Origin of the sequence: methane-oxidizing endosymbiont of Gigantopelta aegis (assembly GCF_016097405.1) — a bacterium.
Classification (GTDB): domain Bacteria; phylum Pseudomonadota; class Gammaproteobacteria; order Methylococcales; family Methylomonadaceae; genus Methylomarinum.
In genome coordinates, this window is the sequence record NZ_JAEHGD010000001.1 from 2009436 (window position 1) to 2053436 (window position 44001).

At 43.0% G+C, this 44001-nt stretch carries 43 protein-coding genes and 8 pseudogenes; 26 read left to right on the forward strand and 25 right to left on the reverse strand.

What is annotated here, in order from left to right; all coding sequences use genetic code 11:
• Positions 1–2108: bifunctional 23S rRNA (guanine(2069)-N(7))-methyltransferase RlmK/23S rRNA (guanine(2445)-N(2))-methyltransferase RlmL (rlmKL, locus tag JEU20_RS10110; RefSeq protein WP_198245515.1), on the reverse strand; the 2108-nt coding region annotated here is incomplete at its 3' end.
• 90 nt (positions 2109–2198) lie between these two features.
• Here rlmKL and JEU20_RS10115 point away from each other — a divergent pair.
• The gene (locus JEU20_RS10115) at positions 2199–5330 is read left to right on the forward strand and encodes an efflux RND transporter permease subunit (protein WP_198245517.1); all 3132 of its coding nucleotides are present in this window, start codon (positions 2199–2201) and stop codon (positions 5328–5330) included.
• Here the strand turns inward: JEU20_RS10115 and JEU20_RS10120 are convergent.
• The 3 genes from JEU20_RS10120 to coaD form a co-directional block, all read right to left on the reverse strand.
• Complete coding sequence (locus JEU20_RS10120; RefSeq protein ID WP_198245519.1) at positions 5292–6134, reverse strand: HDOD domain-containing protein; 843 nt, start codon at positions 6132–6134, stop codon at positions 5292–5294. The two genes, JEU20_RS10115 and JEU20_RS10120, sit on opposite strands and share 39 nt — an antisense overlap.
• A 154-nt stretch (positions 6135–6288) precedes the next feature.
• Positions 6289–6534 carry a YfhL family 4Fe-4S dicluster ferredoxin gene (locus tag JEU20_RS10125; protein WP_198245521.1) on the reverse strand — a complete coding sequence of 82 codons (246 nt, stop codon included), beginning with the start codon at positions 6532–6534 and terminating at the stop codon, positions 6289–6291.
• A gap of 2 nt (positions 6535–6536) precedes the next feature.
• The gene (gene coaD, locus JEU20_RS10130; RefSeq protein WP_198245523.1) at positions 6537–7031 is read right to left on the reverse strand and encodes a pantetheine-phosphate adenylyltransferase; all 495 of its coding nucleotides are present in this window, start codon (positions 7029–7031) and stop codon (positions 6537–6539) included.
• Positions 7032–7328: 297 nt separating this feature from the next.
• Between coaD and JEU20_RS10135 the strand changes: the two genes are divergently transcribed.
• The 10 genes and pseudogenes from JEU20_RS10135 to JEU20_RS10175 all read left to right on the forward strand — a co-directional run bounded on the left by JEU20_RS10135 (position 7329) and on the right by JEU20_RS10175 (position 16302).
• Positions 7329–8144, forward strand: coding sequence for a formate/nitrite transporter family protein (locus JEU20_RS10135; RefSeq protein WP_198245525.1), 816 nt, complete (start codon positions 7329–7331; stop codon positions 8142–8144).
• A gap of 67 nt (positions 8145–8211) precedes the next feature.
• Positions 8212–9936: a bifunctional protein-serine/threonine kinase/phosphatase gene (locus tag JEU20_RS10140; RefSeq protein WP_198245527.1), complete on the forward strand. Its 1725-nt coding sequence runs from the start codon at positions 8212–8214 to the stop codon at positions 9934–9936.
• Positions 9937–10027: 91 nt separating this feature from the next.
• Complete coding sequence (locus JEU20_RS10145; RefSeq protein ID WP_198245529.1) at positions 10028–11173, forward strand: TIGR03088 family PEP-CTERM/XrtA system glycosyltransferase; 1146 nt, start codon at positions 10028–10030, stop codon at positions 11171–11173.
• A gap of 19 nt (positions 11174–11192) precedes the next feature.
• The gene (locus JEU20_RS10150; RefSeq protein WP_198245531.1) at positions 11193–13085 is read left to right on the forward strand and encodes an XrtA/PEP-CTERM system amidotransferase; all 1893 of its coding nucleotides are present in this window, start codon (positions 11193–11195) and stop codon (positions 13083–13085) included.
• 90 nt (positions 13086–13175) lie between these two features.
• A complete protein-coding gene (locus JEU20_RS10155; RefSeq protein ID WP_198245533.1) occupies positions 13176–13793 on the forward strand; it encodes a hypothetical protein in 618 nt (205 codons plus the stop codon).
• A 36-nt stretch (positions 13794–13829) separates the two neighbouring features.
• The gene (locus tag JEU20_RS10160; RefSeq protein ID WP_214657300.1) at positions 13830–14081 is read left to right on the forward strand and encodes an HPr-rel-A system PqqD family peptide chaperone; all 252 of its coding nucleotides are present in this window, start codon (positions 13830–13832) and stop codon (positions 14079–14081) included.
• A 72-nt stretch (positions 14082–14153) separates the two neighbouring features.
• Positions 14154–14408: a hypothetical protein gene (locus tag JEU20_RS10165; RefSeq protein WP_214657301.1), complete on the forward strand. Its 255-nt coding sequence runs from the start codon at positions 14154–14156 to the stop codon at positions 14406–14408.
• Between the two features lie 55 nt (positions 14409–14463).
• A pseudogene (locus tag JEU20_RS10170) lies at positions 14464–15045 on the forward strand (IS5 family transposase).
• Positions 14975–15652, forward strand: a complete 678-nt coding sequence (locus JEU20_RS15245) for an HprK-related kinase A (protein WP_425356710.1) — start codon at positions 14975–14977, stop codon at positions 15650–15652. The pseudogene JEU20_RS10170 and the gene JEU20_RS15245 overlap by 71 nt, the downstream one beginning before the upstream one ends.
• Positions 15649–16302 carry a nucleotidyltransferase family protein gene (locus JEU20_RS10175; protein ID WP_198245539.1) on the forward strand — a complete coding sequence of 218 codons (654 nt, stop codon included), beginning with the start codon at positions 15649–15651 and terminating at the stop codon, positions 16300–16302. The genes JEU20_RS15245 and JEU20_RS10175 overlap by 4 nt, the downstream gene beginning before the upstream one ends.
• Here the strand turns inward: JEU20_RS10175 and JEU20_RS15250 are convergent.
• Positions 16299–16910, reverse strand: coding sequence for a transposase (locus tag JEU20_RS15250; RefSeq protein WP_245395069.1), 612 nt, complete (start codon positions 16908–16910; stop codon positions 16299–16301). The genes JEU20_RS10175 and JEU20_RS15250 overlap by 4 nt on opposite strands.
• A gap of 463 nt (positions 16911–17373) precedes the next feature.
• Positions 17374–17598: a hypothetical protein gene (locus tag JEU20_RS15255; RefSeq protein WP_198245627.1), complete on the reverse strand. Its 225-nt coding sequence runs from the start codon at positions 17596–17598 to the stop codon at positions 17374–17376.
• Positions 17599–17694: 96 nt separating this feature from the next.
• Between JEU20_RS15255 and JEU20_RS15935 the strand changes: the two genes are divergently transcribed.
• The 3 genes and pseudogenes from JEU20_RS15935 to JEU20_RS10195 all read left to right on the forward strand — a co-directional run.
• Positions 17695–18174, forward strand: coding sequence for a nucleotidyltransferase family protein (locus JEU20_RS15935; RefSeq protein WP_214657302.1), 480 nt, complete (start codon positions 17695–17697; stop codon positions 18172–18174).
• Position 18175: 1 nt separating this feature from the next.
• A complete protein-coding gene (locus JEU20_RS10190) occupies positions 18176–19018 on the forward strand; it encodes an RpnC/YadD family protein (RefSeq protein WP_198245543.1) in 843 nt (280 codons plus the stop codon).
• Positions 19019–19106: 88 nt separating this feature from the next.
• Positions 19107–20142: pseudogene (locus tag JEU20_RS10195) on the forward strand (TIGR04063 family PEP-CTERM/XrtA system glycosyltransferase); the annotation flags it as partial.
• Positions 20143–20159: 17 nt separating this feature from the next.
• Here JEU20_RS10195 and JEU20_RS10200 read toward each other — a convergent pair.
• A pseudogene (locus tag JEU20_RS10200) lies at positions 20160–20909 on the reverse strand (IS5 family transposase).
• 48 nt (positions 20910–20957) lie between these two features.
• Here JEU20_RS10200 and JEU20_RS10205 point away from each other — a divergent pair.
• The 4 genes and pseudogenes from JEU20_RS10205 (at position 20958) to JEU20_RS10220 (ending at position 24280) form a co-directional block, all read left to right on the forward strand.
• The gene (locus tag JEU20_RS10205; RefSeq protein WP_198245547.1) at positions 20958–21176 is read left to right on the forward strand and encodes a glycosyltransferase; all 219 of its coding nucleotides are present in this window, start codon (positions 20958–20960) and stop codon (positions 21174–21176) included.
• Positions 21177–21461: 285 nt separating this feature from the next.
• Positions 21462–21602 carry a glycosyltransferase gene (locus JEU20_RS10210; protein ID WP_214657303.1) on the forward strand — a complete coding sequence of 47 codons (141 nt, stop codon included), beginning with the start codon at positions 21462–21464 and terminating at the stop codon, positions 21600–21602.
• Between the two features lie 265 nt (positions 21603–21867).
• A pseudogene (locus JEU20_RS10215) lies at positions 21868–23204 on the forward strand (UDP-glucose dehydrogenase family protein).
• A gap of 122 nt (positions 23205–23326) precedes the next feature.
• Positions 23327–24280, forward strand: a complete 954-nt coding sequence (locus JEU20_RS10220) for a glycosyltransferase family 4 protein (RefSeq protein WP_245395176.1) — start codon at positions 23327–23329, stop codon at positions 24278–24280.
• 192 nt (positions 24281–24472) lie between these two features.
• Here JEU20_RS10220 and JEU20_RS10225 read toward each other — a convergent pair whose 3' ends face one another.
• Positions 24473–25402 carry an IS630 family transposase gene (locus JEU20_RS10225; RefSeq protein ID WP_342590506.1) on the reverse strand — a complete coding sequence of 310 codons (930 nt, stop codon included), beginning with the start codon at positions 25400–25402 and terminating at the stop codon, positions 24473–24475.
• Between the two features lie 93 nt (positions 25403–25495).
• Between JEU20_RS10225 and JEU20_RS10230 the strand changes: the two genes are divergently transcribed.
• The 3 genes from JEU20_RS10230 (at position 25496) to JEU20_RS10240 (ending at position 28833) form a co-directional block, all read left to right on the forward strand.
• Positions 25496–26764 carry a phenylacetate--CoA ligase family protein gene (locus tag JEU20_RS10230; RefSeq protein WP_198245551.1) on the forward strand — a complete coding sequence of 423 codons (1269 nt, stop codon included), beginning with the start codon at positions 25496–25498 and terminating at the stop codon, positions 26762–26764.
• 22 nt (positions 26765–26786) lie between these two features.
• The gene (locus tag JEU20_RS15510; protein WP_281066816.1) at positions 26787–26918 is read left to right on the forward strand and encodes a hypothetical protein; all 132 of its coding nucleotides are present in this window, start codon (positions 26787–26789) and stop codon (positions 26916–26918) included.
• Positions 26919–27051: 133 nt separating this feature from the next.
• Complete coding sequence (locus JEU20_RS10240; RefSeq protein ID WP_198245555.1) at positions 27052–28833, forward strand: asparagine synthetase B family protein; 1782 nt, start codon at positions 27052–27054, stop codon at positions 28831–28833.
• A gap of 59 nt (positions 28834–28892) precedes the next feature.
• Here JEU20_RS10240 and JEU20_RS10245 read toward each other — a convergent pair.
• Together JEU20_RS10245 and JEU20_RS10250 are read right to left on the reverse strand one after the other, a co-directional pair.
• Positions 28893–29394: pseudogene (locus JEU20_RS10245) on the reverse strand (IS5 family transposase); the annotation flags it as partial.
• 47 nt (positions 29395–29441) lie between these two features.
• Positions 29442–30200 (reverse strand): annotated as a pseudogene (locus JEU20_RS10250) (IS1 family transposase).
• A 146-nt stretch (positions 30201–30346) separates the two neighbouring features.
• On the opposite strand from JEU20_RS10250, the gene JEU20_RS10255 reads away from it, so the two are divergent.
• On the forward strand, positions 30347–30745 hold the full coding sequence (locus JEU20_RS10255) for a sulfotransferase family protein (RefSeq protein ID WP_281066839.1): 399 nt from the start codon (positions 30347–30349) through the stop codon (positions 30743–30745).
• Positions 30746–30761: 16 nt separating this feature from the next.
• Here the strand turns inward: JEU20_RS10255 and JEU20_RS10260 are convergent, their stop codons facing one another.
• Both JEU20_RS10260 and JEU20_RS15260 read right to left on the reverse strand, forming a co-directional pair.
• Positions 30762–31790, reverse strand: coding sequence for a transposase (locus tag JEU20_RS10260; protein WP_245395178.1), 1029 nt, complete (start codon positions 31788–31790; stop codon positions 30762–30764).
• Positions 31791–31838: 48 nt separating this feature from the next.
• Positions 31839–32063 (reverse strand): hypothetical protein, encoded by a 225-nt coding sequence (locus tag JEU20_RS15260; RefSeq protein ID WP_198245627.1) that lies wholly within the window; start codon positions 32061–32063, stop codon positions 31839–31841.
• A 96-nt stretch (positions 32064–32159) separates the two neighbouring features.
• Here JEU20_RS15260 and JEU20_RS14765 point away from each other — a divergent pair, with 96 nt between their 5' ends.
• Positions 32160–32369 carry a hypothetical protein gene (locus JEU20_RS14765; protein ID WP_214657304.1) on the forward strand — a complete coding sequence of 70 codons (210 nt, stop codon included), beginning with the start codon at positions 32160–32162 and terminating at the stop codon, positions 32367–32369.
• 398 nt (positions 32370–32767) lie between these two features.
• Here JEU20_RS14765 and JEU20_RS15265 read toward each other — a convergent pair whose 3' ends face one another.
• The 5 genes from JEU20_RS15265 to JEU20_RS10280 form a co-directional block, all read right to left on the reverse strand.
• A complete protein-coding gene (locus JEU20_RS15265; protein WP_245395179.1) occupies positions 32768–33349 on the reverse strand; it encodes an O-antigen ligase family protein in 582 nt (193 codons plus the stop codon).
• A complete protein-coding gene (locus JEU20_RS15270; RefSeq protein WP_245395180.1) occupies positions 33298–33777 on the reverse strand; it encodes a DUF5935 domain-containing protein in 480 nt (159 codons plus the stop codon). Before JEU20_RS15270 ends, JEU20_RS15265 begins: the two co-directional genes overlap by 52 nt.
• Positions 33778–34298: 521 nt before the next feature.
• Complete coding sequence (locus JEU20_RS10270) at positions 34299–35222, reverse strand: glycosyltransferase family 2 protein (RefSeq protein ID WP_198245559.1); 924 nt, start codon at positions 35220–35222, stop codon at positions 34299–34301.
• A 96-nt stretch (positions 35223–35318) separates the two neighbouring features.
• Complete coding sequence (locus JEU20_RS10275; RefSeq protein WP_198245561.1) at positions 35319–35768, reverse strand: tetratricopeptide repeat protein; 450 nt, start codon at positions 35766–35768, stop codon at positions 35319–35321.
• A gap of 248 nt (positions 35769–36016) precedes the next feature.
• Entirely contained in the window at positions 36017–36250 is a 234-nt protein-coding gene (locus JEU20_RS10280; RefSeq protein WP_342590491.1) for a sulfotransferase, read from the reverse strand.
• A 77-nt stretch (positions 36251–36327) separates the two neighbouring features.
• Here JEU20_RS10280 and JEU20_RS15275 point away from each other — a divergent pair, with 77 nt between their 5' ends.
• Complete coding sequence (locus JEU20_RS15275; RefSeq protein ID WP_198245627.1) at positions 36328–36552, forward strand: hypothetical protein; 225 nt, start codon at positions 36328–36330, stop codon at positions 36550–36552.
• A gap of 48 nt (positions 36553–36600) precedes the next feature.
• Positions 36601–37572 (forward strand): transposase, encoded by a 972-nt coding sequence (locus JEU20_RS10285; RefSeq protein WP_245395181.1) that lies wholly within the window; start codon positions 36601–36603, stop codon positions 37570–37572.
• A gap of 563 nt (positions 37573–38135) precedes the next feature.
• Here JEU20_RS10285 and tnpC read toward each other — a convergent pair.
• From tnpC to JEU20_RS10305, 5 genes and pseudogenes are all read right to left on the reverse strand, one after another.
• Positions 38136–39305: pseudogene (gene tnpC, locus JEU20_RS10290) on the reverse strand (IS66 family transposase); the annotation flags it as partial.
• Positions 39206–39556, reverse strand: a complete 351-nt coding sequence (locus JEU20_RS15940) for a DUF6444 domain-containing protein (protein WP_425356695.1) — start codon at positions 39554–39556, stop codon at positions 39206–39208. The pseudogene tnpC and the gene JEU20_RS15940, both read right to left, overlap by 100 nt.
• A gap of 48 nt (positions 39557–39604) precedes the next feature.
• Positions 39605–39925 (reverse strand): DUF2334 domain-containing protein, encoded by a 321-nt coding sequence (locus JEU20_RS10295; protein ID WP_198245568.1) that lies wholly within the window; start codon positions 39923–39925, stop codon positions 39605–39607.
• A gap of 193 nt (positions 39926–40118) precedes the next feature.
• Positions 40119–40361 (reverse strand): glycosyltransferase family 2 protein, encoded by a 243-nt coding sequence (locus tag JEU20_RS10300; protein WP_198245570.1) that lies wholly within the window; start codon positions 40359–40361, stop codon positions 40119–40121.
• Positions 40331–40882 (reverse strand): glycosyltransferase, encoded by a 552-nt coding sequence (locus tag JEU20_RS10305; RefSeq protein WP_198245572.1) that lies wholly within the window; start codon positions 40880–40882, stop codon positions 40331–40333. The genes JEU20_RS10300 and JEU20_RS10305 overlap by 31 nt, the downstream gene beginning before the upstream one ends.
• Before the next feature lie 48 nt (positions 40883–40930).
• On the opposite strand from JEU20_RS10305, the pseudogene JEU20_RS10310 reads away from it, so the two are divergent.
• Positions 40931–41678 (forward strand): annotated as a pseudogene (locus tag JEU20_RS10310) (IS5 family transposase).
• A 44-nt stretch (positions 41679–41722) separates the two neighbouring features.
• Here JEU20_RS10310 and JEU20_RS10315 read toward each other — a convergent pair.
• The 3 genes from JEU20_RS10315 to JEU20_RS10325 form a co-directional block, all read right to left on the reverse strand.
• Positions 41723–42496, reverse strand: a complete 774-nt coding sequence (locus JEU20_RS10315; protein ID WP_198245574.1) for a polysaccharide deacetylase family protein — start codon at positions 42494–42496, stop codon at positions 41723–41725.
• Between the two features lie 10 nt (positions 42497–42506).
• A complete protein-coding gene (locus JEU20_RS10320; protein WP_245395182.1) occupies positions 42507–43439 on the reverse strand; it encodes a glycosyltransferase family 2 protein in 933 nt (310 codons plus the stop codon).
• Between the two features lie 5 nt (positions 43440–43444).
• Positions 43445–44001 (reverse strand): glycosyltransferase (locus tag JEU20_RS10325; protein WP_198245576.1); only part of this gene is annotated, 557 nt, incomplete at its 5' end.

The window sequence follows — 44001 nt, forward strand, 5'->3', positions numbered from 1 at the left end:
TTTTTGAGATGTAGGTTGGTTAATGCGTCGTGGTCCATCTTGAAACGGCGGAAATTAGTGGAAAAATACAGTACACCGTTGCCGGATAACAGTTGGGCGGCTAGTTTGATCAGTTGGACATGATCGGCTTGGATATCAAACACATTATCCATGCGTTTGGAATTAGAAAAGGTTGGTGGATCAAGAAAGATCAAATCAAACTTTTCCGCTTGTTTGTCTTGAGCCTGTTGCGCCAGCCATTCCATGCAATTGGCTCGAACCAATTGATGATTGCCATTGATTTGATTCAGTTCAAAGTTACGTTTAGCCCAGTCCAGATAGGTATTTGACATATCGACGCTGACCGATTCCCGCGCGCCGCCTTTAATGGCATGAACGCTGGCGGTGGCGGTATAACAAAACAGATTCAAAAAGCGCTTGCCTTGCGCCTGTTGTTGAATCATCTGCCGCAGTGGCCGGTGGTCGAGAAATAGGCCGGTATCAAGATAATCTTCAAAATTGACCCAGAACTGACAGCCCGCCTCTTCAATCGGATAAAAGTGGCCGGTTTCGGCCTGTTTTTGATACTGTTGGCTGCTTTTTTGTTTTCGGCGAATTTTCAAATACACCTTTTCTGTAGGAATTTGCAAGACATTTTGAATTTCGGCCAGAATTCCAGCCAGACGTTGATTGGCTTTTTGCTCAGATACCGATTTAGGCGCTTCATATTCTTGCACATGAACTCTGAGTGTATCCGCGTAATATAAATCAATGGCGACCGCATATTCAGGCAAATCTGCATCATAAACCCGGTAGGCGTTGATTTGATTTTTCCGGACCCATTTGCCTATTTTTTTTAGGTTTTTCTTGAGCCGGTTGGCGAACATTTCAGCCTGTTGTGATTGGCTGTCGTGCTGGATTTGGCTTAAGCGTTCGTCCTGAGATTTAGCTTTTGGCGTAAAAAAGGCTTTTTCATGGATATCAAAGCGCAGCAATTTACATTCCAGTGCGCCGTTAAAGAAGGTGATTGGTTTTTTGGAGCGTACGCCTAAGCGAAAACCCAGTTCCGGGTCGCTGATAATCATGGCGGCCTGCCAGCCGCAGAAATGCTGTTTCAGCACCTCACCAAACTGACGATAAAGGTCGGCTGTTTGCACTGTATCGCCGAGTCGTTCGCCATAGGGCGGGTTACAAATCAATAAGCCAGGTTTCCAGTTTGTCGCTGCTTTTGCTTGTTGAATATCGCGTTTTTCGACATGAATGAATGATGCCAGTTCGGCATTTTGTACATGCTGCAAGGCACTGACAACTGTTTGGCGATTATGGTCAAAGCCGACGATGACCGGCATGTTTTCAAGTCCTGCGGTTTTACGCTGCCTGGCGTCATTGAGTAAGGTTTGCCAGCAAGCCGCATCGTGTTTTTTCCAGCCCAGAAAACCGTAATACGAGCGCAGCAGTCCTGGCGCATAATCGGCAGCAATCATCGCCGCTTCAGTCAAAAAGGTGCCAGAGCCACACATTGGATCAATCAGGCTGCCGTTTTGTCGGGCAATTTCGGGCCAGCCGCTGCGGATTAAAATCGCTGCCGCAAGGTTTTCCTTAATGGGTGCAGGGACTCGGCTGTCACGATAGCCGCGTTTATGCAGGCTGTCACCGGATAAATCCAGGCTTAATGTCGCTTGCGTACCCTCTAAATAAACATTGATGCGAATATCCGGGGTTTGGGTATCGATACTCGGGCGTTTATGAAATTTGCTGCGCATTTGGTCGACAATCGCGTCTTTGACCTTTAAGGCGCCAAAATGGGTATGGGTGATGGCCTTACTGTGTTTGGCATTAAAATTGACCGCAAAACTGCCGTCGGGTTTTAAATGTTCAAACCAGTTGATTTGTTTGATGCCATGATACAGGTCATCTTGTGAATGCACCTCAAACTGGGCCAGTTGCAACAACAGGCGGTTAGCGGTTCTGGACCATAAGCAGATTTTATAAGCGGTTTCCAGAGTACCTTCAAAGGCAACCCCGGCCAGGGTTGGGCGTGTGTTTAGACCACCGAGCGCGATGATTTCATTATGTAACAGGTTTTCTATGGCTTTGGGTGTCGTGGCAAACAGCGTGTAGTCGGTCATAAGTGTTTCTAACTTGTCGGTTGAATTGCGTATTTTACGGCATATCCTTTAATATGGCGTCTTTTCCGCAAACGATTTGGCCCTGATAGGATGACACGATCTGATTTGCTTGGTTTTTTCGCCCATCATAAAGTGGCAGCCAATTTATTGATGATCATTATGGTCATCGGTGGCGTGGTGGCGCTGCAAAAGCTTAATGTGCGTTATTTCCCCCAATTCGACCTCGATTACATCACCATTAGCATTTCCTGGCGCGGGGCTAGTGCCGAAGATGTGGCTGCATCGATTACAGTGCCGCTGGAAATGAAGCTGCGTTCGGTCGATCAAATCCGGGAAATGACCTCGACATCCTCGCCGGGGTTGGCCTTTATTCGCTTGGAACTTGAAGAATATACCGACCCCATCGAAATCCTGAATCAGGTGAAACAACAGGTCGATGAGTTTCAGAATTTACCCAGCGATGCCGAACAACCGCAGGTGATTCATCTGATGCGCTATGAGCAGGTTGCAAGAATCTTGCTGTATGGCGGTAATGCTACGGATTTACGTAAATTAGCGCATCAATATGAACAACAATTACTGGATCTGGGTATCAATAAAGTCGATATCAATGGGTTGCCCGATCAGGAAATTAGCATTGAGATCGAACATCAAACGCTGCAACGCCTGGATATGAGTTTAACGCAGATTGCCCAGCGTATTGATCAACAAAGCCAGGATATTCCGGCGGGTACTTTTGGTGAGCGTGAACAGGTCAGTGAATTGCGCGGCATGTCACAACGCAGAACCACGCAAGGCTTTGCTAGCATTCCGTTAATTACTGATGAAACGACGCATATCATGCTCGGCGATGTGGCCGTCATTAAACGGCAAGACGAAAAGGGTGGCGTTACCCTGACGGTGGAGGATAAACCGGCGGTGGAAATGATCTTGAAAATATCGGATAACGGTGATGCATTCAAGGCGGCTAGGATTTTCAAATCCTGGTTGACTGCGGCACAGGCGGAATTACCGCCATCGATGAGCTTGTATGTTTATGAAGAAAATTGGAAAAATATCAAAGACCGCATCAGTTTGTTGTTGAAAAATGGTATCAGTGGACTGGTGCTGGTGGTGGCTATTTTGTATTTGTTTTTAAGCCCGCGCGTGGCATTGTGGGTCGCTGTCGGCATTCCGGTATCGTTCATGGCTACCTTACTGATTTTGTACACGGTTGGTGGCAGTATCAATATGATTAGCCTGTTTGCCCTGATTATGGCATTGGGAATTATTGTGGATGATGCCATTGTTGTAGGTGAGGATGCGCTGACCTATTATCAACACGGGGAAGACCCGCTCAAGGCGGCCGAAGGTGGCGCACGCAGAATGTTTGCGCCAGTGTTGGCATCATCATTGACCACAGTAGCCGCATTTATTCCGTTGATGCTAGTTGGTGGCCCGACAGGGAAAATATTATTTGATATTCCGCTGATTATTTGTGCGGTGATCTTAGCCTCTTTGCTTGAGAGCTTTTTGGTTTTGCCAGGCCATTTGCGCCATTCTTTTCAGCATATGCCGCATGAAGAAAAACCAGGCTGGCACAAGCGTTTTAATCAGACCTTTGAAGCCTTCAAAGATAATCAGGTAAGACGATTTATTAGCTTAACCCTGAAAAACCGGGCACTAGCGTTGGCACTGGTGATTGCTTTATTGCTGATGAGCATAGGATTGGTGGCCGGGCAACGGGTTAAATTTCGTTTTTTCCCTTCCCCTGAAATGACTATTTTATTCGTCAACATTGGTTTTGTCCCCGGCACGCCGAAAATGCGTGTCAATGATTTCTTGCAGCATCTGGAAACGACGCTGGCAGAAACGGCACAGGATTTATCACCCGATGCGCCGCTACTGTTAAAAACTATCAGTCGTCACGGTAGTGGGATTTCCAATAATGGCAAGGCGGCAGGGACGGGCGACCATCTGGCCTCTATGATACTGGAGCTCACTGAATCTGATGTGCGCGATGTGCGGAATCAAGATTTTATAAGCGCCTGGAAAAAACGGGTCATACAACCGGCGGGGCTCGACGTGTTTACCGTTTCCAGCCGTTTGGCAGGCCCTCCTGGGCGTGATTTGACCATACGCCTGGTGGGTAATCAGGCCGAAGTGTTAAAACAAGCTGCATTGGTACTGGCTAATACATTGCAAACGGTTCCTGGCGTCAGTGATATACAAGATGATTTGCCGTTTGGGCGCAATCAATACATTTTCAGTCTGAAACCGGCTGGAGAAATGGCTGGCCTGACATTGGCAGATCTTGGCGAACAACTTCGAACCGCATTTGATGGCAAACAGGTACAGTTGTTTCAAGACGGGTTGGATGAAGTCAGTGTACGGGTAAAATTGCCGGATGTGCAGACAGAGCGATTATCGGCCCTGTCTCAACTGGAAATTCGGTTGCCTGATAATATCTCTGTGCCGATTGATAATGTCGCGACATTTCGTATCCGGCGGGGCTATCAGCAGCTGCAACACAGCGATGGTCACTTGGCCGTTGAAGTCACAGCGAATGTCGATAGCAAAATCAATAATGTCAATGTAATCATCAATGAGTTAGAGCGGACTGTTTTACCTGCGTTGGCTGCAAAATACGGTATTCATTACGCATTTGCCGGGCGCAGTGCCGATCAGGCAGAAACCCTGGCCGATATGCGTATGGGGTTATGGATAGGCTTATTATTGATTTACCTAATTTTGGCAGGCGTTTTTGCCTCATATGGCTGGCCACTGGTGGTAATGGCCGCGATTCCATTCGGCTTGATTGGCGCTTTATTGGGGCATTGGCTGATGGGGATTGATCTGACGATTCTATCGTTATTCGGTTTGTTTGGCTTGTCCGGTATCGTGATTAACGATTCGATTATTCTGGTCAGTTTCTATCAAAACTTGGTTAAACAAGGTGTAACGGTGAATGAGGCGTTGGTTGAAGCGGCGTGTCAGCGTTTTCGTGCGGTCTTGTTGACCTCATTGACCACGGTGGCAGGATTGTTGCCGCTGTTGTTTGAAACATCCTTGCAGGCTCAGTTTTTAATTCCGATGGCGACATCGATTGCATTTGGATTGATGTTTTCTACCGTATTGGTTTTATTGGTGATTCCAGTATTGTTGTCGCTTTATGCCAGCGTGGGTGAAGCTATGGCAGAAAAGTTAAAAGATTTGTGCCGCCTCCGGGCGAAGAATACTTAAAATTTCGAAGCTTTCAAAAATGGCATCCTGAATAATTTCTGAGGTTTGTTCGGTGTGTAATTGTAAATATCGGTAAGCGGGTTTGTTGAAATCAATATCCGGCTCTTCGATACCCAGATCAACTTTTGCACAAGGCTCAAGTTTATCGGTCATGTCCGCGGCAACATTTAGCAAGCAGGCATCTTCCACTGATCCATCAGAATCGAGTGGTTGCAAATGGTGGGCGATCATTTTCCAAATGGATTGCGGCAGTTGCCATTTTTCCAACAATGCCGCGCCTGCTTCGGCATAAGTAAAACCGAAGGTGTCGATTTCAGCTTGTTGTATCGCTTTAACGCCTCGTTCCTTAATCTTCAAAATTTCTGTTGATTGGGCGGGGTATTGGGTGAAAAACATCATTTTTCCGATGCTGTGCAGTAAACCGGCAATAAAAAAGCGTTCGTTATTCGTTATTTTAAGCTGTTTGGCTAATAGTCTGGCAATGACAGCACAGGTCACACTGTGGAACCAGAAGGTGTTCATGTCGACGAGTGACTCAGGAATGCCTTTGAATGTTTTGACAACGGCGGTTGCCATAATCAGAATTTGTAAGTCTTTGTGGCCGATAATGGTGATAGCACGGGCGAGGTTGTCAATTTTTTGAGGAAACCCGTAATAACTGCTGTTGACAAGCTTGAGTAACTGCGCGGCGAGTGCTGGGTCGTTCTCGATAACGGCTTCGAGATCAGCTTGCGTTGTGCTTTTGTGCTTCAAGAGTGAGTTAATGCGTAATGCGATGTCCGGTAGGGTGAATAAATGATTCACTTGTTCGGCAAGTTGTTGCGGTGTTAGATTTAAACTGGGCATAACGAGGACGTAAATGGAAAATAATTTTCAAGTGTAGCTGAAAATTATTTTTACGACATTTTGGCAGGAATGATTACTGGGTCAGCGTTGATCTGGCCCAGTAATCAGTGTTTTAAGCTGTGAGTTTTAAATATTTTTGATACAGCGAATCATGATTTTCGACATGCGCCGGGTCTTTGTCAATACAATCGACAGGGCACACTTCCACGCATTGCGGGGTGTCGTGATGGCCGACACATTCGGTACATAACTCAGGGTCGATGACATAAATATCATCGCCTTGAGAAATGGCGCCATTTGGGCATTCAGGTTCGCAAACATCGCAGTTGATACATTCATCATCAATCAATAATGACATGTTTAGTCCTCTTTAAGTTGGGTAAATTTTTCGTGTAAACGTTGTTTGACCCGTTCGGGGACAAAATCGGAAACATCGCCGTTTAATTTAGCGATTTCACGGATCATACTGGATGAAATGAATTCGTATTGTTCCGCCGGGGTTAAAAAAACCGTCTCCAGCTCAGGAGAAAGTCTGCGGTTCATACTGGCTAGTTGGAATTCATATTCAAAATCCGATACAGCACGCAACCCCCGTAAAATTACATCGGCGTTATGTGCTTTAGCACAATCAACCAGAAGATTGTTAAAACCGATCACGTCTACATTAGGGAATTCGACCGTCACATGACGAACCAGTTCCACTCTTTCGGTCACTGTGAATAATGGTGCCTTGCCGCGACTTTCAGCAACCGCAACAATGACCGTGTCATAGAGTTTTGAAGCGCGTGCGACCAGATCCAGATGTCCGTTGGTAATGGGATCAAAAGTACCCGGATAGATAGCGGTCAAATTCATGGTTAGCCTTGCTAAAAAGCGGGCATTTTATCCTATCTGGCCGTGATCGTAAAAAGAGCGCATGGCAAAAGATTGCTTTTTAGCACAAAAGTAAAGAATACAAATAGTTTTTTCAGTGTCATGAACCATAATCGTTCATGATGTTTCTGTGTTGGTGCACAGCGTGATGAGAATGGGTAACAAAAACCAAAGGAAAACGAGTATCTCACTGAATGGTAACATAGTTTGTTTTCTGGTATTGATTTTGCTTATCATTAAGGTCTAAGGCTTTAACTATTCAAAATCAGAGAGGAAATTATGTCTTATTTGGAACCTAACGAGTTCGTAAAAAAAATGGTCGATGCGGGCGAGGAAAAGGTCTATATGTCCACTAAAGATAGCTTGATTCGTGCCATTATGGCAGGCGCTATCTTGGCTTTAGCTGCCGTTTTTGCCATCACTGTTGCAATGAAAACGGGGTCGCCACTTCTTGGCGCGGTACTCTTTCCGGTAGGGTTTATTATGCTCTACTTAATGAAGTTCGATCTGTTGACAGGCGTATTTACTTTAGTGCCATTAGCATGGTTGGATAAGCGCCCAGGTGTGACGTTCAAACAAGTATTGCGTAATTGGGGATTAGTTGCGCTCGGCAATCTTATCGGTGCCCTAATCGTCGCTTTTATCATGGCTTATATCTTTACCTTTGGGTTTACGACGCCGGGTGGTGCCATTGCCGAAAAAGTCAGTCGTATTGGTGAGCTCAGAACCATCGGTTACCAGTCTCACGGTACTCCAGGTTGGTTTACCGTGTTTATACGTGCCATGCTTTGTAACTGGATGGTTTCAATGGGGGTTGTTGCGGCGATGATTACCACCGATACCATTGGGAAAATCTGGGCGATGTGGATGCCAATTATGTTGTTCTTCTTTATGGGATTTGAGCATTCGATCGTAAACATGTTCTTGTTCCCATTTGCGTTAATTATGGGAGGGGATTTTACGGTAATGGATTATCTACTTTGGAATGAGTTTCCTGTCGCCTTAGGAAACCTGGTTGGCGGTTTGTTATTTGTGGGAATGCCTCTTTATTACACGCATGTTAAAACCAGTCCAGAGCGTAAACTAAAACGCTAAAAATGTACATAAATGCTCTTGCCAGGTTGATGATAAAATCGGGCAAGGGCAGTTGGCAGGGAAAACGATGATTATGTCATTAAAAGTCTCCTTTTCCACAGCTTCAGATAAAGGCCGAAAATCCATCAACCAAGATGCTTGCGCCGTGTCGAGTCCTAAAGAGCCTTATTTGACCACTAAAGGTATTGCTCTTGTGCTGGCTGATGGAATTAGCAGTAGTGCTGTGAGTCAAGAGGCCAGTCAAACAGCTGTTTCTGGATTTTTAAATGACTACTATGACACGCCAGAGTCTTGGTCAGTCAAAAAGTCTGCTACCACTGTAATTAAAGCGCTCAATGCCTGGCTTTATGGTCAATCTCGCCAAAGCATCCACCGTTATAACCCAGACAAAGGATATGTCTGTACCTTTACAGTCGTTATCTTAAAAGGCGATGAGGCGCATATTTTTCATATTGGTGATGCGCGGGTTTATTATTTGCATCAAGGCGAGGTTCAGCAAATCACCGAAGACCATCGCAAAATTATTTCCGCAAAAAAAAGTTATCTCAGTCGTGCTTTAGGCGTTAACGACTCTGTCGAAATTGATTATCACCGCATAGCCTATATGACGGGGGATAGTTTTTTGTTAGTTACTGACGGCATCTATGAATTTTTAGCCGAAAAAACACTGCAAACACAGTTTCAACACAATCAGCCCGAAACGGTTGCGCAATGCTTGTTAGAACAAGCGTACCAAGAGGGTAGCGAGGATAACTTGACGGCTATTTTTTGTCACATCCACACCGCTCCCAAACGAGATGAAAAAGCGCGTTTAGAAGACTTGACGACACTGCCTTTTCCCCCGCATATTCAACCTCGCATGACTTTTGATGGTTATGAGGTTTTGCGGGAGATTCACATTTCACACCGTAGCCAGGTTTATCTTGTCAAAGATACCGATAATGGCCGTCAGATGGTGTTAAAACTACCTTCTAGCGAAATGCGGCAAAATACCGCACAGCTTGAGCGCTTTCAATTAGAGGAGTGGGTTGCTCGACGGATTCACAGTCCACATGTGCTAAAAGCGTGCGATCAAACCCGAAAGCGACATTATCTTTATTCTGTTTCGGAATATATTGACGGCATTACCTTGCGGCAATGGATGTTAGATCATCCGAACCCAGACATAGAGCACGTACGCAAGATCATCGAGCAAATTGCTAAAGGACTGCAAGCCTTTCATCGGCTAGATATGCTTCATCAAGACCTCAGGCCGGAAAATATAATGATTGATCAGCAGGGCACCGTTAAAATCATTGATTTTGGCGCTGTAAGAGTCGCAGGGCTGATGGAAATAAATCACTTTATTTTAGAAGAAGAAATTCTCGGCACTGCACAATATACGGCCCCTGAATACTTTTTAGGTGAACTGGGCACAGAAAAGTCCGATTTATTCTCTTTAGGCGTGATAGCGTATGAAATGCTAAGTGGGCGCTTGCCTTATGGTGCTGGAGTGGCACGATCTCAGACTCGATTACAACAAAAACGGCTTTCCTATGTTTCTGTTATTGATGAAGATAAAGCCATCCCTGTTTGGGTAGATGGGGCTATTAGGAAAGCCGTGCAAATCTTTCCTGAAAAGCGCTATGATGAAATTACTGAATTTATTTATGATTTGCGTCACCCTAATCCTAAACTGATCAGCCAGGAGCGCCCCCCTTTGCTGGAACGAAACCCAACGCGTTTTTGGCAAGGTGTTTCATTTCTTCTCAGTTTGATTATTATTGTGCTTCTTTTAAAGCTTGATTCATAAGGCATACAGTAGCGCTAATAGCTAAATTGAGATGCTGGAATTTCTTTTTTGTCCAAATGTGCTAAATTTGAGAGTGGAATGTTAGGGATTTATGAGCGAATTAAACGAGCCACCTTTGATTGCACATGTGATTTTCAGCTTAGGTGTTGGCGGGCTGGAAAATGGCGTAGTCAATTTAATCAATACCATGCCCGAGGAAAAATACCGGCATACGATTATTTGCATTAAAAATTCGACCGATTTTTGTCAGCGTATTAAAAAACAAAATGTCGCTATTTATGAGCTACATAAAAAAGAAGGGCATGATTTTGGTGCGTACCTCAGAATGTATCGCCTGTTAAAACAAATCAAGCCGGCCATTGTACACACGCGAAATCTAGCCGCGATTGAATATCAAGTGCCAGCTTGGTTTGCGGGTGTCAAACATCGTATTCATGGAGAACACGGCTGGGATGTATTTGACCCGGATGGTAATAATAAAAAGTATCAACAGTTGAGGCGTTTTCTAAGTCCGCTTATCGATAAATTTATCCCGTTATCACAACATTTAGAAGATTATTTGCGAGATAAGGTGGGTATTAGTTCTGAAAAAATAGTGCGTATTTGTAATGGTGTTGACACAGAAAAATTTTATCCTGTGTCACAAAAAACACCCTTACCCGGCTGTGATTTGTCCTTTAATTCAGAATTCATCTATATTGGAAGTGTCGGGCGTATGCATGGGGTCAAAGATCAATTGACCTTGGTGCGGGCATTTATTCGATTGTTGGAAAAACAACCGGAATTAAAGGCCAATGTACGCTTGATTATCATTGGTGATGGGCCGCTTAGAGACCAGGCTATTAGGCTATTGGAATCTAAAGCAGTTGCAGAACTGGCCTGGTTGCCAGGGCAGCGTAATGACATTGCTGAAATCATGCGGCGACTGGATATTTTTGTGTTGCCGTCAAAAGCAGAAGGCATCTCCAATACCATTTTGGAAGCAATGGCGACAGGCTTGCCGGTGGTGGCGACCCGGGTAGGGGGAAATACGGAATTGATTGATGAAGGGGAAACTGGCTTGTTGGTGGAAAAAGAAAATAATGAAGCCATGGCCAATGCTTTGCTGGACTATGTTAATGATCCAGTAAAACGACAACGGCATGGACAACAAGCCTTGGAAAAAGTACAGAAACAGTATTCATTGCAAGTGATGGTCGATAATTATGTAGCCGTATATGACGCGGTTTCAGCTTAGATTTGGAAAGGAATGATTAATGTGTGGAATTGTTGGTATCTTTGATTTGGCCGAAAGTCGGGAAATCAATCGAAAATTGCTGAACGACATGAATGAAGTTCAGTTTCATCGCGGGCCTGATGAAGGAGGGCTTTATACCGACCCCGGGGTGGGGCTTGGCCATCGCCGGTTATCGATTATTGATCTGGGCAGCGGCCAGCAGCCGATGCGTAGCGATGATAATCAGGTGGTTCTGACCTATAACGGCGAAATCTATAATTTTCCAGCCTTACGCAAGGAACTGGAGCAACTAGGCTATGCCTTTAAAACACATTGTGATACCGAAGTGGTTTTAAATGGCTGGTTGGCTTGGGGTGAGGGCTGTGTCGATAGATTTCGCGGCATGTTTGCCTTTGCTGTTTGGGATAAGTCAAAACAAAGCCTGTTTTTGGCGCGCGACCGACTGGGTATCAAGCCACTGTTTTATGCTGAATTGAAAAATGGCCAGTTTATTTTCGCTTCGGAATTAAAAGCATTAAAAGTTCATCCTGATTTCCCACAGGAGCTGGAACCGACGGCGATTGAGGATTATTTTGGTTTTGGTTATGTCCCTGATCCTAAAACCATTTACAAAAATGTTTATAAACTGGAGCCGGGTTATAGTTTGACCATCAAGCGGGGGCAGACTGATTGGCAGCCCAGGCAATACTGGGATGTCCGCTTTACGGAGCGGCAGTATGGGGCTGAAGAGGAAGTTGCGGAAGATTTGATGGCTCGTTTTGAAGAGGCTGTCAAAATCCGCATGATGGCTGATGTGCCATTGGGGGCCTTTTTATCCGGGGGTGTAGATTCCAGCGGCGTGGTGGCGATGATGGCGAAAAACTCCGAATCCCCTGTCAATACCTGTTCCATTTCGTTTGGCGATCCCAAATTCAATGAATCGCAGTTTGCGCAAATGGTGGCACAGCGCTATCACACCCAACATCGTGTTGAACAGGTTGATCCCGACGATTTTCAGCTGATTGACAAGCTGGCCGGGCTTTATGATGAACCCTATGCTGACAGTTCTGCCTTGCCGACCTATCGGGTTTGTGAATTGGCAAAAAAGCAAGTGACAGTGGTATTGTCCGGTGATGGTGGTGATGAAAACCTGGCCGGTTACCGACGTTACCGCTGGCATACTTATGAAGACAGAATGCGCTCGATATTGCCCGATGCAATTCGTAAACCGTTGTTTGGGTTTTTAGGTAACGTGTATCCTAAAGCGGATTGGGCGCCCAAGATTTTCCGGGCTAAATCAACATTTGAATCGATCGCCCGAGATTCGCTGGAAGGTTATTTTCACAGTGTTTCTGTCAACTCTAACGCCATTCGGGCGGCCTTGTTCAGTTCCCGTTTAAAGAGTGAATTGCAAAATTATCAGGCTGTGGAGGTTTTTCGCCGCTATCAGCAACAAGCGCCTAGTGATAATGTTCAGTCTCTTGTACAATATTTAGACATCAAAACCTATTTGCCCGGTGATATTTTAACCAAAGTGGACAGGGCCAGCATGGCGCATGCCCTGGAAGTCCGGGTGCCATTGCTGGATCATGAGCTGGTGGAATGGATTGCTACCCTGCCGCCGGATTTGAAATTAAAAAATCGGGAAGGCAAATATATTTTTAAAAAGGGGCTGGAACCCTATTTGCCAAATGATATTTTGTACCGCCCCAAAATGGGATTTGCGGTACCGCTGGGCAGTTGGTTTAAAGGGCCGTTGAAGCAGCAGGTCAGAGACGCATTATTAGGGGAAACCATGGCCGACAGCGGCTTGTTTGATCAGGCATTTTTGCAAAAAATGGTGGATCAGCATCAAAGCGGCCTGCGTGATTACAGCGCACCGATCTGGTCGTTGTTGATGTTTGAATCATTTTTGAAAAATGAGCAGAGATAAGTTGATAGGTGTACTAAAGTACAATTTTATTTACAGCGCAAAACGAATAGACTGTAAATTGTTTTGAATTCATTACTGAAGGGTGTGATTATGGGCGATAAAAAAAATAATCCGGATAAAGATTTAAAAAAATCTGAAACGTCGATTGATCGTAGGAAATTAACCAAGGCCGGGTTGATTGCTCCCGTTTTAATGTCTTTCAGCAGCCGGCCGGCTTGGGCGGTGACTTGTACATTGTCAGGGATGCTGTCTGGTAATTTATCAGGTCCATTTGCTGGGTGTGATAACTCTGCATTATCGGCTGCTTATTGGGATGCCAACAGGAATCAGTGGGGCACTAGAGGCAGTGAGATCGTTAATACTTTCTTTGGTTTGGGGAGCAATGGTTATTTTAATGCTAGTGTGACATTTAGTGATGTATATGACGGAACAGCAACGGTCGCAACTGGAGTAGGTGCGGAGCATTGTGCTAATTCTGTAAATGAAGCGACATTTACATCAGCATTATTGGCATTATTAAAAGAAGCAATAGCCGGTGTGCTTAATGTGGATCATTTTGGAACCAGTTATCCTGTGACTATTATTAACCTTCAAACTCAGGTCGCTACTGCGTTTACTGCTGATAATACTGGCACATGTTCAACCAGCAACATGGATACTCTTAAATCGACATTAGCGGGCTATAACAATGTCAATCCATATCCATAGTTTAAATAAACACATTTTATGATGGCAAAGTTTGGGTTGCTTGAAGGCGTGGTTTTCAAGCAAATAGATAAACAGTTCCTTGTTTATTCCAGTTTTTCTCGAGAAACGTTGATTGTTCATGAACTAGCATACAAACTTCTGTTACTACTTAAGACTCACCCCCAAACAGATGAAGAACTGATTCGGCGATTGAATCTGGAGCAGCAAGGTCTTGAAAATAATGCACAGGAGTTTGTGAGCCTGACATTGGAACAGTTCAGCCGCTTGGGAATTGTTGAGATTATTTAGCCTGTGCCTGTAAAAGTCTTTTGTTTATCCATTCCGCCTTTTCAGATTCGATTGGAAACCGATATCTCATTAGTGAGTGATTCTATTGAAAAGCTGTATTCAAAACATAATTTCCTTATTGAAGATAAAAATCAATTTTTTGATTTTCATATAAAAGTCGCTGCACCTACGGTATACAGAAAATACTTCAGGCCTCAGGCACAATTTTATTGTGATGGAAAAGCGCCCTTTAAACCATTGCCGATCTCACAAGCCTATCCATTTTTTGAATGGGGCCTGAATTGGTGTATTGCTAGGGGCTGTTGCCGTTTTGAAAATCCCCCTTGAAATTCAATAACTCCGCCACATAGATTGTTTATTTTGACTCAAAAACAAGCAAACTATGCCGCGACAACTGCTTACGGATGAACTTTGGGAGAAACTGAAGATAATTATGTTGAAAATGGGAATTTATGACAAACCTTGTCTTCGAAAAACAGTCGAAGGTATTTTTATCGAAAGCACATCAGCATAGTAGTGGTGCGGCCTGTGAACAAGAAACAGCGATAGGGAAATCTGTCGCCGGGAACACCAGTAAAATTCATATGGCCGTTGATGCCTGTGGTCTTCCTATTCATTTCTCAGTGACAGGCGGCGAAGTTCATGACTGTAAAGAAGCACCGAAATTAGTTGCAGAGCTCCCAAAAGGTGACTATATAGTTGCTGACAGAGGCTATGACAGTGAAGCATTACGTCTTCAAATTAAAGACAAAGGGGCTGTTCCTGTTATCCCAAGAAAAAAAAGAATTCAACTCGGGGAAATGATGAAATGGATTGGTGTCTCTACAAATATCGCCATCTCGTTGAAAATGTGTTTGCAAGACTTAAGCATTTCAGAGCGATCGCCACGCGATATGACAAACTCAAACGAAATTTTGAAGGCTCTATCGCTCTGGCTTGCGCCTTTTTATGGTTACCTATGTGAAATGGCAACAGCCCCTAGTTATACTTATCAGTATCTCATTCTGCATGCAGCCGTAATAGAAAAAAACAATCAGGCAATTATATTGCCAGGTAAGCCTGGGGCAGGCAAAAGTACCTTGTGTGCGGCTTTGGTGTGTTCGGGGTGGCGGCTTTTGTCGGATGAAATGGCAGTCATTGATCCTGCAACCTTGGAATTACTTCCCGTCGTCAGGCCGGTCAGTCTAAAAAATGAATCAATCAATATTATTACTGAATTTTCACCAGAAGCTGAATTTGGTGATGCTTTTTTCGATACAGCTAAAGGAACTGTGTCGCACTTAAAGCCGCCTGAAGAAAGCGTGATGAATAATTGTCGAAGGGCAAAAGCAAACGCTATTATTTTTCCTCAGTTTATAGCCCATGCAGATACAAAACTGGTTGAAAAGTCTAGAGCAGAGACTGTATTGGAATTGGCGCAAAATTCTTTTAACTATAGTGTATTAGGAAGTCAGGGCTTTGAAGTATTATGTACACTCGTTACCGGGATAGATTGTTTTGAATTTGAATACAGTCGTTTGCCTGAAGCCATGGACTTGTTTGAAACATTGGTGGAAAAAACGAGCAAATGATACCGCCACAAGATGTTTTGCTAATCCAGATTCTGATGCACCCAGACAGGACATTAACTCTTAAGCTGAGTGAATGGGATATATTGATTCGTCAGGCACGCAGTGCGGGTGTTTTAACAAGATTGGGTTTGTTGCTGAATGAACATCAGTTGCTGAACAAAATTCCACAACAACCCTTTAATCATTTAACATCAGCAATCCTTTATTTTGAACAGTTTGAATACACCGTAACCTGGGAAATCAAACAGATACAGGACGTATTAGAGAAAAATAATATCCCTTTTGTTTTATTAAAAGGATCTGCGTATCATCAGGCAAACAATAAAGCTGCCAGAGGTAGAATATTTTCAGATATTGATATTCTGGTTAATAGTGAACAATTAGCAGCTGTAGAGAAAGTTTTTCTTACTTCAGGGTGGTTATTTGATAAGACAAATTCTTACGATCAATATTATTACCGGAAATGGATGCATGAATTACCTCCGTTGAGGCATTTTAAGCGTGGGACTAGTCTAGATATTCATCATAATTTAGTGCCGTTAACCAGCAAGAGCTGTCCGGATGTGAAAAAAATATGGATGCAAGCCGAAACCGTCAGAGGTGGGGCGCTGGTCATAAGCGCCAACTTAAGCCCCCAACCACTTGATTAAACACGACTTACGCCCAGCTCTCTGCATTGTCGAATCATTCCCAAAATCGGTTCAGGTAGACTCTGCAACGAACGTTTTCTCGGGCGTTCGCTAACGCTTTTCAAATAATCACGCTGAAAGCGTTCTTGCTTCGGAAAACAGGCGTTCAATCCTGATTTAATGTCCTCAGCAATCGTTTTATACAAACGCCAGGGTGTCAATGCACGCGGCCCATCCATTTTCGTCAAGGCCTTGGTAAAACACCGCTGCGCGATCTTTTCCGTAACCACCGCATACAGAAGTTTGCCCTGTAAATACAATTCGGCCAATTGACTGTCTTTACGGGCACGTAATTGATTGATCGCCAACAGGCTTTTCAGCCGTTTGATCACCAATTCCACCTGCCAGCGTACACGATAGAGCGCGGCAGCCGTTTCGGTGCTGAGCAACTCGACCGGCACGGACGTTAAAATTAAGACCCATTCACTGAGATAGAGCGTTTTTTCCTGGGCTGTACGTCCTTTGTTCTGCGCTCTGAGTTTCGCTTTACGCCGGGCTTGCGCCGCTTTTTCGGCAGGTAACGGAACCGCATGTACCGTGCAGGCGATTCGTTTAGTATCATGGCACAAATAAACCGGAATAGCCCCGCTTGTTTCCCGAGACGTTGTAATTTCGTTTCCCAGTCAATTTTTATCATTTTGCCGTGCTCGTCAAGCTCGTATAAATTCATGCTGTGTGCGTTATAGCGCAGCACAATATCGCCACCTCGGTCAATAAAAGGCACCAACGACTTCGGTTGATTGTAGCCACGATCAATCAACACGACATCGCCCGATTCCAGCACATAATGGTCAAGGCTTTCGCCAATCTTGTCCGTACTGACTTCAACCTGGCGCAATGTCAGTGAAATCAAATCTATCGCGATATGTAGCCGATACGTGGTTTCTGTCGCACCGGGTTCCTGCACGGTCGAGCCATCAATAATAACGAAGCTTAATGAACCACTGTCAACCACCTGATGCAACCCAAATACGCCCGATAGCAAGGATTTTACCCAAGGAACGCAGGCCGCCAGTCTTTTTTACCGCCGTATCACTTAAGTGAGCCCTGTAAGTGAGCCACCTCGCCGGCGCAACTCCGCAAGGAGAAATCCAGACCACAGTAGAGCATCACCAACTGTAACAGTTGTAAGGGCGAACGGATCTTGCGCGCACGCGTGAAGGCTTTAAATTCATAGGCTTGTTGTTGATAATCTTCTGGAAGTTCTTGCACAAATTGTTCAAAACGAGTATCTATGTGAGGTGGCTGCTTTTTCATAGGGTTTTCACTTTTGTCGGCAAAAGACTCTATGTGGTGGCCACACCTTTATTTTTCAACACGTAATCAATGATTTAATGGCTTAAGTTGGCGCTTATGGGGGCGCTGGTTTTATCATCTGCTGACAGGATTATACACAGCGCTGTCCATTTGTTTTATGACGGAGAGTTTGAGCATGGATTCAGGGATATTAGCGATATAGATTTGTTACTTCGTGAATTTAGCAAGGATGAGAAATTCTGGAAGAGTTTAATATCAAGATCGACCGAGCTGAGACTAAAAGAGCCGGTTTTTTATGCACTTCGATATTGTTATTATTTTTTGAAAACACCCATTCCTGAACAGATATTAAATTTAGTCACAAAACAGTACAGTGAAACTAGATGGATAATAATGGATTTTTTGTTTAAACGGGCGCTTTTGCCAAACCATTCCACTTGTCAGGACAGGTGGAATGGTTTGGCGGTATTTGTTTTATATATCCGCGGACACTTGTTGAAAATGCCGCTATACTTGTTGATACCGCATTTGCTCAGAAAAGGCTGGATGCGACTAAGCGGTAAGGCGGGCCATTAAAGTGGGTGAAAAGGATATTATCTCCAAGCAGATTTTCAAGCGCATTCTGGTTGATGTCGCGACTTATCTGTTTGAATTGGAATTAGACAGCGCCGAATTGTTGGAAACCGAACAACAGAGGATTGAAGACCGGCGGGCTGATCTGTGTGCCAGAGTGGTTGATAAGCACCAGAATGTATTTATATTGCATCTTGAGATTCAAAATCAAAACCACGCGACCATGCCGGAACGGATGTTGCGCTATCTGACTGATTTACGGTTGCAATATCCCGGAGAAGAGATTGTCCAATATTTACTTTACATTGGACGGGGGCCGTTAAAAATGCTAAATGGTATCGTGACGGCGCAGCTTTCGTATCGGTACCGAGTGATTGATATGCATCAGAAAAATTATCGTGATTTTTTGTCGCGTAATACACCTGATGCGGTGGTTATGGCTATATTATGTGATTTTGATGGTGATGAGAAACGAGATGTTGTTCATGAGGTATTGCGTAGTTTGATTAAGATGACGCAAGGCAATCATCAACAATTACGGGAATATATTGCTATGCTGGAAATTCTGGCAACTAATCGAAATTTGAATCTGGATATTCAGCAGGAGTATGAAATGTTACATGTAGAAATTGAAAAACTGCCAAGCTTTGTGATGGGTTTGGAGAAAGGGATAGAGCAAGGAATAGAAAAGGGAATGGAGGAGGGAATGGAAAAAGGTGCAAAGAAACAGGCGTACCGAGTTGCCAGTAAATTATTGGCGAAGGGCATGGCTGTTGAAGATATTATCGAGATTACCGGTTTAAGCATGACAGAAATCAAAACTATCAACCCAGATAAGTCTTTATAAATTGGCTAAAAAATAGAATCAACTCATTTGATATCGTAGGTTGGGTTAGGCGTTAGCCGTAACCCAACACTGATAAAACACAAAAACCATGCCATCCTTAAAAATTCTGCACATTCTGGATCATTCCATACCATTACATAGTGGTTATACATTTCGTACCCGGGCAATCCTGGAACAACAGCGCAATATGGGATGGCGCACTTTTCATGTAACCTCCGCCAAGCAGCTCAATGTTCAGCAAGCCAAAGGAAACGGTCGATGGTCTGGATTTTTACCGTTCTCCAAACATCAATCCGGTTATCGCTAAAATACCGCTGTTAAATCAATGGGCTGTGGTTAAATCGTTGGAAAAGCGGTTGGATGAAATTATTTCCGAGATAAAGCCGGATATTTTGCATGCGCATTCTCCCGCCTTGAATGGGCTTGCGGCACTGAAGGTAAGTAAAAAATTTAATATCCCATTAGTCTACGAATGTCGCGCCTTCTGGGAAGATGCAGCCGTCGATCATGGCACTACCCGCGAAGGGAGTTTGCGTTACCGAATGACTCATACGCTGGAGACCCATGTCTTCAACAAGGCTGATGCCATAACCACCATTTGTGAAGGGTTGAGACAAGATATTGCTCAACGTGGCATCGAAGAGAATAAAATTACCGTCATTCCCAATGCCGTCGATATCAGCAAATTCAGCTATGCTGAAAAGGCCAATACAGAATTACAGCAGTCATTGGGCCTGGCAAACAAAACCGTTTTGGGGTTTATTGGATCATTTTATGCCTATGAAGGTTTGCCCTTGTTGCTGGAGGCGCTGCCTGAGATTTTAAATCAGCAGCCAGATGTTAGGTTGTTACTGGTGGGCGGAGGCCCGCAAGAAGAGCTGATTAAACAAAAGGCAACAGAATTTGGTGTGAACGATAAGGTTATTTTTACCGGCAGAGTGCCGCATGATCAGGTGCAAGATTACTATAACCTGGTGGATGTTTTTGTTTATCCGCGCCTGCCGATGCGCCTGACTGAGCTGGTGACGCCGCTCAAGCCTCTGGAAGCGATGGCGCAAGGGCGCTTGGTCGTGGCCTCGGATGTCGGTGGGCATAAAGAATTGATCAAAGACCGGGGCAATGGTTAGGGGCTGTTGCCATTTCACATAGGTAACCATAAAAAGGCGCAAGCCAGAGCGATAGAGCCTTCAAAATTTCGTTTGAGTTTGTCATATCGCGTGGCGATCGCTCTGAAATGCTTAAGTCTTGCAAACACATTTTCAACGAGATGGCGATATTTGTAGAGACACCAATCCATTTCATCATTTCCCCGAGTTGAATTCTTTTTCTTGGGATAACAGGAACAGCCCCTTTGTCTTTAATTTGAAGACGTAATGCTTCACTGTCATAGCCTCTGTCAGCAACTATATAGTCACCTTTTGGGAGCTCTGCAACTAATTTCGGTGCTTCTTTACAGTCATGAACTTCGCCGCCTGTCACTGAGAAATGAATAGGAAGACCACAGGCATCAACGGCCATATGAATTTTACTGGTGTTCCCGGCGACAGATTTCCCTATCGCTGTTTCTTGTTCACAGGCCGCACCACTACTATGCTGATGTGCTTTCACAATACTCCCATCAATAAATTCCCATTCCAGGTCTGGATCAACAACCAAGGCGTTAAAAAATACCCATCAGTTTTTCTTTACGAGACCAGTCATTGAATCGTTTATATACCGCATTCCAATTACCAAAAGCCGTGGGTAAATCTCTCCAGGGACAACCTACTCGCAAGCGATAAAAAATACCTTCGACTGTTTTTCGAAGACAAGGTTTGTCATAAATTCCCATTTTCAACATAATTATCTTCAGTTTCTCCCAAAGTTCATCCGTAAGCATTTGTCGGGGCATAGTTTGCTTGTTTTTGAGTCAAAATAAACAATCTATGTGGCGGAGTTATTGAATTTCAAGGGGGATTTTCAAAACGGCAACAGCCCCTATTTGTTTAAGGCAAATAATAGTGATGACTTGGCGCAGACAGTTTTGGAATTATTACAGAACCGTTCACAATGGGAGGCACTGCGGCAGCAGGGCAGACACTACGTTGAACAGGAACGCAACTGGCTGGTCAGCGTGGCGCGCTATGAAGCGGTTTATCAAGGTATTTTGAAAACATAGCGATAGCATGCTCAGCATTTTCTCGTTCCCACGTTATACGTGGGAATGCATATCGGACGCTCCTGCGTCCCGTAAAGTAGGTGGGAGAATATCGAAAGCGAGGGAATGTGGACATTAGCATTGGCGTTATTCCAGTGTGCAGAATTACCTGGGTATGACAGGCTTGCTCAATGTCTATCGGGAGTGGAGATGGTTTGGAGTTGTGACGTATAACGTCACAATATGCATTCCCACGTACAACGTGGGAACGAGAGGAATAATAGTGATGCCTTGGCGCAGACAGTTTTGTCATTATTACAGAACCGTTCACAATGGGAGGCATTGCGGCAGCAGGGCAGGCAGTATGTTGAACAGGAACGCAACTGGCCGGTCAGTGTGGCGCGCTATGAAGCGGTTTATCAAGGTATTTTGAAAACACAGCGATAGCGCTTTCAGTATTTCTCGTTCCCACGTTGTACGTGGGAATGCATATCGGGACGCTCTTGCGTCCCGTAAAGTGGATGGGAGAATATGGACATTAGCATTGGCGTTATTCCAGTGCGCAGAATTACCTGGGCATAACAGCCTGGCTCAAGGCCTATCGGGATTGGTGATGATTTGGAGTTGCGACGTATAACGTCACAACAGGCAATCCCACGTATAACGTGGGAACGAGAGAAAAACAGATTTAAAAACAGGACAGCTATCAATAATGAAAGTCACAATATTTGGAACAGGTTATGTCGGTCTGGTCACCGGCATCTGTCTGGCGGAAGTCGGCAACGATGTCGTCTGTGTGGATATTGATCAGGAGAAAATCGATAAATTGAATCAAGGCATTGTGCCAATTTACGAACCCGGTCTGGATGCGATGGTGAAAGAAAATATGGCGGCTGGCCGGGTGAAGTTTACTACTGATATTGCCGAAGGCGTTCACCATGGTGTCTTCCAGTTTATCGCAGTGGGAACGCCGCCGGATGAAGATGGCTCGGCCGATTTGCAATATGTGTTGCAGGTGGCCCGGTCAATTGCCGAGAATATGATAGATTACAAGGTGATCATCGATAAATCCACCGTACCGGTTGGAACGGCGGATAAAGTCAAGGCGGTGATTGAATCGGTGCAGCAGCAGCGGGGTGTCGAGATTGATTTTGATGTCGTATCCAATCCTGAGTTCCTGAAAGAAGGCGCGGCCATTGACGACTTCATGAAGCCGGATCGCATCGTGGTCGGTACCGACAACCCGCGTACCGCCGAATTGTTGAAAGCCTTGTATGCACCGTTTAATCGCAGTCATGAACGGGTTATCGTGATGGATGTACGTTCCGCGGAACTGACTAAATATGCTGCCAATGCCATGCTGGCCACCAAAATCAGCTTCATGAACGAGTTATCCAATCTGGCCGAGCGGCTGGGAGCGGATATCGAGCAAGTGCGCAATGGTATTGGCTCAGATTCTAGAATCGGCTACTCCTTTATTTATCCCGGTTGTGGCTATGGCGGTTCCTGCTTTCCCAAAGATGTCAAAGCTTTGGAAAAACTGCCGAGCAGGTCGGCTACAAGGCTGAATTGCTCAGTGCGGTCGAAAATGTCAACGCTCGGCAAAAACAGGTATTGGTCAACAAAATCAAACAGCATTATGGCGATGATTTAACCGGCAAAACCTTTGCATTGTGGGGCTTGGCCTTCAAGCCCAAAACCGACGATATGCGCGAAGCACCCAGCCGCGTCATTCTGGAAGCCTTGATCGATGCTGGTGCAACGGTCCAAGCGTATGACCCAGAAGCACTGGACGAAGCCAAACGTATTTATGGCGATAAAGCCGGCTTGAGGTTGATGGAATCGCAAGATCAAGTGCTTGAAGGCGCCAATGCCTTGGTCATCGTAACCGAATGGAAAAACTTCTGGAGCCCTGATTTTGAGCTATTGAAAAACACTTTAAAAGACAAAGTGATTTTTGATGGCAGAAATCTTTATCAGCCAAAAATGCTGGAAAAACTGGGGCTGCAGTATTATGCGATTGGGCGAGGGCATTCCATAACAACTTGATATGGATAAAAAACACTTAATGTAGGCTTGGTAGGGCCTGTTCCACCACCTTATGGCGGAATGGCTAATCAGTTTAATCAGCTTAAAAAATTACTGAGCCAGGAGGGGTGCAGGTTTCTGCTGTGGCAACGAACCCACCTTACCCAAAGGCATGGATGGGCAAAATAAAAGGGATTCGTGCTATTTTCAGGTTGCTGCCGTATTTAGTTAAAATCTGGAAACTCGCCGGTCAAGTCGAGGTTATTCATGTTTTTTCAAATTCCGGCTGGTCATGGCAATTATTTTCTGCACCGGTTTTGTGGATAGCATCGGTCAGAAAAACCCCAGTGATTATCAATTACCGGGGCGGTGAGGCGCAGCGGTACTTTGAGCAATCCATTGCTGTTGTTCGCCCTTCCATGAAGCGGGCACAACGTATCGTCGTGCCTTCAGGTTACTTGGCAGCTGTTTTTCAGGCATTCAATATTGATAATGTCATGGTAATTCCGAATATTATCAATTTGGAGCGATTTAGGCCTAAAAAGCATGAACAGGGGTATCATTTAATTATCACTCGAAATCTTGAAGCGATTTATGGTATTGAAACAGCGATAAAATCGCTTGAGTTGATCAAGAAGGATTATCCTCAAGTCAAGCTGACCATTGCCGGTAGTGGCGAGCAAAAAGACTATCTACAGCAGCAAGTTAGTGCCTTGGGGCTTGAAGACAATGTTTGTTTTACCGGTAAATTGACACCTGATGAGGTAGTTGCCCTGTATCAACAAGCAGATATTATGCTAAATCCGACCACTGTCGATAACATGCCAAATTCGGTGCTCGAATCAATGGCCTGTGGTGTTCCGGTAGTGACAACCAATGTTGGTGGAATTCCTTTTATTGTCGAAGATGATAAAACAGCATTATTGGTCGATGTGGGTGATTTTGAAATGATGGCGAAAAAAGTGATGACTCTGTTCAAAGATGAATCCCTCTATCAACGGCTGGTAACGAATGGTCTGGCGGAAGTGCAAAGGTATTCCTGGCCTAATGTTAAACAACAATGGTTATCACTCTATTCAACGGTGGCAAATCAATAATGGACTTATATACAAAACTTGTTTCCGGTTTTCTGTTTCCGTTACATGAAAAACTCAAAAACATCATACCGTACAAGTTCGGCGGAACATGGAACAAAGCCAATGGCTTAGCCCTGATGAACTGAAGGCATTGCAATTAAAAAACCTGAAGGTCTTTTTTATACTCTCCGCACATGAAAATAGAGCAAACCATCATGCACCGATAATTTGAAAATTCTCAGTTAAAAGTGAGCGCAAATTGTCGACATGCTTTTCTGGCTCAGAAAAGAATGTCTCGCAGGCTATTTTGAATTCTTTGAATGTTTCATAATACTGGTCATATAAGATTTCTTTCTTGAAATATCGCCAGTACCGTTCAATCAAATTAAGATTCGGCGCATACGGCGGTAAAAACACTAATTCAATTCGCGACATTTCAAGAAATTGTCTGACAGCCTTTGATCGGTAGTAGCGTGCATTATCGCAAATGATGTAAATAGTCCCAGCCTTCGGGTAACGTTCTTCAATCGCCTTACAAAGATCAATCGTTGCCTCGCCATTGATGGTGTCATAGAAGCGGCAGACAGTATCCAGAGAATCGATATTGACTGCACCGTTGACATTGAGACGTTGACGCCCGGTATTACTCTGAATCGTGAATTCCACACCACGCTTAATCCAACCACAAGCCATTACAGGATTATGTTGTGGATGAACACCATCCATGAACAATATCAAGTCTTCGGGCTGCTTGTCTTCCTTTAGTTGTTGATATTTCTCAAGGAACTCCAGTTGGGCTTTTGCATTAGCTTTGCCGGGTATCAGCTTGGGCTTTTTATAGACATAACCCAAGCGATGCAGCAAGGCTGTCACACCGCGTTCACTATAGCGAACCTGCCAACGCTCTTTAATGTAAGCTGCAACCGATTTAGCGGTTAAGTGAAGATTTTTCTGCAGATATTCATCCAACTCGGTCGCTTCTGAAACCGATAAGAAACTGGCACTTCCAACATGCTGAGTTTGTAGGAGTTTAGCAAGACCACCTTTCTTATATTTTCGATAGTAGGTACGGATTGTATTGCGGTCAATGAGAAGTGCTTCGGCAACGTTTGTTGCTGACCAGCCTGAACCTAAAAGAATGATGGCTTTAACTCGGTCTGCATCACGTTTTTCTCGAAGCTCACCATGGCTTCGCGCAAATCGGCTAATTCAGTCTCTGGAAGGGTGTAATTCGACATGGCCTTATTTTATATATTTCACTCCATTACGTCATCTTTTTATGCTAAATTCTCATTTGCGAAGAGTATAAATGATGTTCAGCAACATGTACCTTATTATCGCCAGCTATTCCAGCGACTGAATTTCAGTGTTGAGTCGATTAAATCGTTACAAGATTTATCTCGCCTGCCGTTGACCAGTAAAACCATTATTCGGCAGCAGACAGAGCAATTGAAAGCCGATGATGCCGTTGGTTTGGCACGATTCAACACCGGTGGCTCCAGTGGCGAGCCGCTAGTGTTTTATATTGGTAAAAAACGGGTCAGTCATGATGTGGCGGCAAAATGGCGGGCGACCCGCTGGTGGGGGGTCGATATTGGTGATCCGGAAATTGTGATTTGGGGGTCGCCGATTGAATTGGGTGCGCAAGATAAAGTCCGCCTGATACGCGATAAATTATTGCGCACCCAGTTATTGCCAGCGTTTGAAATGTCGGAAGAAAAAGTCGCTGGTTTTATCCGGCAGATTCAGCAAGTTCGCCCCAAAATGCTGTTTGGCTATCCTTCCGCGTTGGCGCATATTGCCAAACAAGCCGATAAAAATAACCAAAAGCTGGATGATTTAGGCATTAAAGTTGCCTTTGTCACTTCCGAACGCTTGTATGATTATCAGCGGGATATTATCGAAAAAGTGTTTGGCTGTCCGGTGGCCAATGGCTATGGTGGGCGGGATGCCGGATTCATTGCCCATCAATGTCCACAAGGCAAGATGCATATCACGGCGGAAGATATACTTGTTGAAATTATCGATAAAGACGGCCGCGTCTTGCCAATGGGTGAGTCCGGGGAAATTGTCGTTACTCATCTGGCCACCCGGGATTTTCCATTTATTCGCTATCGAACCGGTGATGTCGGCGTATTGAGTGATGAGGTTTGTGAATGTGGGCGTGGCTTGCCAGTTTTGAAAGAAATCCAGGGGCGTACCAGTGATTTTATTGTTGCCCAGGATGGTACAGTGTTGCATGGCCTGGCGCTGATTTATGTATTGCGCGACCTGGAAGGCATCGAAGAATTCAAGATTATTCAACACAGCAAAGACAAGACCGAAGTTCAATTGGTGACGAATGAACACTATTTACCGGAAAGTGAAAAGCAGATTCGAGATACCTTCAAAGCCAGGCTGGGACAAACAGTGAAAATCGAAATTCATCGGGTGGCTAACATTGAAAAAGAAAAATCCGGCAAATTCAGGTATGTTGTCAGTCATGTTGACATTGATAAACAATAACGCCAAAACGCAACGCACTGTTATGAATTGTCCAATATATTTGGTTGATTCTCCAGAAGATTTCATGCCGACGCCTTATCATAAGCAACAAATGGATGCGGCCGAAAAGGTTATGAAGATGTACCGTAACGCCTTACATGAACTGGCAAAGTGAAAGAAACCTCTTGGGTTTTGTGAGATGTTTTTCTCGCTCCGATGCAGGAATGCCAGGACAGTCTACAGAAAAACAGCTTTCCATATGGTTTTAACACTATTTTATTTCAAATACCTAACAAGCGGGTAAAACCATGACACAAGCAGTAGGTTGGATCAATACAACGACAACGGATCAAGATGCCGACGGATTGTTGACCAGAATAATTAATCGTCAGGAAGTTGCCAAACAAACCAGTAAGGGGATGGCGATTGCTGCCGAACATTCAAGGTTTTTTCAGCAAGATGGCTGCGTGCTGATTAACCTGGATGGTTGTGATAATCAGGAAAAGGAACAAATAATCCGGCAATACCAACAGCAGGAAACGGCGTTTATCGATAGCTACCGTGCCGAGCACAGTTTTATCCTGCTGGATATGGATCAGCAAACGGTTGTTTTAGTCACCGATGGAATCGGCAAAAGCAATATTTTTTATGCGCAAACCGCTAGCGGGCTTGTCTTTGGCACATCTGCCGATTTCGTCATTGCTCATCCAGACGTTAGCGACGAGATTTCAGCGCAAACTGTTTATGATTATGTCTATTTTCATCATTGCCCTAGCCCCAACACTATTTATAAACAAGTCAAAAAACTGGAAAACGCCCAGGTGTTGATCGTGGAAAAAGGCAACATAACGGTTAAAAATTATTGGCTACCTCATTTTCAGGAAAAATTGACGGAGAGTGTCGAGGACGCCGGAAAGCACTTACAAGCATTATTGACTGAGGCTGTGCGAAAAAATGTGGACAAGGCCGAAGATACCGGCGCCTTTTTGAGTGGAGGGCTGGACAGCTCCAGTGTTTCAGGCGCATTGTCCAAAGTGTTTCCAGGGCAGGCAAAAACCTTTTCCATGGGCTTTCCGGTAGAAGGTTATGATGAAATTGAATATGCCAGAACAGCGGTCAAGCATTTCAATACCCGGCAGCATGAATATTATTTGACCCCGGAAGATACGGTCAAAGCCATCCCGGACATCGCCGATTATTATGATGAGCCGTTTGGCAACTCCTCGGCGCTGGCAGCCTATTATTGCGCCAAAATGGCCAAAGAAAATGGCGTCAATATATTATTGGCCGGTGATGGCGGTGATGAATTATTTGCCGGCAATGAACGCTACGCCAAACAATTGTTGTTTGATTATTATTTTAAAGCCCCGAAACCCTTGCGCTCAGCATTGGAAGCCTTTCTCAAGACACTGCCTGCATCACTGGCTGACAAAGGCTTGTTTTTCAAAGCCAAACGTTATATCGAACAAGCTAAAGAGCCGATGCCTGACCGCTTGCAAGATTACAATTTCCTGCACCGGCATGACAATGCCGACATTTTTCAATCCGATTTTTTACAGCAGGTTGATACCCGGGAGCCATTGAATTTATTAAGAGAAAGCTATCAACGGCCTGATGAGGCAAGTATGTTGAACCGGATGCTTTATATGGACTGGAAAACCACTCTGCATGATAATGACTTGGTCAAAGTTAATCGAATGTGTGAGATGGCGGGCATCGAGGTGCGCTATCCATTACTGGATCAAACAATTGTCAATTTTTCGACGCAGATACCATCAACAATCAAATTAAATGGCCAGAAACTGCGCTGGTTTTATAAGCAGGCTTTTACAGACTTTTTGCCGGAAAAAATTATTAACAAACCCAAACACGGTTTTGGCCTGCCGTTTGGTATTTGGCTAAAAGACTATCAGCCCCTGAAAGAACTGGCTTATGATAGTATCAACAGCCTGAAAAAACGTCTTTATTTTAAAAGTGAATTTTTAGATCATGCCATTAAAATGCACCAAAGTATTCATGCCGCTTATTATGGTGAGCTTATCTGGATATTGATGATGCTGGAGTTGTGGTTTCAGAGCAAAGAAAAATAATTACTACAAATATAAAAAATGAATAGTCTTCCTGAAAAAATCATTAAAACATTAGGGGCTTTTTTTCTTGGGATAACAGGAACAGCCCCTTTGTCTTTAATTTGAAGACGTAATGCTTCACTGTCATAGCCTCTGTCAGCAACTATATAGTCACCTTTTTGGGAGCTCTGCAACTAATTTCGGTGCTTCTTTACAGTCATGAACTTCGCCGCCTGTCACTGAGAAATGAATAGGAAGACCACAGGCATCAACGGCCATATGAATTTTACTGGTGTTCCCGGCGACAGATTTCCCTATCGCTGTTTCTTGTTCACAGGCCGCACCACTACTATGCTGATGTGCTTTCACAATACTCCCATCAATAAATTCCCATTCCAGGTCTGGATCAACAACCAAGGCGTTAAAAATACCCATCAGTTTTTCTTTACGAGACCAGTCATTGAATCGTTTATATACCGCATTCCAATTACCAAAAGCCGTGGGTAAATCTCTCCAGGGACAACCTACTCGCAAGCGATAAAAAATACCTTCGACTGTTTTTCGAAGACAAGGTTTGTCATACCCCTAAAGTTTTACAACAAAAAGTAGGTAGTGGGTTAAATCTGTGTTTATGCATGGATGTTTCTGCCAAATTCCACCTTATTTATTAACAAACCAATCACAATATCATGCATTTTTCTAGCTTAGAGAAACAGATTGTTCGACGGGTCAATCATTTGATCCATGTTCTAAAATTCAGGTTTTTTCGTTCAATTTTTTGGGTATTTCTCTTCCCTATTTCATGTGTCTCAGCATCAAGATGACGCTCATAAGCCCCCAGTCATCGGTGTAATAACGGCCAATATTTAAAGGGCTAAGTAACGCTTTTAATTCTTTGAAAACAATGTCCTTACGCTTGCCAAAAACATAAGCGAGTACCGTGTTGGTTTTATGATCAACAGCGTGCCATAGCCAGCGTTGATTGCTTTTATTGCCTACAAAAGACCACTGCTCATCCACTTCGGCCTCTTCACAGCAGACCTGCTCTAACCTGACCTCCAATGGCCTCCCTTGATCAAAGGTCTGAAAAAGAGGGTTCACCTGAACAAGACTGTTTTCTTTTTTTTTTAAAGTGCGGGTCACTGTGTTTTTATTGATTTTAAGAACCCGTGCTGTGTCTCGAGTGCCACTACTATTGATAGCCATTTCGACAATTTTTCTTGGATTCCAAATTCACAGGCTTTGTAACAATATTCCAACATGAAAGTGTTGGTTGGGCAGTCTGAAGTCTGGCAACGATATCGCTGTACACCACCATCGCTTCTGCCTGATTTCATCAGTTGAGTATTAGTACAGTTTGGGCAGGCGATTGCTTGATAATATTTCATGAGGGAATTATGCAATAAATCACTTTCTTATTCTACTGTTCCTAGCATAAATACAGATTTAACCCACTACCAAAAAGTATTTGATATTGATCCGATCTATTCGCTTTAAGCTGAACAGCTTTTACTTGTCTCAGCCAATTTTTGTAGTGGGTTGTAGTCGGGCAGGAACAACACTTGTGTATAAAACATTATCTGAATCTCACTTTATAGGGAGCTTACAAAAAGAAACACATGATTTTTGGGCGGCATTACATCCACCTTTGCAAAGGAACTGGGAATCACATGAGATTCCAGAAGAAAACGCATGTGATAAAGATAGAATGTATATCAGTTGGTATTTTTACAGTCAAACAGGGAAAAAGAGGATTGTAGATAAAAATAATCAAAATGGGTTATCTGTCCCATATTTATATAGACTTTTCCCCGATGCTCATTTTGTATATATAAAACGTAACCCAGGTGATAATATTAATTCATTGATTCAGGGTTGGAATAAAGATGATGAATTTGCCACATGGTCTAATAACCTCATAAGCGCCAACTAAGCCCCCAACCACTTGATTAAACACGACTTACGCCCAGCTCTCTGCATTGTCGAATCATTCCCAAAATCGGTTCAGGTAGACTCTGCAACGAACGTTTTCTCGGGCGTTCGCTAACGCTTTTCAAATAATCACGCTGAAAGCGTTCTTGCTTCGGAAAACAGGCGTTCAATCCTGATTTAATGTCCTCAGCAATCGTTTTATACAAACGCCAGGGTGTCAATGCACGCGGCCCATCCATTTTCGTCAAGGCCTTGGTAAAACACCGCTGCGCGATCTTTTCCGTAACCACCGCATACAGAAGTTTGCCCTGTAAATACAATTCGGCCAATTGACTGTCTTTACGGGCACGTAATTGATTGATCGCCAACAGGCTTTTCAGCCGTTTGATCACCAATTCCACCTGCCAGCGTACACGATAGAGCGCGGCAGCCGTTTCGGTGCTGAGCAACTCGACCGGCACGGACGTTAAAATTAAGACCCATTCACTGAGATAGAGCGTTTTTTCCTGGGCTGTACGTCCTTTGTTCTGCGCTCTGAGTTTCGCTTTACGCCGGGCTTGCGCCGCTTTTTCGGCAGGTAACGGAACCGCATGTACCGTGCAGGCGATTCGTTTAGTATCATGGCACAAATAAACCGGAATAGCCCCCGCTTGTTTCCCGAGACGTTGTAATTTCGTTTCCCAGTCAATTTTTATCATTTTGCCGTGCTCGTCAAGCTCGTATAAATTCATGCTGTGTGCGTTATAGCGCAGCACAATATCGCCACCTCGGTCAATAAAAGGCACCAACGACTTCGGTTGATTGTAGCCACGATCAATCAACACGACATCGCCCGATTCCAGCACATAATGGTCAAGGCTTTCGCCAATCTTGTCCGTACTGACTTCAACCTGGCGCAATGTCAGTGAAATCAAATCTATCGCGATATGTAGCCGATACGTGGTTTCTGTCGCACCGGGTTCCTGCACGGTCGAGCCATCAATAATAACGAAGCTTAATGAACCACTGTCAACCACCTGATGCAACCCAAATACGCCCGATAGCAAGGATTTTACCCAAGGAACGCAGGCCGCCAGTCTTTTTTTACCGCCGTATCACTTAAGTGAGCCCTGTAAGTGAGCCACCTCGCCGGCGCAACTCCGCAAGGAGAAATCCAGACCACAGTAGAGCATCACCAACTGTAACAGTTGTAAGGGCGAACGGATCTTGCGCGCACGCGTGAAGGCTTTAAATTCATAGGCTTGTTGTTGATAATCTTCTGGAAGTTCTTGCACAAATTGTTCAAAACGAGTATCTATGTGAGGTGGCTGCTTTTTCATAGGGTTTTCACTTTTGTCGGCAAAAGACTCTATGTGGTGGCCACACCTTTATTTTTCAACACGTAATCAATGATTTAATGGCTTAAGTTGGCGCTTATGTCTAATAACCTACCTGATGTTGTTAATATTGAAAATGGAAAAAATAAACGATGGTGTTTTTTTATACCTAAAGGCTGGAGGAACTATTGTAACGCTAAAATTGAAGAAGTCTGTGCATTTCAATATAAAACAATGAATGAAGCAATACTCGATGCTAAGAAAAAATTCCAGAAAAACAATGGCATGAAATTAGTTATGAATCGTTAATTGCTCACCCCGTACTTGAATTTTCAAAAATTTTTCAAGAGTGTGGTATTCCATTTGATGAGCATATAAGACAACACTGTATTAATGTTCTACAAAAGCCCTATAATACATTTTCAGAAATACGGGTTGATAAATGGAAGGACGGAGATAATAAAGAAAAAATTGAAAGAGTCTTGCCAACAATAAAAGATATAATTGGACGATTAGAGTATGAATTATAGTCTATTAAGTGGGCGAAATAAAGTTTATTTTTTGTACCAATTTTTGCATCCTATAACATTAATGATATCGACTTAAATTAACACTGTCTAATTTTTTTACAATCCTAAAAAATAAATTACACTTATGAGTTGAATTAGCTTTGTTGCATAAATCAAATAATTATGCAACAAAGCTAGTTAGACCTGATAACTTAAATTAGGTTTTTTGTTAATAGTATCTAATTGTTCCAATGCAAATTGTTTAATAAGGATCGAGATAAAAATTAGATGATACAACAAGTCCCAGTAAGATAACCCAAGGAATAAACCGCCGACCATATAAGTGATTATTGACGCTCTAATCATATAACAATAATTCTCTACCCATTCCATACCTTCTATATTCTTTGTTTTCTTAGGTAATAAAGTGAGGCTGATAATAGTTCCAATAATTAGTGCCATCCACATGGCAAATGCCACAAAGCCGTGTTCAGCAAACATTTCTACATAAGAACTGTGCCACTCCCTTTCTGTTACCCAGTGCCAACCCTCAAAGCCTGACCCTGTAAAAGGATGACCTAGGGTAAAGTACCAGCCATCTTTCCATGCTCGTATTCTACTCATAGCCGACTCATCTTGATGAGAGCTTATACCACTCATTCGATCAAGCCATGCTTCAGGTAGAAAGCCTATAGTTAAAAACCCGCTAATTAATATAAGCGGTAATACTAATATTTTCCGTTTACTATTCCACAGGAGCATAAATAATAAAACACCCATCGCAAGTAGCGCCCTCTAGACCATGAGGATAATGAAGAAATAAAGCTCAGAGGAATTGCAAATAGCAATCCAATTTTTAGGTTTTTATTTTTAGTTTCTTTGTACCATAAAATTAATAGAGGAATGTTAATTAGTACCGCCAGTGCAAATTGATTGTTATCCTCAAATTGGGTTCCCGCTGGACCATAGACTCGATAGCTAAACCCATGAAGTGCAGCAAAAACCCCACCTTTTGATGCAATAATACCAATGGAAGCAGCAATTGTTATGATCAGATAATATAATTTTTCCTTAGTATTAATAAGGACTAAAGTAAAAAGATAGGGTAAATATATCTTTGTTACTAACCATAGTTTTGGCCATGCAAGATAAGGAACTGTGGCTTGAGTCGTGGTAAAAATAAAGTAGAGATAAAGACAAATAAACAATGGTATGCGCCAGTCCTTTGGGATTTTTGTTTGTCTTTTGTAAGGAACGTTCTAATGGCAACAATTATGAAAAGTATCTGGAAAGCAGGCAAAGTACGAGCAAATCCCCAAGCATAAGAATGCGGATTTAAGTAGCTAAAATTGCCAAAGTCAGCACACCATGCCAAGGAGTGCGCAGAGCCGCCACAAAACAGCCTATAAGAAATAATAAAACTACAATATCACGCATATAAAAATATAGTGGATAAGTTATTGGGTGGTGTAGGGTTTTTCTTGAGATTAAATAATAACATCACAATAAGTCAACCTGTAAAAGGCGATCTTTTGTAATTTTATTCCATAATTAAAGAATCTAATAAAAAATAATTTAGAGGACTATGTATATCTTATAAGTGTCCAGTAATAAATTCGACTGTGTTAAGTTAGCCGCTTTTTATTGCGCAGTGCAGTACTTGTGATGTTCATTGTTTTGTTCACAATGAAATTTGTTTCCACTCACTTACATCATTATAAGCTATGATTTAATTTTCTTTTAAGCCAACAATTTCTCCTAGTGTTGAAGCTATACGCATAGCATAAAAGCGTGATCTCTGAAGGTTAAAAGAAAACAATAATGAGAATGAATAGTTAAAAAGTTTTCGCCATAAGTATAGCGGTATAGGGTGAGAACCTGGGTGCTTAGCTTTAATTAACGACCGAGAGCGTTGAAAACTTTTCCGGATTAAATAATTAAATTTCAAACGTTCTTCATCAACATAATGATACTGAATAATATCGGGGTTATATTGAATAGCCATTTTTGCATTCAAGACTCTCAAAATAAAATCACTGTCTTCACTGCCCGATAAATTGTGTCCTTGAGGTCCTAGTTTAGTGGAAAAGACACCAACCTGATTAAAAACATCTCGTTTTACAATCAGGTTTCCTCCACCAGGCAGTTTCATGTTTTGCACAACAGGAACAGGGTGCGGCCCTAATTCAAAATGCGGAATCGGTAAAGGATAAATTTTATATTTTCCTTGATCATGTATCCAATCAGGTTCATGGCCGCTCCAGTCAGGAATAATTTTTCCACAAAATAATTTAACTTTTGGGTATGTCTCTATAGAAGAAATAATAGCGGAAAAATAGTTTTTATCAACACGATGGTCATCGTCAACGAAGCACATAAAGCCTTCACCAATCATATTGATAGCTGTATTTAATGCATTAGATTTACCGGGCTTAGGTTCTTCATGAAAAACTAAAGGTAAATTTTTTTTATTTTGAATGGATTGATAACGTTTTAATTGAATGACTGTGTCATCAGTACAAGCATTAGCAATAACAAGAATACTTACAGAAGCATTATAAGGAAAAATAGCATTATTAAGAGATGTAATAACACGTAACAATAATGTTGATCGATTATGAGTACATATAACAACAGTAAGTTTATATGGCATAAAGTTTATTTTTTCCTTTGCAATGAATGTAGCTTCCTATTAAGTGATTTTGAATTAGGCATATATTTTAAGCCTAATTTAATAATTTCTATTGCCTTATCTTTTTTGATTTAAGGATAGATAAAAATTAGCAAGGCGTGAATAAGCCTGAGGGTATTTTTTCTTTAATTTGATTGCTTTGTTATATTCGTTTAAAGCAGCACTAATCTTACCTAATTTACCAAGGGCTTCAGCTTTGTAAAGATGCGTGGCTGGAATTAACGCATGTTTTTTTGTTGAATGGGTTTCGACATATTCAAATTCAGAAACGGCAGTATCATAGTTTCGTCGTAGGATAGATTTCATTCCATGGCAAAAATGTTGGGTATGCTGCCCAGGAACACGGATATTTTTTTTCAATTTCTTGGCATCAGCTTGAAAATTTTGTATGGATAGCCCGCGACAGAAAGGGGGAAGTTGCAGAGCTTCACTGACAGAAAAAGCATACTCGGCAAAAGATGCGGTGCTGATGAGGAGTAGACTCAAATTAATTAATAACTTATTCATTATATTTTCCTCGTAAGGTCGTGATGTTTTTTACAAACATAATTATGAAATCGCCACCAAGCTTTAATGGGCAATGAGATAGGTTTAGCATGGGTGCTTAGACTGTATCCACATTGTTTAAGTGTATTGCCCACCGCACCCTCAAATAAAGCAATTTGTTGCTTAGTCATTTTACGCCGCCATTTTTCTTTATTTGAATTTTGTATCGGCTGTTGAAGCAATGGGGTTTTTCCTGCTTCACCAGATTTTTAAAAATTGACCAGATTATCATTGTAATGCACATTCAGAAAATTACAGACATCACGCATGATTTTTTCAGGGCTTTCGAGTAAATCTTCATAACGTATTTCATGATAGGTGGCATCACCTAAGGTTGCTCCCATTTGACGGCCTAATTCAATGTAAATTTCCCAATATTTTGCAGCAAAGAAAGTATTATAAACACCAAAGTCATGTTTTCTGTCAAACATCGATAATGCCATTAAATCATTGATTACGTGTTGAAAAATAAAGGTGTGGCCACCACATAGAGTCTTTTGCCGACAAAAGTGAAAACCCTATGAAAAAGCAGCCACCTCACATAGATACTCGTTTTGAACAATTTGTGCAAGAACTTCCAGAAGATTATCAACAACAAGCCTATGAATTTAAAGCCTTCACGCGTGCGCGCAAGATCCGTTCGCCCTTACAACTGTTACAGTTGGTGATGCTCTACTGTGGTCTGGATTTCTCCTTGCGGAGTTGCGCCGGCGAGGTGGCTCACTTACAGGGCTCACTTAAGTGATACGGCGGTAAAAAAAGACTGGCGGCCTGCGTTCCTTGGGTAAAATCCTTGCTATCGGGCGTATTTGGGTTGCATCAGGTGGTTGACAGTGGTTCATTAAGCTTCGTTATTATTGATGGCTCGACCGTGCAGGAACCCGGTGCGACAGAAACCACGTATCGGCTACATATCGCGATAGATTTGATTTCACTGACATTGCGCCAGGTTGAAGTCAGTACGGACAAGATTGGCGAAAGCCTTGACCATTATGTGCTGGAATCGGGCGATGTCGTGTTGATTGATCGTGGCTACAATCAACCGAAGTCGTTGGTGCCTTTTATTGACCGAGGTGGCGATATTGTGCTGCGCTATAACGCACACAGCATGAATTTATACGAGCTTGACGAGCACGGCAAAATGATAAAAATTGACTGGGAAACGAAATTACAACGTCTCGGGAAACAAGCGGGGGCTATTCCGGTTTATTTGTGCCATGATACTAAACGAATCGCCTGCACGGTACATGCGGTTCCGTTACCTGCCGAAAAAGCGGCGCAAGCCCGGCGTAAAGCGAAACTCAGAGCGCAGAACAAAGGACGTACAGCCCAGGAAAAAACGCTCTATCTCAGTGAATGGGTCTTAATTTTAACGTCCGTGCCGGTCGAGTTGCTCAGCACCGAAACGGCTGCCGCGCTCTATCGTGTACGCTGGCAGGTGGAATTGGTGATCAAACGGCTGAAAAGCCTGTTGGCGATCAATCAATTACGTGCCCGTAAAGACAGTCAATTGGCCGAATTGTATTTACAGGGCAAACTTCTGTATGCGGTGGTTACGGAAAAGATCGCGCAGCGGTGTTTTACCAAGGCCTTGACGAAAATGGATGGGCCGCGTGCATTGACACCCTGGCGTTTGTATAAAACGATTGCTGAGGACATTAAATCAGGATTGAACGCCTGTTTTCCGAAGCAAGAACGCTTTCAGCGTGATTATTTGAAAAGCGTTAGCGAACGCCCGAAAACGTTCGTTGCAGAGTCTACCTGAACCGATTTTGGGAATGATTCGACAATGCAGAGAGCTGGGCGTAAGTCGTGTTTAATCAAGTGGTTGGGGGCTTAAGTTGGCGCTTAGTTTGAGAATTTTTTGTGTAGCAAAGCAGCATTGATTGAGTCAGAAACAGATTGTTCACTGGCAATATGGTTTAAAGATGTTAGCTTTATTTTTTTTGGTTTCGAGTCTGCAGATATCTTAAAATATTTTCCAATTCTGATAGGCTGAATACCCCTTTTTCATTAGATTCAATAAAATCATAATGATGGAGGACAGCAATAATAATCGGGTTTAATGAAGAAAAGTTTTTAGTATTCTCCAAGCTTTCTATAAGTGACGTTGCTTGACAGGTTCTCGGCAAAAAGGAATAGATAAATTTACATTTAATGGAATATCCCAACCTGCAGATATAAAAAGAAAGTCATGATGATTTAATAGCGAACAAGTTACCTGGTTAAAAGTATTCCAAGGTGGAACAAATCCCCTTTTTGCTTTAAAAACAGATTATCTAGCAATGATTTTCCGTAACCGTTCACACCATCACAACCGCTTGCTGCTCAGGGATAGGTAAGCGGTAAGAATTCTTGGCCATCTGTCAGACCCTGAGTGCAAATCGTTCTGAGGGTTTGATACAGATTAAGCCCTAACCGTCTACAGGTCTCGATCACGGACAAGATCATCGGCCGAAACTGATCGCCGCGGTGTGATTGACTGAAAAAACTGATTTTCCGCCAGATAACATAAGGGCGCAACGACCTCTCCGCGGCATTGTTGGTCAGCGGCACACCGGGATGGTCCAGAAAGGTCCAGAGCCTTGGAAAATCCTTTAGCAGTTTGCGGCAGCTGTTGCCGGTTTTGGTTTTTCCATGGATGAGTGCGCTCTGTTCCAGTTGGGTTTTGAGGCGTTGACGGAGCTTTTCCAGTCGCTGTCGATAATGCTGGCTTTGATAGTCGCTTTGTTGCCAGCGTTTGGCGCATCGTACCCCTAATCGAGCCAGCCTCAGCAATTTTTGACCGTCTTTGCCTGCTTGTCCCCGGCGTTGGGCTATTTTTTCCAAGTTACGGATGATATGCGCCCAGCAATATTGGTGTTTATTGGCTGCATAGTCGTTGTAAGCACCATGGCGGTCGGTGACTAAGACGCCATTGAAGTTGCCGAGTAAAGCGTTGGCCGCGCCTTTACCGCGCGAATAGTGGGTCAGAAAGTAGGCGGCCTGGTCGGTGGATAAGGACCAGAGCCAGTAGGTGCTGCGATTCCGGTAGTGTCGGGTTTCATCGGCATAGCCGAGATTCGCGGCACGAACCGCTTCACCGATTTGTTGATAGACGGGGGCCAGCCAGTCATTGAGCTTTTTCTGGCTTTGGCTGATAGCTCCTAAACTGAAGGTCAGGCCCCATTGTTCCTGGAGCAGACTTTCAATCTGTCTTAAGGTCAGGTGGTAACGGCCATTTATCAGGTTGATCCAGGCAATCAGACCCGGCCCCATTTGGCCGGCAGGAACGGCGTCGGGCAGATGGGCTTTATGGTGCTGTCCACAGCGTTGACAACAACCTGCGTAGCACTGATGTTCGGTGACTTCATAGCGCACTTCAGGTAAATCAAAAACTTGATGGCGTTGGTAACGATCTATCTGGACTGTTCCACCACAACCACAGACTGCATGCGGATAGTAGCGCTTGATGTGGTCGACCTGGTCTTCGGGCAATAACGTCCGTTCGTGCTTTTTGTGGCCCGTCTGCGCCCCTTTTTTACGCCCCGTCGGGGTTTTGCGGTGGCGTTCCGCGCGTTTTTAGGGCTGTCTTGTGAGGGCGGTGCTGAGGAATTGTCGGAACCATTATTTAATTGTTCCTCCAGTTCCTCTTTCCAGATTTGGAGTTGCCTAATCGCTTCCCACAACGTCAAAATCACCTGGTGAGACTCTTCTAATGTCTCAGGCAAAGGTGGCGGTTGGGTGAAATCCAGTGGGAGTTTGCTCATACACGAATTTTCTGATTTTTTGGGTGGTTTGGCAAGTGTTGTGAACGGTTACGATTTTCCTTTATGAATCCAGCTATATTGTTTCTCAATTGATTCATCTGAAAACTCAGAGGGTGTACTATTCTGATTATGGTTGATATGAGCATAGCCATGTTGAGATATTTCAATCCAACCATTTTTCTCGGCATCAATTAGATATTTTGCATGCAGTTTAGTCAACGCCTGTAAGTCACCATTATTTTTCTTGTAGGGGATAACAGCAAAATTAATTTTCACATCATGTGCTTTGCAAATATTGATAATTTCTTTTTCCAGAGAATGGTCACTGGTTACAGAGGGGGCATCAAATCTAAAAGCTATTTTTATCATTTTGATTTAGAATTATAAGCTGTAATCATGCCCCAGAAATAATAAACATTCATGAGTTGTCTCATGGAATGATTAGGACCTTGAGTAATAACAATCAATAAATAACGATAAATGGAACGTAAAAATTGGGGAAAAATAAATAATGGAATACCCAACAGATTTCTTTGATAGCTATTGTTATCGCGTTTTGCTTTTAAAGCACCTGCGTTATTGTGAAGAGTAAGAAAAAACCTTTCTTTAATTGATGGGGTAGAATTTTATGAAAAACCAGTGCATCTGGGTGGTAATAAAATTTACCTTCCGCTGCTGCTAAACGATGGAAAAAATCGGTCTCTTCACCTTTAAAAAGCTCTTCCTTTTTAAGTCCCGTTCCTTTTCTGCCCATGGTAGTGTCAAAATTGCCGATCAGATCAATAACGCGGCGGTGAATAGCCATATTGCCACCAAATGGAAACTCTTTGATGCCGTCCATTTGATGAAGCTCTGTTCCAAAGTCCTGGTGTCCCAAAAAACGTACATATCTGGCGTTATCCAAGGCGGGAGTTTATTGGGGCTTTCAATATGAATTCTGCCTCCGACAGCATCGCAGTCATATTGCTTAAATGTTGAATAAATGGACTGAAGCCAGTTTTCTGTAACACGAATATCATCATCAATAAACATTAGATAGGTCCCTTTAGCTTCATTAATTCCTCTATTTCTAGCATAGGATAAGCCTTGCTTTTGTTCAAAGATATAACGAATGTTTAAGCTAGAAGATTGATTGAAATCTTCAGTTACCTGTTTAGTATTGTCCGTCGAATTGTTGTCAACGAGAAGAACCTCCCATTGAATGGGATCAGTAATGACTTGTTTTTCCAGGCAAGAAAAACAGTCAGGTAAATTTTGGCAACGGTTATAAGAACAAATAATAATACTAGGGGCTGTTGCCGTTTTGAAAATCCCCTTGAAATTCAATAACTCCGCCACATAGATTGTTTATTTTGACTCAAAAACAAGCAAACTATGCCCCGACAAATGCTTACGGATGAACTTTGGGAGAAACTGAAGATAATTATGTTGAAAATGGGAATTTATGACAAACCTTGTCTTCGAAAAACAGTCGAAGGTATTTTTTATCGCTTGCGAGTAGGTTGTCCCTGGAGAGATTTACCCACGGCTTTTGGTAATTGGAATGCGGTATATAAACGATTCAATGACTGGTCTCGTAAAGAAAAACTGATGGGTATTTTAACGCCTTGGTTGTTGATCCAGACCTGGAATGGGAATTTATTGATGGGAGTATTGTGAAAGCACATCAGCATAGTAGTGGTGCGGCCTGTGAACAAGAAACAGCGATAGGGAAATCTGTCGCCGGGAACACCAGTAAAATTCATATGGCCGTTGATGCCTGTGGTCTTCCTATTCATTTCTCAGTGACAGGCGGCGAAGTTCATGACTGTAAAGAAGCACCGAAATTAGTTGCAGAGCTCCCAAAAGGTGACTATATAGTTGCTGACAGAGGCTATGACAGTGAAGCATTACGTCTTCAAATTAAAGACAAAGGGCTGTTCCTGTTATCCCAAGAAAAAAGAATTCAACTCGGGGAAATGATGAAATGGATTGGTGTCTCTACAAATATCGCCATCTCGTTGAAAATGTGTTTGCAAGACTTAAGCATTTCAGAGCGATCGCCACGCGATATGACAAACTCAAACGAAATTTTGAAGGCTCTATCGCTCTGGCTTGCGCCTTTTTATGGTTACCTATGTGAAATGGCAACAGCCCCTAATATCCATCAAGGAAAATTCCTGAATTCTAAGGTGTTAAACGATTGATAAAACGATTCATATAGTATTTGGCAGGAAAAAACAGACTCGCATCGTTGATACCAAAAGTCATTTTTTGTTTTAGTTTCCACCAAGGGTCGTTGCCATAAACCTCAATTCGGTGCAACACATACGGGTCTCGATTTGCATTATTAAAGCCCGATCGGGTAGAACAGGCTAAGGTAAATCCAGCCACTTCAACAGAATCACGATTCTTGCTATTAAATAATCCGTAAGGGTAGGCAAAATGCTTACACGGCTGTCCTAGTTTATCTTCAATCACTTTTTTTGAGGATAAAATTTCATTGTTAGCCATGCTTGCGTCAATTTCAGGTAACTTAACGTGGTTAACCGTATGCGCGCCAAATGAAATATTAGAGGCGTTCATTTCGAGTATCTGTTGCCAAGTTAGCATTTTTCGAGTTGGAAAACCGCGCTGATTCATCCATCGATTGTTTGAATCTATACAACTAGTCGCCAAAAAAATCGTCGCAGGAATTTGATGTTCAGACAAAATAGGAAAAGCGTGCGTGTAATTATCGGCAAACCCATCATCTAACGTAATGGCAACCGCATTGTCTGGAAGAGCTTTGTTATGTAAGAGGTATTGCTCAATTTGTTCTAAAGAGACCGGGTTAAAACCATGCTGTTTTAACTTTAGCATATGCGTGTTAAATTGCTCAGGAGAACAGGCATATTTAATCTCCGAATCGGCCTCCGGGTTGCTGACCATGTGATACATCAGAATCAGAAATCTAGTCATAATTAAAGCGTTATTTATCCAAAAAAAGAACTATCTTTTTAAAGATAGTTTCAGGAAATAGACTGATAATAATATATTTCAAATCTTTAAATTGCCAGGAACCAAAACGAAGCATAGCTCTAAACAAATGTTGAGCAGAATTCAGATTACGCTTCCAAAATGCCTCATAAGCTTGATCAACCACCTGACTGTTCAATAACTTGTTGAGCTCATCAGGAGGAATATGAGAAACAAGCGCCGGATTTTTTAAAATAAAATCTTGCCGAACCACTCTAGCATTTAGAACCTGTTTCCATTTTACCGAGGAAATCTGCCCATGGCTATGCCAACGGTAAAAGGCTAAGACCTCAGGGACTAAGGTAATATTCTGGGTAACGCCGATGATTCTAATCCATAAATCATAGTCCATTGCACTAAAACAGCGAGTAGAAAAACCATTAACCTGGTCAATAATTTCTCTGCGAGTCAATGCGGCATGAATAGGCCAGGGGCACCCCTTTAAACAAGCCCTAGGAATATCCCCTTTTTCATAAGCGGGGGGGATATAACGTGGACCATTTTCACCCCCTTCAACAATATTTTGCCAGCCACAATAACTTAAATCAGCGAGAGATTGTGTTAAGCCGTTATACAATTTTTCAAGACAATCTAGCGCCCAATAATCATCAGCATCCAGAAAAGCAATAAATTCCCCTTTAGCATGTTCTAAAGCGAAATTACGAGCAGGGTAGGGGCCTTGGTTTTTTTGATAAAAAACTCTAAGGTTATCGTATTGTTGATTTAATTGTTCAAGGATTTGTGGACTCTTATCCGTCGAGCCATCATCTACAATAATAAGCTCTGCATTGGGATAACTCTGTTCGAAAACATTAGCAACAGTATCTGCAACATAGGCTTCAGCATTGTAGCAGGGCATGATGACAGAAATTAGAGGCGTATTCATATTGGTTATGATGAGTAAAAAGGCAAGGCATGTTCAACGACTCGACGCCAAGTGAAACCAGAAGCAAACTCCCGACAAGAAAACGGGTCGAAGCTAACTTTACGAGATAAAAACTGTTCTAATGCATTTTGAATATTTTCAATACTTGGATCCTCTACAAAAAAACCACTTTTTCCCTCAGATACGGCTTCAATAGCGCCCGCCTGTCGCGTTGCTAAAGACGGTGTTCCACAGGCAGCAGCTTCTAAATAAACAATGCCAAAACCTTCATGGCTATCTGATAACGTAGAGGAAGGTAAAATAAATAAATCAGCTTCTGACATTTTATTAATGACCTGCCTTATTGGTAGGCGACCAGCAAAAACCACTTTATCAGACAATCCCAGTTTATTAGCCATTAATTCAAGCTCAGACTTGTACTCACCATCTCCAATGATTGTATATTGGAAATCAAAATGCTTGGCTATTGGAGTTAGTGCCTGTAGTACTCTGTCAACATTTTTTCTGGGCTCCGAAAGACGAGAAACGGTAAGAAAATGAGGAACATTGTTTTTTTTGGTAC

Coding starts and splice junctions, on each gene's coding strand:
- JEU20_RS10115 (WP_198245517.1), top strand. CDS start 2,199: ATGACACGATCTGATTTGCTTGGTTTTTTCGCCCATCATAAAGTGGCA.
- JEU20_RS15940 (WP_425356695.1), bottom strand. CDS start 39,556: ATGAGCAAACTCCCACTGGATTTCACCCAACCGCCACCTTTGCCTGAG.
- JEU20_RS10155 (WP_198245533.1), top strand. CDS start 13,176: ATGGGCGATAAAAAAAATAATCCGGATAAAGATTTAAAAAAATCTGAA.
- JEU20_RS15275 (WP_198245627.1), top strand. CDS start 36,328: ATGAAAAAGCAGCCACCTCACATAGATACTCGTTTTGAACAATTTGTG.
- JEU20_RS10280 (WP_342590491.1), bottom strand. CDS start 36,250: ATGGCATTATCGATGTTTGACAGAAAACATGACTTTGGTGTTTATAAT.
- JEU20_RS14765 (WP_214657304.1), top strand. CDS start 32,160: ATGTCTAATAACCTACCTGATGTTGTTAATATTGAAAATGGAAAAAAT.
- coaD (WP_198245523.1), bottom strand. CDS start 7,031: ATGAATTTGACCGCTATCTATCCGGGTACTTTTGATCCCATTACCAAC.
- JEU20_RS10270 (WP_198245559.1), bottom strand. CDS start 35,222: ATGCCATATAAACTTACTGTTGTTATATGTACTCATAATCGATCAACA.
- JEU20_RS10230 (WP_198245551.1), top strand. CDS start 25,496: ATGGCCTTATTTTATATATTTCACTCCATTACGTCATCTTTTTATGCT.
- JEU20_RS15260 (WP_198245627.1), bottom strand. CDS start 32,063: ATGAAAAAGCAGCCACCTCACATAGATACTCGTTTTGAACAATTTGTG.
- JEU20_RS15255 (WP_198245627.1), bottom strand. CDS start 17,598: ATGAAAAAGCAGCCACCTCACATAGATACTCGTTTTGAACAATTTGTG.
- JEU20_RS15935 (WP_214657302.1), top strand. CDS start 17,695: ATGGGGGCGCTGGTTTTATCATCTGCTGACAGGATTATACACAGCGCT.
- JEU20_RS10295 (WP_198245568.1), bottom strand. CDS start 39,925: ATGATAAAAATAGCTTTTAGATTTGATGCCCCCTCTGTAACCAGTGAC.
- JEU20_RS10300 (WP_198245570.1), bottom strand. CDS start 40,361: ATGGCTATTCACCGCCGCGTTATTGATCTGATCGGCAATTTTGACACT.
- JEU20_RS10315 (WP_198245574.1), bottom strand. CDS start 42,496: ATGACTAGATTTCTGATTCTGATGTATCACATGGTCAGCAACCCGGAG.
- JEU20_RS10320 (WP_245395182.1), bottom strand. CDS start 43,439: ATGAATACGCCTCTAATTTCTGTCATCATGCCCTGCTACAATGCTGAA.
- JEU20_RS10135 (WP_198245525.1), top strand. CDS start 7,329: ATGTCTTATTTGGAACCTAACGAGTTCGTAAAAAAAATGGTCGATGCG.
- JEU20_RS10175 (WP_198245539.1), top strand. CDS start 15,649: ATGATACCGCCACAAGATGTTTTGCTAATCCAGATTCTGATGCACCCA.
- JEU20_RS15265 (WP_245395179.1), bottom strand. CDS start 33,349: ATGGGTGTTTTATTATTTATGCTCCTGTGGAATAGTAAACGGAAAATA.
- JEU20_RS10150 (WP_198245531.1), top strand. CDS start 11,193: ATGTGTGGAATTGTTGGTATCTTTGATTTGGCCGAAAGTCGGGAAATC.
- JEU20_RS10125 (WP_198245521.1), bottom strand. CDS start 6,534: ATGTCATTATTGATTGATGATGAATGTATCAACTGCGATGTTTGCGAA.
- JEU20_RS15510 (WP_281066816.1), top strand. CDS start 26,787: ATGAATTGTCCAATATATTTGGTTGATTCTCCAGAAGATTTCATGCCG.
- JEU20_RS10275 (WP_198245561.1), bottom strand. CDS start 35,768: ATGAATAAGTTATTAATTAATTTGAGTCTACTCCTCATCAGCACCGCA.
- JEU20_RS10145 (WP_198245529.1), top strand. CDS start 10,028: ATGAGCGAATTAAACGAGCCACCTTTGATTGCACATGTGATTTTCAGC.
- JEU20_RS10240 (WP_198245555.1), top strand. CDS start 27,052: ATGACACAAGCAGTAGGTTGGATCAATACAACGACAACGGATCAAGAT.
- JEU20_RS15245 (WP_425356710.1), top strand. CDS start 14,975: ATGACAAACTCAAACGAAATTTTGAAGGCTCTATCGCTCTGGCTTGCG.
- JEU20_RS10140 (WP_198245527.1), top strand. CDS start 8,212: ATGATTATGTCATTAAAAGTCTCCTTTTCCACAGCTTCAGATAAAGGC.